The 55,778-nt window shown below is 69.0% G+C and carries 48 protein-coding genes, 4 pseudogenes and 2 riboswitches (2 of these 54 only partly in view); of the genes and pseudogenes, 29 read left to right on the forward strand and 23 right to left on the reverse strand.

The genetic code is table 11. The annotated features are described in order from the left end of the window. A riboswitch (cobalamin riboswitch) is annotated at window positions 1-177 on the forward strand; it begins 39 nt to the left of the window's first position. 277 nt (window positions 178-454) lie between these two features. Both metE and Q8N19_RS15305 read left to right on the forward strand, forming a co-directional pair. Beyond that, window positions 455-2,794: a 5-methyltetrahydropteroyltriglutamate--homocysteine S-methyltransferase gene (gene metE, locus Q8N19_RS15300; RefSeq protein WP_305592123.1), complete on the forward strand. Its 2,340-nt coding sequence runs from the start codon at window positions 455-457 to the stop codon at window positions 2,792-2,794. 46 nt (window positions 2,795-2,840) lie between these two features. Further along, window positions 2,841-3,479 (forward strand): pentapeptide repeat-containing protein, encoded by a 639-nt coding sequence (locus tag Q8N19_RS15305; RefSeq protein WP_305592124.1) that lies wholly within the window; start codon window positions 2,841-2,843, stop codon window positions 3,477-3,479. Between the two features lie 7 nt (window positions 3,480-3,486). Here the strand turns inward: Q8N19_RS15305 and dnaN are convergent, their stop codons facing one another. From dnaN to hrcA, 3 genes are all read right to left on the reverse strand, one after another. Next, entirely contained in the window at window positions 3,487-4,605 is a 1,119-nt protein-coding gene (gene dnaN / locus Q8N19_RS15310; protein WP_293320509.1) for a DNA polymerase III subunit beta, read from the reverse strand. 129 nt (window positions 4,606-4,734) lie between these two features. After that, window positions 4,735-5,355 carry a nucleotide exchange factor GrpE gene (gene grpE / locus Q8N19_RS15315; protein WP_305592127.1) on the reverse strand — a complete coding sequence of 207 codons (621 nt, stop codon included), beginning with the start codon at window positions 5,353-5,355 and terminating at the stop codon, window positions 4,735-4,737. Window positions 5,356-5,366: 11 nt separating this feature from the next. Beyond that, complete coding sequence (hrcA, locus tag Q8N19_RS15320) at window positions 5,367-6,434, reverse strand: heat-inducible transcriptional repressor HrcA (protein ID WP_305592128.1); 1,068 nt, start codon at window positions 6,432-6,434, stop codon at window positions 5,367-5,369. 151 nt (window positions 6,435-6,585) lie between these two features. Between hrcA and rph the strand changes: the two genes are divergently transcribed. Next, window positions 6,586-7,302: a ribonuclease PH gene (gene rph, locus Q8N19_RS15325; protein ID WP_305592130.1), complete on the forward strand. Its 717-nt coding sequence runs from the start codon at window positions 6,586-6,588 to the stop codon at window positions 7,300-7,302. Window positions 7,303-7,818: 516 nt separating this feature from the next. On the opposite strand, the gene Q8N19_RS15330 is transcribed toward rph, so the two are convergent. Further along, a complete protein-coding gene (locus Q8N19_RS15330) occupies window positions 7,819-8,055 on the reverse strand; it encodes a helix-turn-helix transcriptional regulator (RefSeq protein ID WP_293320517.1) in 237 nt (78 codons plus the stop codon). 11 nt (window positions 8,056-8,066) lie between these two features. Next, entirely contained in the window at window positions 8,067-8,597 is a 531-nt protein-coding gene (locus Q8N19_RS15335; RefSeq protein ID WP_305592133.1) for a DUF2975 domain-containing protein, read from the reverse strand. Between the two features lie 393 nt (window positions 8,598-8,990). Here Q8N19_RS15335 and rdgB point away from each other — a divergent pair, with 393 nt between their 5' ends. From rdgB to Q8N19_RS15375, 8 genes and pseudogenes are all read left to right on the forward strand, one after another. Next, complete coding sequence (gene rdgB / locus Q8N19_RS15340) at window positions 8,991-9,593, forward strand: RdgB/HAM1 family non-canonical purine NTP pyrophosphatase (RefSeq protein WP_305592135.1); 603 nt, start codon at window positions 8,991-8,993, stop codon at window positions 9,591-9,593. Next, complete coding sequence (hemW, locus tag Q8N19_RS15345) at window positions 9,590-10,744, forward strand: radical SAM family heme chaperone HemW (RefSeq protein ID WP_305592137.1); 1,155 nt, start codon at window positions 9,590-9,592, stop codon at window positions 10,742-10,744. The genes rdgB and hemW overlap by 4 nt, the downstream gene beginning before the upstream one ends. Window positions 10,745-10,789: 45 nt before the next feature. Continuing rightward, window positions 10,790-11,674, forward strand: coding sequence for a 16S rRNA (cytidine(1402)-2'-O)-methyltransferase (gene rsmI, locus Q8N19_RS15350; protein WP_305592139.1), 885 nt, complete (start codon window positions 10,790-10,792; stop codon window positions 11,672-11,674). Continuing rightward, window positions 11,661-12,059 carry a YraN family protein gene (locus tag Q8N19_RS15355; protein ID WP_305592141.1) on the forward strand — a complete coding sequence of 133 codons (399 nt, stop codon included), beginning with the start codon at window positions 11,661-11,663 and terminating at the stop codon, window positions 12,057-12,059. Before rsmI ends, Q8N19_RS15355 begins: the two co-directional genes overlap by 14 nt. Window positions 12,060-12,069: 10 nt before the next feature. Further along, the gene (locus tag Q8N19_RS15360) at window positions 12,070-12,888 is read left to right on the forward strand and encodes a transglutaminase family protein (RefSeq protein ID WP_305592143.1); all 819 of its coding nucleotides are present in this window, start codon (window positions 12,070-12,072) and stop codon (window positions 12,886-12,888) included. A 69-nt stretch (window positions 12,889-12,957) separates the two neighbouring features. After that, complete coding sequence (gene gshB, locus Q8N19_RS15365; protein WP_305592145.1) at window positions 12,958-13,905, forward strand: glutathione synthase; 948 nt, start codon at window positions 12,958-12,960, stop codon at window positions 13,903-13,905. Window positions 13,906-14,061: 156 nt separating this feature from the next. Further along, window positions 14,062-14,973 (forward strand): annotated as a pseudogene (locus tag Q8N19_RS15370) (YifB family Mg chelatase-like AAA ATPase); the annotation flags it as partial. Window positions 14,974-15,068: 95 nt separating this feature from the next. Continuing rightward, window positions 15,069-15,476 (forward strand): hypothetical protein, encoded by a 408-nt coding sequence (locus Q8N19_RS15375; RefSeq protein WP_305592147.1) that lies wholly within the window; start codon window positions 15,069-15,071, stop codon window positions 15,474-15,476. 1,150 nt (window positions 15,477-16,626) lie between these two features. Here the strand turns inward: Q8N19_RS15375 and Q8N19_RS15380 are convergent. Next, window positions 16,627-17,580, reverse strand: coding sequence for an IS1595 family transposase (locus tag Q8N19_RS15380; RefSeq protein WP_305592149.1), 954 nt, complete (start codon window positions 17,578-17,580; stop codon window positions 16,627-16,629). A gap of 108 nt (window positions 17,581-17,688) precedes the next feature. Between Q8N19_RS15380 and Q8N19_RS15385 the strand changes: the two genes are divergently transcribed. From Q8N19_RS15385 to Q8N19_RS15395, 3 genes and pseudogenes are all read left to right on the forward strand, one after another. Then, complete coding sequence (locus Q8N19_RS15385; protein ID WP_305592151.1) at window positions 17,689-17,910, forward strand: DUF6471 domain-containing protein; 222 nt, start codon at window positions 17,689-17,691, stop codon at window positions 17,908-17,910. Between the two features lie 50 nt (window positions 17,911-17,960). Continuing rightward, on the forward strand, window positions 17,961-18,827 hold the full coding sequence (locus tag Q8N19_RS15390) for a hypothetical protein (RefSeq protein ID WP_305592153.1): 867 nt from the start codon (window positions 17,961-17,963) through the stop codon (window positions 18,825-18,827). Window positions 18,828-18,952: 125 nt separating this feature from the next. Continuing rightward, window positions 18,953-19,585 (forward strand): annotated as a pseudogene (locus tag Q8N19_RS15395) (ATP-binding protein); the annotation flags it as partial. Here Q8N19_RS15395 and Q8N19_RS15400 read toward each other — a convergent pair. The 4 genes and pseudogenes from Q8N19_RS15400 to Q8N19_RS17015 all read right to left on the reverse strand — a co-directional run. Further along, on the reverse strand, window positions 19,540-19,986 hold the full coding sequence (locus tag Q8N19_RS15400) for a hypothetical protein (RefSeq protein ID WP_305592155.1): 447 nt from the start codon (window positions 19,984-19,986) through the stop codon (window positions 19,540-19,542). The pseudogene Q8N19_RS15395 and the gene Q8N19_RS15400 sit on opposite strands and share 46 nt — an antisense overlap. 89 nt (window positions 19,987-20,075) lie before the next feature. Further along, a complete protein-coding gene (locus tag Q8N19_RS15405; RefSeq protein ID WP_305592157.1) occupies window positions 20,076-20,432 on the reverse strand; it encodes a hypothetical protein in 357 nt (118 codons plus the stop codon). A 214-nt stretch (window positions 20,433-20,646) separates the two neighbouring features. Then, window positions 20,647-20,979 carry a hypothetical protein gene (locus Q8N19_RS15410; protein WP_305592159.1) on the reverse strand — a complete coding sequence of 111 codons (333 nt, stop codon included), beginning with the start codon at window positions 20,977-20,979 and terminating at the stop codon, window positions 20,647-20,649. Window positions 20,980-21,121: 142 nt separating this feature from the next. Then, a pseudogene (locus Q8N19_RS17015) lies at window positions 21,122-21,292 on the reverse strand (response regulator transcription factor); the annotation flags it as partial. A gap of 125 nt (window positions 21,293-21,417) precedes the next feature. Between Q8N19_RS17015 and Q8N19_RS15415 the strand changes: the two are divergent. From Q8N19_RS15415 to Q8N19_RS15425, 3 genes are read left to right on the forward strand one after another with little or no spacing between them, the layout of a single operon-like run. Further along, the gene (locus Q8N19_RS15415; protein ID WP_305592161.1) at window positions 21,418-21,828 is read left to right on the forward strand and encodes a helix-turn-helix domain-containing protein; all 411 of its coding nucleotides are present in this window, start codon (window positions 21,418-21,420) and stop codon (window positions 21,826-21,828) included. A 35-nt stretch (window positions 21,829-21,863) separates the two neighbouring features. Beyond that, complete coding sequence (locus Q8N19_RS15420; protein ID WP_305592162.1) at window positions 21,864-23,420, forward strand: response regulator; 1,557 nt, start codon at window positions 21,864-21,866, stop codon at window positions 23,418-23,420. A 34-nt stretch (window positions 23,421-23,454) separates the two neighbouring features. After that, a complete protein-coding gene (locus Q8N19_RS15425; protein WP_305592164.1) occupies window positions 23,455-25,206 on the forward strand; it encodes an MFS transporter in 1,752 nt (583 codons plus the stop codon). A gap of 95 nt (window positions 25,207-25,301) precedes the next feature. Here the strand turns inward: Q8N19_RS15425 and Q8N19_RS15430 are convergent. The 3 genes and pseudogenes from Q8N19_RS15430 to rlmN form a co-directional block, all read right to left on the reverse strand. Next, window positions 25,302-26,126, reverse strand: a pseudogene (locus tag Q8N19_RS15430) (serine protease); the annotation flags it as partial. 7 nt (window positions 26,127-26,133) lie between these two features. Next, window positions 26,134-26,562 carry a DUF350 domain-containing protein gene (locus Q8N19_RS15435; protein WP_293322683.1) on the reverse strand — a complete coding sequence of 143 codons (429 nt, stop codon included), beginning with the start codon at window positions 26,560-26,562 and terminating at the stop codon, window positions 26,134-26,136. Between the two features lie 68 nt (window positions 26,563-26,630). Beyond that, the gene (gene rlmN / locus Q8N19_RS15440; RefSeq protein ID WP_305592360.1) at window positions 26,631-27,842 is read right to left on the reverse strand and encodes a 23S rRNA (adenine(2503)-C(2))-methyltransferase RlmN; all 1,212 of its coding nucleotides are present in this window, start codon (window positions 27,840-27,842) and stop codon (window positions 26,631-26,633) included. 193 nt (window positions 27,843-28,035) lie between these two features. Here rlmN and Q8N19_RS15445 point away from each other — a divergent pair, with 193 nt between their 5' ends. From Q8N19_RS15445 to Q8N19_RS15455, 3 genes are all read left to right on the forward strand, one after another. Then, window positions 28,036-29,037, forward strand: coding sequence for an NADPH:quinone oxidoreductase family protein (locus tag Q8N19_RS15445; RefSeq protein ID WP_305592167.1), 1,002 nt, complete (start codon window positions 28,036-28,038; stop codon window positions 29,035-29,037). Between the two features lie 130 nt (window positions 29,038-29,167). Continuing rightward, window positions 29,168-30,040, forward strand: a complete 873-nt coding sequence (locus Q8N19_RS15450) for an SDR family NAD(P)-dependent oxidoreductase (RefSeq protein ID WP_305592169.1) — start codon at window positions 29,168-29,170, stop codon at window positions 30,038-30,040. A gap of 70 nt (window positions 30,041-30,110) precedes the next feature. Next, window positions 30,111-30,974 (forward strand): DMT family transporter, encoded by an 864-nt coding sequence (locus tag Q8N19_RS15455; RefSeq protein WP_305592362.1) that lies wholly within the window; start codon window positions 30,111-30,113, stop codon window positions 30,972-30,974. On the opposite strand, the gene Q8N19_RS15460 is transcribed toward Q8N19_RS15455, so the two are convergent. Continuing rightward, complete coding sequence (locus Q8N19_RS15460) at window positions 30,971-31,405, reverse strand: YkvA family protein (protein WP_305592171.1); 435 nt, start codon at window positions 31,403-31,405, stop codon at window positions 30,971-30,973. The two genes, Q8N19_RS15455 and Q8N19_RS15460, sit on opposite strands and share 4 nt — an antisense overlap. Window positions 31,406-31,460: 55 nt before the next feature. Here Q8N19_RS15460 and Q8N19_RS15465 point away from each other — a divergent pair, with 55 nt between their 5' ends. Together Q8N19_RS15465 and Q8N19_RS15470 are read left to right on the forward strand one after the other, a co-directional pair. Beyond that, the gene (locus Q8N19_RS15465) at window positions 31,461-32,243 is read left to right on the forward strand and encodes an SDR family NAD(P)-dependent oxidoreductase (protein ID WP_305592173.1); all 783 of its coding nucleotides are present in this window, start codon (window positions 31,461-31,463) and stop codon (window positions 32,241-32,243) included. Between the two features lie 97 nt (window positions 32,244-32,340). Next, the gene (locus Q8N19_RS15470) at window positions 32,341-34,656 is read left to right on the forward strand and encodes a PAS domain-containing sensor histidine kinase (RefSeq protein WP_305592175.1); all 2,316 of its coding nucleotides are present in this window, start codon (window positions 32,341-32,343) and stop codon (window positions 34,654-34,656) included. Window positions 34,657-34,662: 6 nt separating this feature from the next. On the opposite strand, the gene Q8N19_RS15475 is transcribed toward Q8N19_RS15470, so the two are convergent. Next, entirely contained in the window at window positions 34,663-36,141 is a 1,479-nt protein-coding gene (locus Q8N19_RS15475) for a helicase HerA-like domain-containing protein (protein ID WP_305592177.1), read from the reverse strand. Window positions 36,142-36,616: 475 nt separating this feature from the next. On the opposite strand from Q8N19_RS15475, the gene Q8N19_RS15480 reads away from it, so the two are divergent. Then, window positions 36,617-41,491 (forward strand): NAD-glutamate dehydrogenase, encoded by a 4,875-nt coding sequence (locus Q8N19_RS15480; RefSeq protein WP_305592179.1) that lies wholly within the window; start codon window positions 36,617-36,619, stop codon window positions 41,489-41,491. 10 nt (window positions 41,492-41,501) lie between these two features. Here Q8N19_RS15480 and purH read toward each other — a convergent pair whose 3' ends face one another. The 4 genes from purH to Q8N19_RS15500 form a co-directional block, all read right to left on the reverse strand. Next, window positions 41,502-43,115 (reverse strand): bifunctional phosphoribosylaminoimidazolecarboxamide formyltransferase/IMP cyclohydrolase, encoded by a 1,614-nt coding sequence (purH, locus tag Q8N19_RS15485; RefSeq protein ID WP_305592181.1) that lies wholly within the window; start codon window positions 43,113-43,115, stop codon window positions 41,502-41,504. A gap of 26 nt (window positions 43,116-43,141) precedes the next feature. After that, window positions 43,142-43,225: riboswitch (ZMP/ZTP riboswitch) on the reverse strand. 42 nt (window positions 43,226-43,267) lie between these two features. Beyond that, window positions 43,268-45,007: a heparinase II/III family protein gene (locus tag Q8N19_RS15490; RefSeq protein ID WP_305592183.1), complete on the reverse strand. Its 1,740-nt coding sequence runs from the start codon at window positions 45,005-45,007 to the stop codon at window positions 43,268-43,270. Window positions 45,008-45,018: 11 nt separating this feature from the next. Then, window positions 45,019-45,681 carry a ribulose-phosphate 3-epimerase gene (rpe, locus tag Q8N19_RS15495; protein ID WP_305592185.1) on the reverse strand — a complete coding sequence of 221 codons (663 nt, stop codon included), beginning with the start codon at window positions 45,679-45,681 and terminating at the stop codon, window positions 45,019-45,021. Window positions 45,682-45,747: 66 nt separating this feature from the next. Further along, window positions 45,748-47,142, reverse strand: a complete 1,395-nt coding sequence (locus Q8N19_RS15500) for an RsmB/NOP family class I SAM-dependent RNA methyltransferase (protein ID WP_305592187.1) — start codon at window positions 47,140-47,142, stop codon at window positions 45,748-45,750. An 8-nt stretch (window positions 47,143-47,150) separates the two neighbouring features. On the opposite strand from Q8N19_RS15500, the gene Q8N19_RS15505 reads away from it, so the two are divergent. Together Q8N19_RS15505 and Q8N19_RS15510 are read left to right on the forward strand one after the other, a co-directional pair. Further along, complete coding sequence (locus Q8N19_RS15505; protein WP_305592188.1) at window positions 47,151-47,354, forward strand: DUF1674 domain-containing protein; 204 nt, start codon at window positions 47,151-47,153, stop codon at window positions 47,352-47,354. A gap of 93 nt (window positions 47,355-47,447) precedes the next feature. Then, window positions 47,448-48,095, forward strand: coding sequence for a hypothetical protein (locus Q8N19_RS15510; RefSeq protein ID WP_305592190.1), 648 nt, complete (start codon window positions 47,448-47,450; stop codon window positions 48,093-48,095). Here the strand turns inward: Q8N19_RS15510 and pyrF are convergent. Beyond that, on the reverse strand, window positions 48,092-48,811 hold the full coding sequence (gene pyrF, locus Q8N19_RS15515; protein ID WP_305592192.1) for an orotidine-5'-phosphate decarboxylase: 720 nt from the start codon (window positions 48,809-48,811) through the stop codon (window positions 48,092-48,094). The two genes, Q8N19_RS15510 and pyrF, sit on opposite strands and share 4 nt — an antisense overlap. Window positions 48,812-48,893: 82 nt before the next feature. Between pyrF and Q8N19_RS15520 the strand changes: the two genes are divergently transcribed. Next, entirely contained in the window at window positions 48,894-49,580 is a 687-nt protein-coding gene (locus Q8N19_RS15520; protein ID WP_305592194.1) for a MarC family protein, read from the forward strand. 7 nt (window positions 49,581-49,587) lie between these two features. Here the strand turns inward: Q8N19_RS15520 and Q8N19_RS15525 are convergent, their stop codons facing one another. Then, window positions 49,588-50,382 (reverse strand): SDR family oxidoreductase, encoded by a 795-nt coding sequence (locus Q8N19_RS15525; protein ID WP_305592195.1) that lies wholly within the window; start codon window positions 50,380-50,382, stop codon window positions 49,588-49,590. Between the two features lie 223 nt (window positions 50,383-50,605). Between Q8N19_RS15525 and Q8N19_RS15530 the strand changes: the two genes are divergently transcribed. The 3 genes from Q8N19_RS15530 to Q8N19_RS15540 all read left to right on the forward strand — a co-directional run bounded on the left by Q8N19_RS15530 (window position 50,606) and on the right by Q8N19_RS15540 (window position 54,261). Next, on the forward strand, window positions 50,606-52,522 hold the full coding sequence (locus Q8N19_RS15530) for a potassium transporter Kup (protein WP_305592197.1): 1,917 nt from the start codon (window positions 50,606-50,608) through the stop codon (window positions 52,520-52,522). A 71-nt stretch (window positions 52,523-52,593) separates the two neighbouring features. Then, on the forward strand, window positions 52,594-52,959 hold the full coding sequence (locus tag Q8N19_RS15535; protein ID WP_305592199.1) for a hypothetical protein: 366 nt from the start codon (window positions 52,594-52,596) through the stop codon (window positions 52,957-52,959). A gap of 69 nt (window positions 52,960-53,028) precedes the next feature. Then, window positions 53,029-54,261, forward strand: coding sequence for an argininosuccinate synthase (locus tag Q8N19_RS15540; RefSeq protein WP_305592201.1), 1,233 nt, complete (start codon window positions 53,029-53,031; stop codon window positions 54,259-54,261). 21 nt (window positions 54,262-54,282) lie between these two features. Here Q8N19_RS15540 and Q8N19_RS15545 read toward each other — a convergent pair whose 3' ends face one another. Beyond that, the gene (locus tag Q8N19_RS15545) at window positions 54,283-55,458 is read right to left on the reverse strand and encodes a zinc-dependent alcohol dehydrogenase (protein ID WP_305592203.1); all 1,176 of its coding nucleotides are present in this window, start codon (window positions 55,456-55,458) and stop codon (window positions 54,283-54,285) included. Between the two features lie 12 nt (window positions 55,459-55,470). Next, a protein-coding gene (locus Q8N19_RS15550) for a hypothetical protein (RefSeq protein WP_305592205.1) crosses the window boundary here: on the reverse strand, window positions 55,471-55,778 show its 3' portion. It continues 253 nt past the right edge of the window; 308 of the gene's 561 nt are visible here — the last part of the coding sequence; its start codon lies beyond the right edge, outside the window — the gene reads right to left on this strand; its stop codon occupies window positions 55,471-55,473.

Here is a 55,778-nt window from a genome sequence, read left to right on the forward strand (position 1 = left end):
CGGAGCTAAGAGGGAATCCGGTGAGGGCCTAGCCATGCGCCCGACTCCGGAGCTGTCCCCGCAACTGTAAGCGGCGAGCGGCTGTCGATCGTGTCACTGACGGAGACCCCGTCGGGAAGGCCAGACAGCCGCTTCGACCCGCGAGCCAGGAGACCTGCCGCGTCAGATAACGTCCTCGGGCGGGGGGTCCCGGCGGGTCGCATCGTGCGCACGCCCGGACTCCCGTCTCGCGGCGACTTGCGCCCGTCCGCGCCTGCCGCAATGCCTCCGTCCTGTCCCTGACCTGAACGGGAGGCCGCCATGGCGCCTTCGCCAGAGCCGAAGCTGATCCCGCCCCCGCATCGAATGCGATGGGGCCGTCGGCGCCCTTAAGCCGCCGGCCCGTCCCGAAGCCCCAGTCCCACATCAAACCTCACATCCCGCCCGTGCGTCCAGCGCCGGCGAAGGAGATTCCATGCCCGCTGCTCAACCCGTCCTGGTCGCCAATCTCGGCTTTCCCCGTATCGGCCCCCGCCGCCAGCTCAAGACCGCCCTGGAGCGCTTCTGGTCCGGCCGCCTCGAACAGGCAAGCCTTCTCCAGACCGCCGCCGACCTCCGCCGCGAGGGCTGGGCCCGCCAAGCCGAACTGGGGGTCGACATTCTGCCCAGCAACGACTTCTCGCTCTACGACCAGGTGCTCGACGCCACCCTGATGGTCGGCGCCGTCCCGCCGCGCTTCGCCGGCGCCCGGGGGCTGGAACTCTATTTCGCCATGGCCCGCGGCGCCCGGTCGGGCGAGCAGGAGACCGGCTGCTGCGGTCAGGACGCCGTGGCCTGCGAAATGACCAAGTGGTTTGACACCAACTATCACTATCTGGCGCCCGAGGTGGCGGCCGGTCAGACCTTTGATCTGGCCTCCACCAAGCCGGTGGACGAATTCCTTGAGGCCCGCGCCCAGGGCCGTCACACCCGGCCGGTGCTGATCGGGCCGGTCACCTGGCTGAAGCTGGCCAAGGCCAAGGACGGCTCAGACCCCCGTGACCTGCTGGACGCGCTGCTGCCCGTCTACGGGGAGGTTCTGCGTCGGCTGGCGGCGGCGGGCGCCGACTGGGTGCAGATGGACGAGCCGGCCCTGGCGCTGGACCTCGACGACACTGACCGCGCCGCCTTCGCCTGCGCCTATGAGCGCCTGACCGAGGCCGCGCCGGGGTTGAAGCTGATGCTGACCCCCTATTTCGCCGCCGTGGAAGACAGTCTCGACCTGGCCCTGTCCCTGCCCGTGGCGGGTCTGCATCTCGACCTGGTCCGCGGACCCGGCGACCTGGATCCCACCCTGGCCAAGGCCCGCCCCGATCTTGTCCTGTCGCTGGGCGTGGTGGACGGGCGCAATATCTGGCGGGCCGATCTCACGGCCCTGCTGGACCGACTGGAGCCGGTGGTCACCAGCGGCCGGCGGGTCCTGCTGGCGCCGTCCTGCTCTCTGCTGCACGCCCCCATCGACCTGACCGCTGAGACCAGACTCGATCCCGAGGTGGCCAGCTGGCTGGCCTTTGGCGTCCAGAAGCTGGAGGAGCTCGCCCTCCTGGCCCGCGCCCTGAACGAGGGACGCGCAAGCGTCGCCGACGCCCTGGCCGCCTCCGACGCCGCCCTGGCCGCCCGCCGGGCCTCGCCCAAGGTCCGCGACCTGGCGGTCCAGGCGAGGATGGCGGCCGTGACGCCGCAGATGGCCGACCGGGCCGCGCCGGTGGCCGAGCGGCTGGCCCTGCAGGCCCAGGTCCTGAACCTCCCGGCCTATCCCACCACCACCATCGGCTCCTTCCCCCAGACCCAGGCGGTGCGCAGGGCCCGGGCCGACCAGGCCAGGGGGCGATTGGAGCCCGGCGCCTACCAGGCCTTCCTGGAGGACGAGACGCGCATGGCGATCCGCTGGCAGGAGAGCGCAGGCCTCGACGTGCTGGTGCATGGGGAGTTCGAGCGCAACGACATGGTGCAGTATTTCGGCGAGCAGCTGTCGGGCTTCGCCTTCACCGAGCACGCCTGGGTGCAGTCCTATGGCTCGCGCTGCGTTCGCCCGCCGATCATCTATGGGGATGTGGCCAGACCCCGTCCGATGACCGTCGACTGGTGGCGATACGCCCAGTCCCTCACCGTCCGGCCGGTGAAGGGGATGCTGACCGGGCCGGTGACCATCCTGCAGTGGTCCTTCGTCCGCGACGACATTCCGCGCTCGGAGACCTGCCGGCAGATTGCGCTCGCCATCCGCGACGAGGTGGCCGACCTGGAGGCGGCCGGGGCGGTGATCATCCAGATTGACGAGGCGGCCCTGCGCGAGGGCCTGCCCCTGCGCCGGGCGGCGCAGGCTGAGCATCTGGCCTGGACGGTGGACTGTTTCCGGCTCAGCGCGGCGGTGGCGGGGCCTGCGACCCAGGTCCACACCCACATGTGCTATTCGGAGTTCAACGAGATCATCGGCGCCATCGGCCAGATGGACGCCGACGTCATCTCCATCGAGACCGCGCGCTCGCAGATGGAGCTGCTGGAGGCCTTTGCGGACTATCGCTATCCGGCCCAGATCGGCCCTGGCCTCTATGACATCCATTCGCCCCGCGTGCCGTCAGTCGGCGAGATGGCCGACCTGCTGCGCCTGGCGGGCCAGCGCCTGTCGGCCGACCAGCTGTGGGTCAATCCCGATTGCGGCCTGAAGACCCGCGGCTGGGCCGAGGTGAAGCCCGCCGTGGCCGCCATGGTGGAGGCCGCTCGCCGCCTGCGCGCCGAGATGAGCCTCGACGTGGCCCGCAAACCGGCGGGTGAGTAACGGGCGCCGCCTTGCGGCGGGGGCCGGGCTTGGATAGCGGTGCGTCATGACCCGTGACGCCCCCCTGTTCGAGCCGCCGCCGCCGCAGGGCCGGGCTGACAGCGGCGCGGTGGCCGGGATCCTGGCCGCCCATGGGGCGAGCCGGTTCGTGGGCTGGGACCTGGGAGAGGCCGATCTTTCGGGGCTGGATCTGGCGGGATGCGTCTTCGCCCGTTGCCGGGCGGGCCTGGCGCGTTTCGCCAACGCCGACCTCACCGAGGCGCGCTTTGAAGGCTGCGATCTCAACAACACGTCATGGAGGGGGGCGCGGCTGGCGGCGGCGCACCTGGCCGACTGCAAGCTGACCGGGGCGCAGTTTCAGGAGGTCAGCGCGCTGGGCCTCACCTTCGCCCGCTGCCTGCTGGTCAATGCGCACCTGCGGGGGGTGAGCTTCCGCAAGACCGAGCTTGAGGCGCTGAACCTGCAGGGCGCGGACCTGGCCGGCTGCGATTTCCGCGAGGCGGTGCTGATCGAGTGCAATCTGCGCGACGCCCATCTGGCGCAGGCGCGGTTCGAGGGCGCCGATCTGCGGGGCGCAGATCTGGGGGCGCTCCAGCTTTCCGACGCCAGCCGGTTCCGAGGCGCCTTCATCTCCAAGGCCCAGGCGGCCCAGCTCCTGACCGGGCTGGGCCTGAAGGTGGTCTGAACGCGCTCTAGACCCGCAGCGGCATCAGGACGTACTGCACGTCGCTATCGGCCGGATCGAGCACCAGGGCCGGATCATTGGGGCCGCCAAAGCGGAACTCGGCCTCCGGGGCGGTGATCTGGTCGGTGACGTCCAGGATGTAGCGGGCGTTAAAGGACAGCTCGAAGGCCTCGCCGGAATAGTCGGCCTCGATCTCTTCGACGGCCTGGCCGGCCTCCATGTTGCGGACCGTCAGGATGATGCGGCCAGGCTCGATGGCCATGCGCACGGAACGGCTCTTCTCGGCCGAGATGGTGGCCACCCGGTCGACGGCCTTGGCGAACAGCTTGTTGTCCACCCGCAGGATGCGGTCGTTGTCCTTGGGGATCACCCGGCCATAGTCGGGGAAGGAGCCGTCGATGACCTTGGAGGTCAGGGCCGCGCCGCCCAGCTCGAAGCGGACCTTCTGGGGCGAGAGCTGCAGGTCGATCTGCTCGCCGGCGTCATCCAGCAGGCGCCGCGCCTCGCCGATGGTCTTGCGCGGTACGATGACGCCAGGCGCCCCCACCGAGCCCTCCGGGGCGGGCATTTCGGCGAGCGCCAGCCGGTGGCCGTCGGTGGCCACGGCCCGCAGCTTCTGGACGCCGCCGTCATTGACCACGTGCAGATAGAGGCCGTTCAGATAGTAGCGCGTCTCCTCGGTGGAGATGGCGAAGCGGGTCTTGTCGATCAGGCGAATGAGCTCGTTCACGTCCACGCCGATGCGGCCCGACAGGCCCTCGGCCGACATGACCGGAAAGTCCCCAGCCGGCAGCACCGGCAGGTTGAAGCGCGAGCGGCCGGCCTGGACCGTCAGGCGGGGGTCTTCGCCGGTGAAGCTCAGGGAGACGTCGGCGCCTTCCGGCAGCTTGCGCACGATCTCATAGAGGGTGTGGGCCGGCGCGGTGATCTGGCCAGGCTGGTCGACCTGGGCCAGGGCCTCGTCGGTGATCTCGAGGTCAAGGTCCGTGGCCGAGAAGCTCAGGCGCTCGCCCTCAGCCGAGAGCAGCACATTGGACAGGATCGGGATCGTGTTGCGCCGCTCGACGGCGCTCTGCACATGACCCAGCGCCTTGAGGAGCGCCGCCCGTTCGATCGTCAGCTTCATGATTCCGTCCGAACCTCCCTGCGCCGCCGAGACGATTCGCCGGCGCCCCCCGGGTGGAGGGGACTTGGGACTTTACTCATTTGCCCGGCCTGGGAAAGCCCTGGCCGGGCCGAAGGCGGCGGTTCTGTCTCAGGCCTTGGTATCCACCGACCCGCCGGCCTCCTCGGCCTCGCTCGCCGCATAGGGATTGGCCCCGGCGCTGTCAGCCGGCGCGGGCGCCAGATCTGCGCCCGAGCCCTTGGCGGCGACCACCACCATGGCCGGGCGCACGATGCGGCCAAACAGCTCGTAGCCAGTCTGCAGGGTCTGCAGGACGCCGCCCGCGGCCACGTCGGGCGCCGGCTGCTCCATCATGGCCTGGTGCTTATGGGGGTCGAACTTCTCGCCCCGCGGCGGCTCGATCTTCTTCAGCCCGTTGCTCTCGAAGGCGGTCTGCAGCGCCTTTTCGGTCATCTCGACGCCGAGCACGAAGTTCTTCACCGCCGGATCGTCCAGGTCGGACGGCGCGGCCGCCGTGGCGCGGGACAGGTTGTCGGCGGCGCCCAGCAGGTCGCGGGCGAATTTCTGAATGGCATAGGCCCGGGCGTCATTGGCCTCGCGCTCAGACCGGCGCTTGGTGTTCTCGGCCTCGGCGGCGAACCGCAGCACCTGTTCCTTCAGCGAGGCGTTCTCGGCCTTCAGGGCCTCCATCATCTCGATGGCGGCGTCGGCGACGGCCTCGGTCTCAGCCGGCGTGTGATCGTCGGACATTCTCTACTTCCTTACGCATTCATCACCTGGCCCAGCACCTTGGCGGTGTAGTCCACCAAGGGAATGATCCGGGCATAGTTCAGGCGAGTTGGGCCGATCACCCCGATCGCGCCCAGAACCTTCTGACGCCCCGTCATATAGGGCGCAGCGATCACGGAGGAACCCGAAAGCGAAAACAGACGGGTTTCGGCGCCGATGAAAATGCGCACCCCTTGCGCCTCGCGCACCCCATCCAGCAGGCCGATCATCTGTTCCTTCTGTTCGAGATCGTCGAACAGCATGCGCACCCGCTCGAGATCCTCCAGGGCGTCCCGGTCCCCCAGGAGGTTGGCCCGACCCCGGACGATCAGGGCTCGGTTGGCGCCGTCGCCGCCGCCCCAGGCGGCCAGGCCGTCCTCCACCAGGCGGGCGGCCTTGTCGTCCAGCTCCCGGCGGGCGCGGTCGAGGTCCTGGCTGATCTCGCTGCGGGCGTCGTCCAGGGTCTTCCCCCGGGCGCGGGTGTTGAGGAAGTTCGAGGCTTCCTGCAGGGACGAGGGCGTGACCCCGGCGCCCAGCGCCATCAGCCGGTTCTCCACCGTGCCGTCCTCGAACACCATGATGGCCAGGGCCTGGTCGCCGCCCAGGGCGACGAACTCCACATGCTTGACCTCGGCGTCGCGCACCGGCGTCACCACCACGCCCGCGCCGCCGGCCAGGCCCGACAGCAGGGACGAGGCCTCATTGAGGGCCTCCTCGAAGCTGCGCCCTTGCACGCGTAGCCGCGTCTCGATCAGCCGGCGCTCGTCCTCGCCCACATCGCCGACCTCCAGCAGGCCGTCGACGAACAGGCGCAGGCCCGCATGGGTGGGCAGACGCCCGGCGCTGGAATGGGGGGCGCCCAGCAGGCCCAGCTGGGTCAGGTCCTGCATGGTGTTGCGGATCGAGGCCGGCGACAGAGAGACGCCGCCCCGCGACAGGGTTCGTGAGCCGACGGGGTCGCCGGTGTCGAGATAGCTCTCGACGATGCGGCGGAAGATGTCGCGCGCCCGCTCGTCCAGTTCGGCGAGCGAGGGCCCGCGGGAGAGCAGTGGTGTGTTCACGTTCTGGCGGCCGGAGCCTTCACCTGTTGCGGGGGCCCATGGACGGGCGGTTCAAGTTTTAGGATAAGCGCGCGCCACGACCGTGCAAGTGACGCGGCGCCCTGGCGTTCTTGTTATCACGCCGCTCACGACCTCAGGAAAGGTTCTCGCCATGCGCCCCTCCCAACGCGCCCCCGACATGCTGCGCGCCGTCACCCTGGAGACCGGGGTCAACCGCTATGCCGAAGGCTCCTGCCTGGTCAGCTTCGGTCACACCAAGGTGCTCGTCACCGCCAGCCTGGAGGAGGGCGTGCCGCCCTTCCTGCGCGGGAAGGGCCAGGGCTGGGTGACCGCGGAGTACGGCATGCTGCCGCGCGCCACCCACACCCGCGGCCGTCGTGAGGCCGCCCAGGGCAAGCAGTCGGGCCGCACCCAAGAGATTCAGCGGCTGATCGGCCGCTCCCTGCGGGCCGTCACCGACATGAAGGCGCTGGGCGAGCGGCAGATCTCCCTCGACTGCGATGTGATCCAGGCCGATGGCGGCACCCGCACCGCCTCGATCACCGGCGCCTGGGTCGCCCTGCGCCTGGCCACCCGCTATCTGATGGATGAAGGCGTGCTCACCGCCGATCCGATCCTCGACCAGGTGGCCGCGGTCAGCTGCGGCGTCCATCAGGACACCCCAGTCCTGGACCTGGACTATGAGGAGGACTCCGACGCCGAGGCCGACGCCAACTTCGTGCTCACCGGGGCCGGCGACATCGTCGAGATTCAGGCCACCGGCGAGAAGCGCGGCTTTACGCAAGGCGAGTTCGACGCCCTGTTCGGCCTCGCCCGCAAGGGCATGAACGAACTCTTCGCCCTGCAATTGGCCGCCGTCGCCCGCTAACGGGGGCCACGGCTGGATCGCCAGCCAACCCCGTCTCCCTCGGGCTTGACCGGAGGGTCCATGCGCACTGAGGCCAGCCCTGTGTTCATGGATGGTCGGGTCAAGCCCGACCATGACGGCAGGAGGCGGGCTCCGGGCTTGGCCGCGTGCTCATCCCAAGGTGAGGCTCGCCGCAAAAGCAAAAACGGCCGGCTGCGGGGTCCGCAACCGGCCGTTCTGGTCTTCTGAACCTCAGGCTGAGGCCGAAAGGACTTGCGTCCCTAGAGGCCGATCAGCAGGTCGCGCTGGGCCGAGGGCGGCATGCGGGCCAGTTCATTGGCCAGCGGCGCCATCCAGCGGGTCAGGAAGCGTTCGATCGCTGCAAACATGTTCTGCCCCTTTGTGCAGTGCAAAATGTTGCATTGCACATAGGCCTCAGGCCCATTCCCCGCAACGGGGGTGCGGGAAAAACTGACAGCTGCGCCGCAATATCACGCCGATGTGTTGTCGCGATGCAACATCGGTTGTCGGGCGGGGCTAGTCCTCCTCGCCAAAGTCCTCGTCCCCGGGGCCTGGCTCATAGTGCAGCAGGTCGCCCGGCTGGCAGTCCAGCTCGCGGCACAGGGCCGCCAGGGTGGAGAACCGCACGGCCCGGGCCTTGCCGGTTTTCAGGATCGACAGATTGGCGATGGTCACCCCGACCCGATCGGCCAGTTCGGTGAGCGACATGCGCCGTTCCAGAAGGACGCGGTCGAGAAGCACGCGGATGGGCACTGTGGCGCTCCTCAGATGGTCAGTTCGGCTTCGCGGCGCAGGCGGGCGCCCTCGCGAAACACCTCGGCCAGGACAAAGACCACCAGGACCGAGAACCAGGCCGTCAGGCTGAGCGAGGGCTCCACGGCGTTGGAGTCGGGCAGGATGGCGCTGGACAGGGCCCAGAAGGCGTAGCGGCCAAGCTCGAGCGCCGCCAGGATCAGGCCCACCATGCGCAGGCGGCGCACATTGTCGGGGTGGAAGGGGTCGCCGGCGGTCAAAGTGGCGAAGATCTTGCGCAGCTGGGCCACGATCACCAGGACGCCGCCCATATAGACCACCGCCGCCAGCAGGCCCAGCGTCACCACCGGGCCGCGGTTTTCGATCTCCTCACCTCCGGCCGTGACCGCGATATCGGCGAGCAGCTCGGGGTTGAAGGAGAAGAGCAGGGCCGCCAGCATCAGGACGCCGACGACGGTCACCCCGATCCAGAGGGCCGCATAGACCACGTCGAGGATGATCTTCAGAAAGCTCGATACCGAGCCTGGCCCCAGAGCGCGCATGATGTCCTAGCCCCGCCTAATCCCAGCCGCAGACTAGAGGATGCCCGCGCCGGCGACCACGGTGACGATGGGCAGGACGGCGAGGCACAGGGCGCAGGCCAGGGCGAAGCGTTCAAAACCGTTGGAGAAGGCGAAGCGGGGCATGGGTTCAAATCCTTTATTGAGGGTCGCCCGGAGGTGGGGAAGGTGGCGTGTAGCGCCGGGGCTCCATGTCGCTAGTCGATACGGGCATGCCGTTTTTCGATCAAGAAAATTATCGAATATCGATATTAAAACGTCGTAACGAAGTGAACGATCTGTCATCTCGCGGGACTGGCCGTCGCCAGGAGCCTGGCGGTTTGCCGGGCGCGCCTGCGCTGCCTATGTTTGCCCCGTCTCACGAAAGGATGGCCGATGGCCCTGAAGCTTGAACCCGGCGCCCGGCTGGTGGTGGCCACTCACAATCCCGGCAAGGCCCGCGAGCTGGCGGCGATCCTGGAGAACCGTTTCGAGCTGGTCACCGCCGGCGAGCTTGGCCTGCCTGAGCCGGAGGAGACCGAGACCACCTTTGTCGGCAACGCTCTGCTCAAGGCCCGGGCGGCCGCCCGGGGGGCCGGCCTGATCGCCCTGGCCGACGATTCCGGGCTCAGCGTCGCGGCCCTGGACGGGGCGCCCGGGGTCTATTCGGCCCGCTGGGCGGGGCCGGACAAGGACTTTGGCCTGGCCATGGCCAAGGTGGAGGAACGGCTGGAGGCCACAGGCCTCAAGGACCGCGCCGCCTGGTTCACCTGCGCCCTGGCGGTGGCCTGGCCCGATGAGGGGCCTGCCCTGGTGGTGGAGGGCCGGCTCGACGGCCAGCTGGTTTTCCCCGGACGGGGCGAACGGGGGTTCGGCTATGATCCCATCTTCGTTCCCCAAGGCGGGCAGGAGACCTTCGGCGAGATGGAGCCGGCCGCCAAGGACGCCATGAGCCACCGGGCGCTGGCCTTCGCCAAGCTCAAGGCCGCCCTGCTTTGACGAGCCCAGCGCCCCCCCTGGGGGTCTATGTCCACTGGCCCTATTGCGCGCGGATCTGCCCGTACTGTGACTTCAACGTCTATCGAGACCGGGGCCGCGCCGATGAGCAGGCGGCCCTGGTGGCCGCCATCCTCGACGACCTGAAAGCCCAGGCTTTCCTGACCGGCCCCCGCACCCTGGTCTCGGTCTTCTTCGGGGGCGGGACGCCGTCCCTGATGGATCCGGCCGCGGTGGCGAAGGTGCTGGAGACCGCGCGGGGTCTGTGGACCCCGGCCGCCGACCTTGAGGTGAGCCTGGAGGCCAATCCCACTGACGCCGAGGCGAGCCGGTTCGCCGCCCTGGCCGAGGCCGGCGTGGGGCGTCTGTCCCTGGGGGTGCAGGCCCTGGACGACGCCGCCCTGACCTTCCTCGGCCGCGACCACGACGCCGGCGCCGCCCGCCGCGCCCTGGAGATGGCCGCCAGAACCTTTCCGCGCCTGTCACTGGACATGATCTACGCCCGCCCCGGCCAGACGCCCGAGGCCTGGGAGGCCGAACTGCGAGAGGCGCTGTCCTATGGGCCTGAGCATGTCTCGCCCTATCAGCTGACCATCGAGGCCGGCACCGCCTTTGACCGCGCCGTGCGTCGGGGCCAGTTCACGCCCCCCGATGATGAGCTCGGCGCAGCCCTGTACGACACCACCCAGGCTGTCCTCGAGGCTGCTGGATTCGAGGCCTATGAGGTTTCCAACCATGCCCGGGGCGAGGCCGCCCGCTCGCGGCACAATCTCGTCTACTGGCGGGGGCTCGACTATGTGGGCGTCGGGCCCGGCGCCCATGGCCGGATCACGATGGACGGCGTCCGCAACGCCACCGAGGCGATGGCGCGCCCGGCGGCCTATATCGCCCAGGCAGCCGAATCAGGTCGCGGCTTCGTCAGACTTGAAGCTCTCTCGCCGGCCGCCGCCGCCGAGGAGCGGGTCATCAGCGGCTTGCGGATCTGGCCGGGAGTCACTTTCGCAGAAGTGGCGCCTCTTGGGCTGTCGCCGGACCATGCCCGGATCAAATCCCTTACAGGGACCGGCCTGCTGGAAGAAGACAACTTTAGATTGCGCGTCACCCCGGCTGGGCGGCTACTGCTTGACCATGTGGTGCAACGGCTGCTGGTCTGAAGGCGACGCTTGCTTTGCGGGCTCCGACCGGCGAACCCTTGTCCCATGGCCCATTCCGTCGATCCGCCCGCCCTGTCCGACGCGCCTCTGGCGCCGGGTCTGTACATTGTCGCGACGCCTATCGGGAATCTGCGAGACATCACACTACGCGCTCTGGATGTACTCGCCGCCGCCGATCTGATCCTGGCCGAGGACACCCGTGTGACCGGAAAGCTGCTGTCGGCTTTCAAGATCTCCGGGAAGATGGAGCGCCACGACGAGCACGCCGCCGAACGGGCCAGACCCAAGGCCCTGGCGGTGCTGGAGCAGGGCGGGCGGGTGGCCCTGGTGTCGGACGCCGGCACGCCGCTGATCTCCGATCCCGGCTATCGTCTGGTGCGCGAAGCCGCCGCCGCCGGTTTTCCCGTCCACCCCATCCCAGGCGCCTCGGCCCTGCTGGCGGGCTTGTCGGTGGCGGGCCTGCCGTCCGACCGCATCCTGTTCGCCGGCTTTCCACCCCCCAAGAGCGCGGCCCGGCGCAGCTTCCTTCAGGAGGTGGCCGGGGTGCGGGCGACGCTGGTCTTCTTCGAGGGCGCCTCGCGGCTGGGGGACAGCCTGGCCGACATGGCCCAGGTGTTCGGGCCACGGGAGGCGGTAGTCTGCCGCGAGCTGACCAAGCTCTACGAGACGGTGGTGCGCGGGCCGCTGGACGTCCTGGCGGCCGAACCCACCCTGCAGGCCCCGAAGGGCGAGATCGTCATTCTGGTGGGGCCTGGGCGAGAGATGGAGGCGACCGCGGCCGATGCGGATCTCGCCCTGCGTGAGGCCCTGGTCCGGCTGAAGCCCGCCGAGGCGGCCGGTGAGGTGGCCCGGGCGCTGGGCCTGCCCCGCCGGGAGTTGTACCGCCGGGCGCTCGAGCTGAAGGCGGATCAGGCCGATGCCGAAGCCTGAGCCCGGCCAAGCTGCGGGGACGCGCCAGCTTCGTGGGGCCTTGGCCCGCCGCAGCGGCCGCCGGGCCGAGGTCTGGGCGGCGATCTGGCTGATGCTCAAGGGCTACCGGATTCTCGGCTTCCGCCTTCGCACCCGCCTCGGCGAAATCGACCTCCTGGCCCAGAAGGGCGGCGTGCTGGCGGTGGTGGAGGTCAAGAGCCGGCTCACCCTGGCCGACGCCCTGGCCGCCGTCGCGCCTGAGCAGCGTGATCGCCTGCGCCGGGCCGGCGCGGCTGTGGCCGGGGGACGCCCCCGGCTGAAGGCCATGGCGGTGCGGCTGGACCTGATCGCCCTGGCGCCCGGACGGCTGCCGCAGCATCGCCCGGACGCCTGGAGTGGGGCGTGAGGGGGGATGCATGACCCGCGATGAGGCTGAGGCGCTGATCGCTGAGGCCGGGCGCCTGGGACCAGGCGAGGACTTCCCGCTGCTGGAGGCCGCCATCGCCTGCGCCATCCACGATGACCCGGCCCGCGATCCTCAGGTCGTGCAAGACCTGGCCGCCGTCGGCGTCGAGCGCCTGACCGCCCGGCTCCGGCGGGAGAGTCAGGAGGAGGCGCTGGCTGAAACCATGTCCGGCGACCTGCGCCTCTCCGGGGACCTCTTCACCTATGATGATCCCGACAACGCCGACATCATCGCCGTGGCCCAGAGGCGGAAGGGCCTGCCGGTGACTCTGGGCATCCTCTATCTGCACGTGGCCAAGCTGGGGGGGCTGAACGTCAAGGGCGTCGATTTCCCCGGCCACTTCCTGCTGCGCATCGACACCCCGGAGGGGCCCCTGGCGCTCGATCCGTTCAGTGAGGGCCGGGTGGTTCTGCCCTCGGAGCTGACCCGCCGGGCGCTGCATGCGGGCCTGACCCCGAATGTGGCCGACCGGCTGGACCTGTTGATGGCGCCGGCGGCCGACCGCGCCGTCCTGATCCGTCTGCAGAACAACATCTTCGCCCGCGCCGCGGCGGCGGGCGACTATGGTCGGGCCGAGCGGGCGGCCCTGCGTCGGGCGCTGCTCGACCCCCAGGATCATCGACCCTGGCTGGACGTGGCCACCGCCCGGGAGGGACAGGGCGCCCTGGCCGGAGCGCTCGAAGCCCTGGCGCGGGCCGGAGAGCTGGATCATGGGGCCGCCCTGGCCGCCCGGGTCCAGCGCGAGCGGGTCCGGCTCAGGCTGAACTGAGGCGCCCGGCCCTGGCGCTCTCGCCCGCCGCCGCCTATGTCGGGACAGCCGTTGAACCAGGAGCGCGTCATGGCATTGAAGGTCGCCGTCCAGATGGACCCCCTAGAATCGATCAACATCGAGGGGGACACGACCTTCCAGATGATGCTCAGCGCCCAGGCCCGGGGCCACAGCCTGTGGGTCTACACCCCCGACAAGCTGTCCCTGGAAAACGGCCGGGTCACGGCGAGCGGCCGCTCTGTGCGGGTTCAGGACGTCAAGGGCGACCATGCCGCCTTCGGGGCGTGGGAGCGACGCGACCTGGCGGAGATGGACGTGGTCCTGCTGCGCCAGGACCCGCCCTTCGACATGGCCTACATCACCGCCACCCACATCCTTGACGCCATCCACCCCAAGACCCTGGTGGTCAACAACCCCACCGAGGTGCGTAACGCCCCGGAAAAGCTGTTCGTCACCACATTTCCAGGGGTGCAGCCGCCGACCCTGATCACCTCGGATATCGACGCCATCTACGCCTTTCGGGCCGAGCATGGGGATGTCGTGCTGAAGCCCCTGCACGGGCACGGTGGCTCGGGCGTGGCGCGCCTGCTGGCCGATGATCCCAATCTTGACGCGCTGCTCGAGCTGCACGCCGCTATCGGCCGCGAGCCCGTCATCATCCAGAAGTTCGTGCCCGACGTCACAAAGGGCGACAAGCGCATCCTGCTGGTGGACGGCGAACCGGTGGGAGCGATCAACCGGGTGCCGGGCGCAGGCCAGATCCGCTCCAACCTGCGAGTCGGCGGCCGGGCCGAGGCGGTCGAGCTGACGGCCCGGGACCGGGAGCTCTGCGGCATCATCGGCCCGGAGCTGAAGGCCCGCGGCCTGCTGTTTGTCGGGATCGACGTGATCGGCGACTACCTTACCGAGATCAATGTCACCTCGCCCACCGGCGCGCGGTCCTTGCAGAAGTTCACCGGCATCGACGCCACCGATCTGATGTGGGCGCGGGTGGAGGCGATCCGCGCCGGGGCATAGGATAGCCGTTCAATCGCCTCCGCGCATTTCGCTCTTGTCGCAGCTTCCCGTTGTGTTCTATTTTTGTTCGTGGTCTGGGCCGCGGCGACTGCGGCTCTGTGGATAAACTCGCCCCTGAGAGCCCTTGAGGCGAGGGCGTCGCGGGGGAAGAGCGCCATGGCGGGCGTGGTGACAGTGGCCTTCGACGGGGTCGAGGCCCGCCGGGTGGACGTCGAGGTCCAGCTGACGGGCGGGGCGGTGGCCTTCGTGGTGGTCGGCCTGGGCGACAAGGCCGTGGCCGAGAGCCGGGAGCGCGTGCGGGCGGCCTTTGCCGGCCTGGGCCTCGCCCTGCCGGCCCGCCGCATCATCGTCAATCTGGCGCCGGCCGACCTTCCCAAGGAGGGCAGCCACTATGACCTTCCCATCGCGCTGGCGGTCATGTCGGCCATGGGGATCATCCCGCCGGACGCCCTGACCGGCTGGGCGGCGGTAGGGGAGCTGTCCCTGGACGGCCGCATCGTCCAGGTGGCCGGGGCCCTGCCGGCCGCCGTGGCCGCCGGCGGGATGGAGCTGGGCCTGATCTGTCCCGAGGCCTGCGGGGCTGAAGCCGCCTGGTCCGGTGACACCCGCATCCTGGCCGCGCCGTCCCTGATCGCCCTGGTTAACCACTTCCGCGGGACCCAGATCCTGTCGCCGCCGCAGCCCGGTCCGGTGGTGGAGGGCGAGCGCGTCCCGGATCTGCGCGATGTGAAGGGGCAGGAGAACGCCAAGCGCGCCCTGGAGATCGCCGCGGCCGGCGGCCACAACCTGCTGTTCATGGGCCCGCCCGGATCGGGCAAGTCGATGATGGCCGCCAGGCTGCCCGGCCTGTTGCCGCCCCTGTCGGCGGCCGAGCTGCTTGAGACCTCCATGATCCACTCGGTGGCCGGCCTGATCGCCAAGGGCGAGCTGACCCGCCAACGGCCCTTCCGTACGCCTCACCACTCAGCCAGCATGGCTGCGCTCACCGGCGGCGGACTCAAGGCCAAGCCCGGCGAGATCTCCCTGGCGCACAACGGCGTGCTGTTCCTCGATGAACTGCCGGAGTTTTCCGGCATTATGTAGCAAACACACCTAGATCAGGATGACCGTCACCGGGTCCGATGCGGTATGTATCGGATATGCAGATAGAGCGCCCAAACACCGTGGCGGGGTTGATTGAGAAGCACCGCTACATCGCAGGCCAGATCGAGGCCACGCGGAAGACCCTCAACGCCCTGGTGTTCGACCTAGAGGCGGTGGAGCACACAATCCGCCTGTTTGATCCTGGTGCCCAGCTGGGGCGCGCCAAGCCGCTCCCGGCCAAGGAGGCTGCGTTCAAGGGGGAGATGCGGCGCCACGTCCTAGCGGCGCTGCGCGCTGCTGATCAGCCGCTCACAAGTCTAGAGATCGCGCGACAGGTTTTAGAGGTTCGCAAGATAAGCGAAGGTGCGGTGACCGTCACCATGTTCCGCAAGCGGGTGGGGGCGTGTCTGTTCAAGCTCAAAGTCGCAGGCCTAGTCGTAGAGGTGCCTCAGACCGGGGAATACAAAGGTTGGCAACTGGCCACATAAAGACATGCGCATGTCTTTCTCTGAAAATAATCTGTCTGAAGGCTGTTTTTGGCTTTGACGAGTCACCCTGAGGCGCCGCAGAAGAATCAACGGCGCTCGCCGTCCCTTTTCCTGACTCCATCACCCCTGCGTGCTCGTGGCGCGGGGCACATGGGGTGTCCGGAGCCCTGGGCTCACACCCAGGACCCAGGAAAGGAGGCGATACGATGCGTATTGCTTGTTCTTGGCCGATGGCGGTGAGCGTTTGCTCTTATGTCCGCTACCGGTTTGGCCGTTGGGAGACTGTTGTCTCTCACTGCCGCAGCTACCCGTCGCGTTAAGCCCGTTGGCGGATAGATGACTAGACGGCGAGCGCCACCTAGCAAGATCGTTGAATCATGCATGATGGGTGCTGTCCACCTTTTTGGAAGCGAACGACGTTCGCCTCGCGCGCCCTTGCGGCTCGCGAGGCTCACTTCACGCGAGCGGCGCTCGCATAGCCCAACGCCCACCCACAGAACCGGCGCAACAACCCACAGACTACCCCCATGCTGGGGCATTGACAGTCCACCGGAATCGAGTCCGTCCGCTTGATGGCGCGAATCAATGGCGCTATGTATTGATTCGCGCACGACACGGTGAATCTCCATGCCGTAGCCGGAGGGTCTAGCTTTCCGGTGCTATGCGGGGGACTTGGAGTCCTCGCTGCGCAAACGGGCGGGGCAACCTGCCCGTTTTTATTTTGGTATAGGGGCACCGCGCTTTAAGCGACTATTAACGCCCGTCTTGTCGATCCGGTGGAAGGTGGCGAGGAACAGGCGGCAGTTATCTGTGCTCACCTTTATACATACATGATACCAGAGTCCGTCGTTGTGTAAGAACGACACGTGCCGGTCCCGACAGGAGACGGCAGTCCCTCCCCCAGGCGCCACCGCATCGAAAATGAGATTGAGGCTCGCCGGGGCCAGCCCGTGCTTGCCTACAGCCTTCCGCGCGTATTCAGGCGCTAGGTAGAGGATGTCTGATGACGCCCCAAGGAAGCGAACGCACTCCGGGCGGACGTGGGCAATCCCAATCGGATTACCGCCCCGCAAGAGGAAGTCTTTCCAGTCTCGCTCGTACACACCCTAACGTTTACTTTCATTTTGCGCGAATACCAGAACGTTTGCGCTTACCGCTGCCAGTAACCCTTCCACTGGCGGCTCACCGGATGGGCCATCGTGGCGCCCGCGACCATTAGGAACTGCTCACCATTGGAAACGCGGCGGTTGTCCTCGCGCCACGCCATTTCGGTGGCGTAGGCGGCGAGGTAGCGGCCCGCGATATGGTGATGGGTGCCGATCTCAGCGCGACGCAGGCGGGAGAAGAAGCTTTCCGCCATGTTCGTGTTGCTCTCAGTGTTGGCGTACTCGACGGAGTGATTGACGCGCTTCGTCAGGAAGCGGGCTTCCAGGCTATCCCAGTGCGAGGCTTCGTCGGCGTGGATGGTGGAGCCGTGGGCGACGGCGCCCAGGACGAAGGGGACGCCCTCGGCTTCTGACTTGGCGACGTGCGTCAGGGTTTCGCCGTTGCGCTCGCGGGCCACGACGACGACTTGGCGCTTGCCGGTCTGGTGAACCTTGCGGCGACGGTCCTTGCGGTCCTCGCGGCGGTTGGCGGGCTTCACATAGCCGCCGAAGTACGCGCCATCGACTTCGACCTCACCGTCTAGAACCGAAGTCTGCTGTTCGGAAGCGACGGCTTCGCGGATCTTATGGGCGAGGACGAAAGCGGTCTTGTACTGGCAGTCCAGATCGCGGGAGAGCTGGAGGGCGCTGTAGCCCTTGGCGCCGTTCACGAAGATCGCGATGGCGGCGAGAATGTCGCGCAGGTCCATCTTGCGGCTGGCGAAGATCGTGCCGCTGGTGACGGAGAACTGCGAGCCGCAACCCTTGCACTTGAAGATGCGACGGGCAGCGTAGGTGTAGCACTCGAAGCAGCCGCACTTGGGGCAAACCGCGTCGCCTTCGGTCGAAGCCCAACGGATCGCGCGGAAGGCGTCGAAGGCCTGTTCGTCGGTCATACGCATGACCTTCGCCAGGGAGAGCGTGCGGGCGGCGGCTGAAAGGAGAAAGTGCTGGGCCATTTGTCATCACATCCGATACGTTGGTATCGGTTATGATGGCATCACGTATCGTTGTCAACGGCAATCGCATCGAATATGATGACATTCGACGCGCAATCGGAGACGCCTATGGACCGCGACTGGACAGCCTACACAAAGGGCCTGCTACGGGCGGAAATGGCCCGACGCCAGATCACCTATAAGGGCCTGGTGGACAAGCTGGCGGCTATCGGAATCAGCGAGACAGAGGCCAACCTTCGGAACAAGATCAGCCGGGGAAGTTTCACCGGGGCGTTCTTGATCCAATGTCTAAGCGCGATGGGCGTTACTACGCTGCACTTGGAGGGCTGATACTCGCTCTCTTAGCCGGGGCATCCATAGCCCAAGACGCACTGAAAGGCGTGCCCAGCGCTGGAAATGAACAGAGCGCCCAAGATCAGGCCGCACACGCCAAAAAACCTGCCCAAGCGCCTCTGCCAGCGCCCATCCCAGCTTCGGAGCAGGCCGTAGTAGCCACCGCCAGTGAAGGCGACGCCGAGGCCACCGAAAATGGCGGCGATAAGCCTAGCTTCATCCGCGACCCGATTGGATGGCTTGGGGCTTGGATATTCGACCCGGACAATTTTTCCGACTTCTTGATGGTGCTGTTTACGTTCGCCCTGACGTTTGTCGCCTTCAAGCAGCATCAGCTTGAGGAAAGGCTCGCCGATGAAACGACCGGCACCGTCCAAACAGCCAAGGACAGCGCCGAAGCCACTAAGCTGATGGCCCGGGTTCAGATGGCCGCCATGCGTGCGCAAGTGTCCCCCGTCGAATACCAGATAACCCAGGTTTCTAAGGCCGGTGATCCGGCAGAAGCCTTTCTCGTCCGCGTCGGATGGCTCAACACTGGAGCGACCGCAGCACAGAATTGCATTGTCCAGATTGCCGCCGAGATCATTGGCCTGGAGGTGGAAGTCCCAGAATTCTTCCCAGACGAGGGAGCCCCCGGCGTGGCCGCTGTGCCCCCGCAGCTCCCACTCCACTCCAACTATCTGCACATAATGGCTGGGGACATTGATCGGGTGATCCGAAGCGGTGATCGGCTCATTCTGTGGAGCAGATGCGACTATAACGACGTGTTCGAGCCCGAAAGGACACGCGTCTCCGAGGTGTGCGTCCAAATGCATTTCATGGGTGACGTAACCGACTTGCTCGACGGGAACCCGAATGGCGACCGATACCGGTTCCGCTGGCAACCAGTTGGCCAGCAGAATTACTCCACCTAAGAGAACTCCTAACACCATGGGGTCCGCTCCTTAAATTGGAGCGGCATTTGGAGCGCAACACTTCCGGGGATGTTCGCGACCGCATCTGGCGGCAGTCGCATCGTCCTTGGTGTGTTTGCTACATAATGCCGGAGTTTTCCGCCCAGGCCCTGGACAGCCTGCGTCAGCCGCTCGAGACCGGCGAGGTGGTGGTGGCCCGGGCCAACGCCCATGTGCGCTATCCGGCGCGATTCCAGCTGGTGGCGGCGATGAATCCCTGCCGGTGTGGCGTCGGCGGGCCGGGCCGCGGCGCCTGCGGTCGGGCGCCCCGCTGCCAGAGCGACTATCAGCGCAAGATCTCCGGCCCGATGATGGACCGCATGGACCTGGTGGTTGAAGTGCCCCCCGTCACCGCCGCTGACATGGCCCTGCCGCCCCCGGCCGCCGGCACCGCCGAGGCTGCCGCCCGGGTGGCCCAGGCGCGACAGGTCCAGCTGGAGCGGGCCGCGACCGCAGGCGAGAGCGCCGCGCCGCTGAACGCCCAGGCCTCAGGGGAGCGGCTGGAGGCGATCGCCAATCTGGACGGCCCCGCCCGCGCCCTGCTGTCCAGGGCGGCCGAGGGGGCGGGCCTGACCGCCCGGGGCTGGACCCGCACCCTGCGGCTGGCGCGAACGATCGCCGATCTGGAGGGGGTGGAGTCGGTCCGGCGGGTGCATCTGGCCGAGGCGCTGATCTACCGCCGGGTTTCCGCCGAGGGGTCGAGCGTCCTGGCCGGTTGATCCCGATGAACCCAGGCGCCCACGGCCAGGGAGGTCAGGGTGAGATAGCTCCAGATCACCAGACCCCAGCGATAGGGCAGGGCCGGCACGCCCTCGTCCACCCCCATGGCCACGTGGGTGACGATGCCCAGGAGCTGGAACGCAGTGGCGAACAACAGCCACAGGCGCTCTGTGGTCAGGGCGAGGAACAGCAGATAGGCCAGAAACAGCGCATCGACCCCCAGCACGCCCCACTGGAGCCCCAGGGCGTCACGGTCGTAGGCCAGGGGCGTCAGGAACCAGGCGGCCACATTGGCCACCGCCACCCGCTTTTCCGGAATCCCGCCCCGCCAGAGCGCGGCGCCGGACACCAGGATCATGGCGATGAACCAGATCTGCTGCGGGAGAACGGCGAAATACAAGGCTGAGGTCCCCAGGTCGGTTCACGCCCGCCAGGGTGGCAGAGGCCGGCCCCCAATCATAGGCGCCGGCCTCAACAGGGTGGGGCTGATCAGGCGGCGTTGGTCTCGCCGACAGCGCGCAGGGACGGCGCATGGATGGGTTCGCCGGGCTTGGGCGCCCCGTCGCCATAGAGCACAGCGCCCAGGCCAATCTGCTTCTGGGCGATGCTCAGCTCCTTGTGGGCCTCAATGACCGCGCGGCGGGCCTCAGCCAGGGCGCTGATGGAGCGGCTCGTCCATTCGACGGCTTCCTGCCCGATCAGGGCCGAGAGGCCGGCCTGGGCCCGTAGGCCCGGCATGACGCCGGCCAGAGCGGCGGTCTTGGCCAGGGCGGCGTCGATGGCGGTTTCGGCCTCGAAGAGGCTGGCGGCGACCTGGTCGGCGTACATGCGGCGTTGCTTGAGCATGGGGTCTCTCCGTCCCGCCGGCTGTGCCCGGGGGAATGTTGGGGTGATCTTCGGTTAGGTCGGTGGCGCTGGCGACACCGGGGGCGCGCCTCAGCGCCCCTCGGCGGTGGTCAGACCAGCGTGGACAAGGCCTGAAGCCCCGCCAGAACGCCCCCGAAGGCGAGGGCCGAACCGATGGCGATGGCGAGGATCAGGCCGATCCGCGCGGTCGGGCCTAGGCCGCCGGTGCTGCCGTCTCGCCAGGATGGAAGTTCTCGTCCAGCAGCACCCAGGTGAGGCAGAGGATTTCCCGCATCACCATCTCCGGGGGCTTGAACGCCGCCAGCTTGCGGGTGGCCGACACCAGATGCGTCACCATGTCGGCCTGGACCGACGAGGCCGCCAGATCCGTCAGCTGACGCTCCAGCTGGTCCCAGGCGAAGCCCGGCATCGACTCCGCCTGCGGCGAGGGTTTCGGCCACTTTTCCTCGAAGGCCTCGATCTCGCGTCTGAGGTGCAGGGCCCGGTTCACCGACGCCCGCCGATCCTCGCCATTCCAGTGCTTCATGGGTCTCGCCTCCTGATGAGGCTTCACCCGACCATGCCGGCGGCGATCGGTCTGTCCTGACTGTGTCCTGTCCTGACGCGATCAGGACAGACCCGGCCGCAGCCCCGCCCTCCCGCTCATGGTCAGCCAGCAGTCGGGCGGCGTGGTAGCGGTCATTGACCCCCAGCTTGCGCCGCGCGCGGTCGCAATAGGTGTCCACCGAGGTCTTGGACATCCCCAGCTCGCGGGCGATCTGCTTGGAGCTGAAATGGCGATCCACCAGGCGCAGGCACTCCCGTTCCCGCGCGGTCAGCAGTTCCACCTGTTCAGTCATGACCCTTCATCCCCAATGGATGGTTTCACTACACGCTATGCGGGGGGCTGCGTCCATCACCCGCCTTCAAACGTATAGCAACAGATGGGATCGCTCAGAGGTTGAGCGTCAAGATGGAGCCGGAGATGAATTTGACGGAGTCGGATGCGAAGACGGACGTCGACGGCGTCGATCGGGCGATCGGCGCCCGGGTTCGCGCCCGCCGTCGATCCCTCAGCATGAGCCAGTCCGACCTGGCCGAACGGCTGGGAGTCTCCTTCCAGCAGGTTCAGAAATACGAACGCGGCGCCAACCGCATCTCGGGTTCCACCCTGGTGGCCGCCAGCCGCGCCCTGCAGACCACGGTGAGCTGGCTGGTGGGCGAAGAGACCCACGAGAGCGCGCCGCCGGATGAGGCCTTCACGGCCCTGATGACCCCGGGCGCCCTTGAGATGCTGGAAGCCTACCGGGTGATTCCCCGTTCCCGGGCGCGACAGGCCCTGCTCGCCCTGGCGCGGGAGATGGCCCGCGAGGACGAGCCTCAGCCAGGGCTTTGACGGGCCGTTAAATCCGGCGGGACTAGGCTGGCGACATGGGAACGCCAGCCGACCACATCGATGGATCCGCCGCCGATGGCGAGCAGATCAGCACGGGGCAACTCGCCGCCCTCAGCCACGAATTCCGCACGCCCTTGAGCGGCGTGCTCGGCATGGCGCGTCTCCTCGAGGGGACGCGACTGAGCGCCGAACAGCGCGCCTATGTGAGCGCCATGCGCGACTCCGGCGAACATCTGCTGGGCCTGGTCAATGAACTGCTGGACTTCGCCCGCCTGGGCGCCGGCAAGGTCGAGCTGCGCGCCGCCCCGGTTCCGGTGGAGGAGCTGCTGCGAGCGGTCTGCGAACTGCTCAGCCCCCGGGCCCACGAGAAGGGCCTGGAGATCGCTTGGGCCTCGCCGGACGCCGAGGCGGTTCTGTTGGCTGACGAAAGCCGCCTGCGGCAAATCCTACTCAACTTCGCCGGCAACGCGGTGAAGTTCACCGCTAAAGGCGGTGTCCTGCTGGGGGCGGCGCCTGCGGGCGAGGGACGCTGGCGCTTCACCGTTACGGATACGGGCCCCGGCGTCAGCCAGGCCGCCCGGGACCTCATTTTCGAAGCCTTCGCCCAGTCTGATCCCAGCCATCAGCTGACCGGGTCTGGCCTGGGCCTGGCCATCGCCCGGCGCCTCGCCCTGGCCATGGGGGGAGAGGTGGGCGTCGAAACCGCGGCCCATGGCGGCGCGGTGTTCTGGTTCGAGGCGCCGTTCGAGACCCTGGCCGGACCGACGGCGGTCCCGTCACGACCGCTCGCCGGCCTGCGGGTCGGGATCGCCTCTCCCAACCTCGTGGTGCGCGAGGCCGCCAGTCAGCAGGTGCTGGCCTGCGGCGGGACACCGGTGGTCGCCGCCCAGGTAGAGGAGCTCTTGCCCCTGACCGGTCCGCACGACGTCCTGCTGCTGGACCACGCGCTCGGCCAAGGGGGGCGCAAGGTGCGCCGCCCCTTCGACCGCCCGGCCCTGATCCTGCTGGCGCCGGAGGAGCGTGACCGCATCGCCCGCTACCGGGCCTCCGGATTCTGCGGCTATCTGATCAAGCCCCTGCGGCGCGCCTCCCTGGCCGAGCGGGTGCTGGCGGCCCTGCAGAGCGCTTCCGACCAGGCTCCGGCGCCCGACGATGACCGGGTCGCCCCGGCGGCGGCGCCGGGCGCCAGGGTGCTGCTGGTGGAGGACAATCCGGTCAATGCGCTGCTGGCCCGCACCCTGCTCGGCCGAGAAGGCTGCAGCATCGATCACGCGCTCACCGGCCATGAGGCCCTGGCCGCCCTGCAGGTTGGCGCCTACGACCTGGTGCTGATGGACATGCGCCTGCCCGACATTACGGGCGAGGAGACCACGCGCCGCCTGCGCGCCGCCGGCGTCGAGACCCCGGTGGTCGCCCTGACGGCCAACGCCTTCCAGGAGGACCGGGAGGCCTGCATGGCCGCGGGCATGAACGACTTCCTGGTCAAGCCCCTGGCCGTGGAGGCCCTGCGAATCGTGCTTTCCCGCTGGGCCCGGCGGTCCCTGGACGCCCCGGTCTGGACGGAAGCCGCAGGGCGCGCCAAGGTCGGCTGAATCTGGCGGGGCGTCCCGCCTCGGGGGAGACGCCATGAACACCCAAGACGCCGGCCAGACGCCTGCGCCCAAGCCCAGCATTTGGTCGGCCCTGACCGTCTACGGCGAACGCCGGGCCCTGATCATGCTGGCCCTGGGCTTCGCCTCGGGCCTGCCCAACCTGCTGATCTTCGACACCCTGTCGGCCTGGCTGCGGGAGTCGGGCCTGTCCCTTCAGGTCATCAGCATCTTCTCCCTGGCGACGCTGGCCTATTCCATGAAGCTGCTCTGGGCCCCGCTGGTGGACCGGACGAAGATCCCGTGGCTCACCGACCGGCTGGGCCATCGGCGATCCTGGATGCTGGTGGCCCAGGCCGCGGTGATGATCGGCCTGTGGCTGGTGGCCGGCGGCGATCCGGTGCGCAACCTTGGCATGATGGCCCTTCTGGCGGTGCTGGTGGCCTTCGCCGGCGCGACCCAGGACATCGTCATCGACGCCTGGCGGATCGAGGCGGCTGGCGAAACCCGTCAGGGCGCTTTGGCGGCCGCCTATCAGTGGGGCTACCGCATCGCCATCATCGTGGCCGGCGCCATACCGCTGATTCTGGCCCAGCAGTACAGCTGGAACGTCTCCTACCTGGTCATGGCCGCCCTGATGCTGGTGGGCGTGGCCGGCGTCCTGGGCGCCCCGCGGGAAGCCCAGCACATTGTGCGCGCCATCAACCTGGAGGGCGTGCCCTCACGGCCCGGACTTGAGCTCCCCGAATGGCTGGCGCGTCTGACCCTGGTGGTGGCCGGCGCCATCGTCCTGGGCTCCGGCCTGGCCGGTTCGGCCGACATCCTGGCCCAGGGGCTCGGCGCGATCGGCCAGGCGGGGGCTGGCGAGTCCCTGGCGGCGGCCTGGACGAGCCGGCCCTGGGGGGTCTTCCTGCAGGTGGGCGCCGTGCTGGCGGGCGGCGGTCTGATCGTGCTGGCCGCCTTTCCGATACCCGGCTTCCGCACCCGACCGGGGGTCTATCTCTCGGCGGCGCTGTTTGATCCCTTCATCGACTTCTTTGATCGCTACCGGGGGACCGCGGCCCTGATCCTGGCCCTGATCTGTCTCTATCGGCTGGCGGATTTCGTCCTCAACATCATGACCCCCTTCTATCTCGACCTGGGCTTCACCCTGGTGGAGATCGCCGAGGTGCGGAAGGTGTTCGGGGTGGCCATGTCCATGCTCGGCGTCTTCCTGGGGGGGCTGGCGGTGGCGAGGTTCGGCCTGCTCCAGGCCATGCTGATCGGCGCCTTTGCAGGTCCGTTGAGCAATCTGATCTTCGCCTGGCTGGCCCTGAAGGGGGCTTCGCTCCCCGCGCTGTTTGTCGCCATCGGCGTGGACAATGTGGCCGGCGGCTTCGCCGGCACCTGCCTCATCGCCTACATGTCCAGCCTGACAGGCCACGGCTTCACCGCCACCCAGTATGCGGTCTTCTCGTCCTTCTACTCCCTGCCGGGCAAGCTCCTGGCCTCCCAGTCGGGCCGTATCGTCGAGAGCACAGCGGCGGCGGCTGAGGCCGGCGGCGTCATGGGGGGACTGCGCGGCCTTTTCGCCAGCCTGCCGGCCGAGGCCTATGCCGGGGCCATGGAGAAGTCTGGGGTTAGTCCCGCCTCGCTGGGCACAGGATATCTGCTGTTCTTCGTCTATTCGGCCGCGATCGGGGTGGTAGGCATCGTCCTGGCCTTCATGGTCGCCGCGCGCCAGAAGCCGCTGGCCCCTCAGCCCGCAGAGGGCGAGGCCGACGGGGCTGCGGCCTTGCCGCCCGGCTGATCCGGCGCTTTCGGCGCCGCGCCCTCCGGCAGGGCTTCCGGGGCCGGCATGGCTGCCGGCGTCCCGCGACCCGGCCGGGCGTTGACGGCGTCCGGCGCGATGCAGATCACCTGGGCCACCCGCAGGTCGCGGCGCAGATTGTCCGCCACCCGGCCGTAGTTTTCGGGGGTGACCGGCTCGCCCACGGCGAAGTTGGCCGCCTGACGGCCCGAGGCGTTCAGGGCGGTCAGCACGGTTTCCGGCGAGGTGGTGTAGATCCGGCCCCGGCGCGGCGCCTCGGCCACCGTCACCCCGATGACCCGGCCGCCGCTGTCCAGGGCCGGCGCCCCCGACAGCCCCGCCAGGGTGCCGGTGAGCCCATCTGTGCGACCGGTCTCGGCCCAGACGAGAACGGACTCCGTTCGCTCGCCCCGGCCGCGGACCACGAGGTTCTCGCGGCCCAACAGGCGCGAGGTCGCCTCGCCGGCGCGACCCTGGGGATAGCCCGGGTGGAAGGCCCGGTCCCCTCGGCGCAAGGTGCGGTCCAGGCCAAGCGGAAGGGCCGGGGCGCCGCCCTCGGTGATCAGGATGGCGGCTTCGCCCCGGGGGTCGATGAACACTTCGGCGTCCACCCCGCGGCCGTCGGCGACCATGATGGCCGCATGGCTACAGCCTTCCACCACATGGCGGGCGGTCATCCAGACGCCGTCGTCAGAGACCGCGAAGGCCGTGCCGGCCCCGGGCTCGGCGGTCTGCGGCACCTCGACCACCACGGCCGGATCGAAGGGGGACGCGGGCCCGAGCGGCAGGCCTTCCTCGCCCGGCACCGGCGGCGGCGGCGGCGGCGCAGCGGCGTTCTCCTGCCGGCCAACGGCCGAGATCAGGAGGGCCAGCACCACGGCTGCGTAGACGAGCCAGTCCGGAAGACGGGGAAAGTGCATCAGGCGGTCAGGTCGCCACGGCTGCGGCGAGGATCAGGGCGGTAGCGAGCTTGGCGCCCACCAGCAGAGCGGCGGCGGCGACCTCGCCCTCCTGGATCCGCTGGGGCAAGCCCCGCAGCAGCAGGTCCACCAGCCGGAAGACCAGCAGCTGGACCATCACCGTGGAGACCCCCCAGATGATGATCTCCACCAGGGAGGTGGACGAGTTCAATGACAGGGCCAGGGGGGCGGCCAGGCCCACCAGCACGCCGCCCAGGGAGATGGCGGCCGCAGCGTTGCCGTCGCGGATCAGGGCGACTTCCTTGTGTGGGGTCAGCAGCACATAGAGCGCGGCCCCCAGGAACAGGATCAGCACCGCCACGCCGGCGTGCAGCAGGGTCGTGGGAAAGCCGATGGCGAAGGCCTGGATTTCCGGAGACTGAAGGTCGGGGGGCATACGGTCTCACCTCGGCGGGGTCGGGAGGGGGATGGTTAGCACGAGGGCCGCAGGCCACGGCAAGCAGTTCAGGCCGCAGGTGCGTCCTTCGCCTCTGACGCGAGGGGTTCGGCAGGGGAAAGCGCGTCCGTCGCCTGGGCCAGACGCCGCCGCTCGCTGGCGCGCATCTTCTCGCTCTCCGACTTCAGCTGGCCGCAGGCGGCCAGGATGTCCCGGCCCCGGGGAGTGCGGATGGGCGAGGCGTAGCCGGCCCGGTTCAGCACCGCGGCGAAGGCCTCGATGGTCTTCCAGTCCGAGCAGGCATAGGGCGAGCCCGGCCACGGATTGAACGGGATCAGGTTGATCTTGGCCGGGATGCCCTTGATCAGGTTGAGCAGGGCCTTGGCCTCGGCCGGGCTGTCGTTCACGTCCTTGAGCATGACGTATTCGAAGGTCACCCGCCTTGCGTTGGACAGGCCCGGATAGGCGCGGATGCCGGCCATCAGCTGGTCCAGCGGATACTTCCGGTTCAGGGGCACCAGCTCGTCGCGCAGCTCATCATTGGTGGCGTGCAGGGAGATGGCGAGCATGGCCTGGGTCTGGTCGCCCAGGGGGATCAGCTCCGGGACCACGCCCGAGGTCGACACCGTGATCCGGCGGCGCGAGATGGCGATGCCCTCATTGTCGGCGATGATGTCGATGGCGGCGGCCACATGGGGCAGATTGTAGAGCGGCTCGCCCATGCCCATGAAGACGATGTTGGAGAGCCGGCGGTCTTCCTTGGGGCTCGGCCACTCCTCCAGATCGTCCCGGGCCACCTGCACCTGGGCGACGATCTCGGCCGCCGTCAGATTGCGCACCAGGGCCTGGGTGCCGGTGTGGCAGAAGGTGCAGTTCAGCGTGCAGCCCACCTGGCTGGAGACGCAAAGCGCGCCGGAGCGGCCCACATCGGGGATGTAGACGGTTTCGACCTCGATGCCCGGCGCCATGCGGATCAGCCACTTGCGTGTGCCGTCCCGGGAGACCTGGCGCTCGACCACCTCGGGACGGGAAAGCGTGAAGGCCTCGGCCAGGGCCGCGCGGGTCTCCTTGGCCACGTCGGTCATGGCGCCGAAGTCGGTCAGGCCATAGTGGTGGATCCAGCGCCACAGCTGGGTGGCCCGCATCTTGGCCTTGTCGGGCCGGACCACGCCGGCCTCGATCAGGGCCGCGGCCAGCTGCGGCCGGGTCAGCCCCGACAGGTTCGGCCGGGTCGGCGCGGCGGCGGACGCCGCGCGCGAAAGATCGAGGGTGACGCCCAAGGGTCTGAACTCGCTGTCTGGAAGGTCCTCCAATATAGGCGAGGCCGCGTCCGGGGCCAACTCGCGGGCGATGACGCTGGGGAAGTCGCGATGGTGTGGCCCTTCAAACAAATGTTCGTCCGCGACCTTCCGCCGCCGCCGGGGCTGGGTTAGCGTCCGCGCCAATTGCGCAAATCGGACGTGGGAGAACGACATGAAGGCAGTGCTGAGCAAGGTGACGGGCGGTCCGGACGCCCTGGTCGTCGAGGACATTCCCGCGCCCGTAGCCGGTCCCGGCCAGGCGCTGATCTCGGTGAAGGCCGTCGGCGTCAACTTCCCCGACGTGCTGATGATCGAGGACAAGTACCAGTCGCGGCCGCCGCGCCCCTTCTCGCCGGGCGGCGAGCTGTCCGGCGTCATCAAGGCCGTCGGCGAAGGCGTCACCAATGTAAAGGTCGGCGACCGGGTTCTGGCCAATACCGGCTGGGGCGGCATGGCCGAAGAGGTGGCCCTGCCGGCCAACCGTCTGTGGCACATCCCCGACAGCATGCCCCATGACGAGGCTGCGGCCTTCATCCTGACCTATGGCACCTCGTTCCACGCCTTGAAGGATCGCGGTCGGGTGAAGGCCGGCGAGAGCCTGCTGGTCCTGGGCGCCGCTGGCGGCGTCGGCCTGGCGGCCGTCGAACTGGGCAAGGCCATGGGCATGCGGGTCGTGGCCGCCTGTTCCAGCCAGGAGAAGGTTGATCTGGCCATCAAGCACTGCGCCGACGAGGGTGTGGTCTATGGCCGCGGCCCCTTCGACCGCGACGGCCAGAAGCAGCTGTCGGAACTGTTCAAGTCCAAGGCCGGGCCGAACGGCTTCGACGTGATCTATGACGCCGTGGGCGGCGACTATGCCGAACCGGCCCTGCGCACCATCGCCTGGGAGGGCCGCTATCTGGTGATCGGCTTCGCCGCCGGCGAAATTCCCAAGATCCCGCTGAACCTCACCCTGCTGAAGGGCTGCGAGATCGTCGGCGTGTTCTGGGGCACCTGGGCGGCCAAGGATCCGGAAGCCTTCGCCCAGAGCGTCAAGGACCTGCTGGATCTCTATGCGGCCGGCAAGATCAAGCCGCATGTCTCCGAGCGCTTCCCTCTGGAGAAGGGCGCCGACGCCATCGCCCACCTGGCCAGCCGCAAGGCCATGGGCAAGGTGGTGGTCACCGTCGACTGATCGCCGCGACCCTGATCGCGTGGGCGGCGGGCGGAAGCATCTTCCCCTGCCGCCCATCCCGCTTTAGTGATCGACGATCACATAGATGAGGCGCCGACGTCCGTGCGAGCGCCCAAAGGGGAGATGCGTCATGGCTGGACGTCTTGAGGGCAAGGTTGCGGTGATCACTGGCGGATGCTCCGGCATCGGCCTCGGGACGGTTGAGCTGTTCGTCGCCGAGGGGGCCAAGGTGGTGGCCGCCGACATCCAGGACGAAAAGGGCGCCATGCTGGAGGCGCGCTTCGGCGAGCATGTCCGCTACGCCCACTGCGATGTCACCTCCGAAGACGACATCGCCGCCGCCCTGAAGCTGGCCGACAGCGCCTTTGGCGGCCTCGACATCCTGTTCAACAACGCCGGCATCTCCGACCGCATGGGGGCGATCACCGAGGTCACCGCCGAGGGCTGGGACTGGATCTTCTCGGTGCTGGTGCGTGGGCCGGCGCTGGGCATGAAGCACGCCGCCCCGATGATGATCGCCCGCGGCGGCGGCTCGATCATCAACACCGCCTCCATCGCCGGCCTGCAGGCCGGCTTTGGCCCCATCGCCTATTCCACCGCCAAGGCCGGCGTCATCCATATGAGCCGCGTGGCCGCCGCCCAGCTGTCGCGCCAGAAGGTGCGGGTCAACGCCATCTGCCCGGGCCTGATCGCCACCTCGATCTTCGGCGCGTCGCTGGGTCTCCCCCGCGAGGTGGCCGACCAGATGGCCGCCCGGGTCGAACAGGGCGCCGCCAGCGTCCAGCCGGTGCCCAAGGCCGGCCTGCCCGGCGATATCGCCCAGGCTGCGCTTTACCTCGCCTCGGACGCCTCGGCCTTCGTGTCAGGGACCCACCTGGTGGTGGACGGCGGCATCACGGTCGGCGGCCGCCACAGCTGGGACACGGCCTCGCCCTCGCCCTTCGTGCAGATGTTCGGCGAGGACTCGCCGTTTGCGCCACCTGCCGCACCGGCCGCGTCCTGAGGCGGGGCGGTTGAGCGAGGACAAGCCGTCCCGGACGCCGCTGGCGCCCAATGTCCACGGGGCTCTGTGGATGGTGGCGTCAGCGCTCGGCTTCACCGTGATGACGACGCTGATCAAGTTTCTCGGCGACGATTATCCGGCGGCCTTGCAGACCTTCTACCGGCAGGTGGCGGGGTTCGTGATCCTGATCCCCTTCATCATCAACCGCCGGGGCGCGGCCTTCGCCACCACGCGGCCCGGCATCCTGCTGTTCCGCTCGGCGGCGGGCACGCTGGGGATGATCCTGTCCTTCTACGCCTTCCAGAAGATGCCGCTCGCCGACGCCAATGCGTTGTCGTTCACCCGCACGCTCTGGCTGGTGCCGCTGGCCTTCTTCATTGTGCGCGAGCCGGTGGGGCCAATGCGGATCGGCGCGGCCCTGGTGGGGTTCGCCGGCGTGCTGATCATGGTGCGGCCAGGCGCTGGCGGCGAGTTCGCCATCGGCTGGCCGGCCGCGGCCATGCTGGCCTCATCCTTCCTGTTCGCGCTGACCATCACCGGCATGAAGGTGATGACCCGGGACCACAGCCCCATGGTGCTGCTGGTCTGGTCGGCCACGCTCGGCCTGGTCTTCGCCCTGCCCGGCGCCCTGTTTGTCTGGCGCTGGCCCGAGCCCTTCGACCTGTTCCTTCTGTGCGTCATGGGCGTCGTCGGCACCCTGACCCAGGGCTTCTACATCAAGGGGATGTCCATCGGCGACGCCGGCGCCATGGCCCCCATCGACTATATCCGCCTGGTCTTCGCCGCCGGCGCCGGTTTCCTGCTGTTCAATGAGCTTCCGACCATTTGGACCCTGCTCGGGGCCGCGGTGGTGGTGATCTCAACGCTTTCCATCACCTGGCGCGAGCAGCAGCTCGCCAAACAGGCCCGGATCAGGGCTGCGGCCGAGGTCTAGCCCTTAGCCTTGTCCTCGGCCTGTCGATCGAGGAAGGCCTGAGCCTCAGCCTTGTGGCGGGGTTTCACATAGCGGCCCACCAGGGCCAGCATGGCCCCGAATACGGCCGCGTCATCGGTGAAGCCGACCACCGCCAGGATGTCGGGGATCGCATCGGCGGGCATGACGAAATAGGCCAGCCCGGCCAGCATCATCCCCTTGGCGGCGCTGGGCGTGGCCGGGTCACGGGCGCAGAACCAGACGGCGATGGCGTCGGCGGCGAAGGGGATCTTCGAGGCGGTCCGCACGATCTTGGGCCAAAAGCCCCGCCGCACCCGCTCTTCATTGACCTTGACGACGGCGGGCACGAGGGCCCGCCTCGGATCCAGCGCCTGGGTCGGATCAAATCCGTCAGTCTTGACGTCGGGTGATACTTTAGGCCGCGCGATCATCAGGATAAGCCAGTTTCAGGTTGCATCATTAAACGCATCAGGAGGCGTAGCGTCCATGAAACTTGATTCCTCTGTCGCCGCCGTCGTCACCGGCGGCGCATCGGGCCTCGGCGAGGCCACGGTCCGCGCCCTGGCCGCCCATGGGGTGAAGGTCGCGATCTTCGACATGAACGCCGACAAGGGCGAAGCGGTCGCAAAGGATGTCGGCGGCGTGTTCTGCAAGGTCGACGTCACCGACGACGCCACCGTCGAGGCCGGCTTCGAAAAGGCCCGCGCCGCCCATGGTCAGGAGCGGATCCTGATCAACTGCGCCGGCACCGGCTTCGCCGCCAAGACCGCCAGCCGCGACAAGACCACCGGCGAGACCAAGTCGCACCCGATCGCCATCTTCGAAAAGATCGTCCAGATCAACCTGGTGGGCACCTTCCGCTGCGTGGCCAAGGCCGCCCAGGGCATGCTGTCGCTGGAGCCGCTGGAAGACGGCGAGCGGGGCGTCATCGTCAACACCGCCTCGGTGGCCGCGGTCGATGGCCAGGTGGGCCAGGCGGCCTATTCGGCGTCCAAGGGCGGCGTGGTCGGCATGACCCTGCCCATCGCCCGTGACCTGATGAACGACGGCATCCGCGTGAACACCATCCTGCCGGGCATCTTCAACACCCCGCTGATGAACGCCGCGCCGGAGAACGTGAAGGCCGCCCTGGCCGCCTCGGTGCCCTTCCCCAAGCGTCTGGGCAACGCCGAGGAATACGCCTCTCTCGCCGTGGAAATGTGCCGCAATGGCTACTTCAACGGCGAACATGTCCGCCTCGACGGCGCCATCCGCATGCCGCCGCGCTAAGACTGGGATCGCAGCCGGGGTTTCCCCGGCTGCGACGTTGCGCCACAGTGAGGGCCTGAAGTAGCCAAATCCCTCACTGGGGGTGCGTATCCAAATGATGGCCACCTGGGCCCAGCGTTTCGCCACCGCCATCGAGCGGCCTGCGATCGCCTATGGGATGGTCGCCGGTGCGGTCGCCGCAGCGACGGCCGCACAGGGCGTTGTTGAACTCGCCCTGACCGCGCCGCCGGCCTTCATGATCTATTACCCGGCGATCATTTTCGCCACCGTGGTCGCCGGCGCCCGGGGCGGGCTGACGGCTGTGGGGCTGAGCGCCCTGGTGGCGGCGACGCTCTGGCCGGCCGAAGCCCGCGCAGGGGCCAGTCTACCTGTAGCGTTGGGCCTGTTCGTGCTCACCGGCGCCCTGACGGTCGCTCTGGCCAAGCCCCTGCGGGTGGCGATCCGCCGCGGCGCCACGGTTCAGGAGCGCTTTCGCCTCGCCCAGCAGGCGGCCAAGGACAGCTTCGTCATCCTCGACCCGATCTATCAGAGCGGCGCGCTCGTGGACTTCGTCTGGGTCTACGCCAATGCGGCGGCCGATCGGATGGCGCCGGCCGGCGTCGAAACCCTGGTGGGCCGCCGGGTGCGCGAGGTGTTTCCCGACGAAACCGGGCAGGACATGTTTCAGCGCCTGAGCCGGGCGCTGACCCAAGTTGAGCCCGATGATGTGGAGGTTCTTCGCGTCATCGACGGCCAGGAGCACTGGGTCCGGTCCAGCGCTCTGCGGGCGGGCGGCGGCGTCGCCGTCACCTTCCGCGATGTCACCGAACTCCGGCGAACGGTGGAGACCCTGCGTCGCGGGGAGGCGCGGGTGCGCGCCTTAATCGAATCTCTGCCCCAGCTGATGTGGGTGAGCGACGCCCAGGGCGCCTGGACCTTCGCCAGCCCACAGTGGAGCGAGTTCACCGGCGGCGCGCCGGGCTCGGCCCTGGGCGATGGCTGGCTGCAGTCTGTCCACCCGGAGGACTGCGACGCCGTGGCCGAGGCCTGGCGCCAGGCGGTCAACGGCGCCTTGCCCTTCGCCCCGGAGTTTCGCCTGCGGCGGGCCGATGGCGCCTGGCGGTGGTTCCACGGCCGGGCGGCCGTCCTGCCGGACGCCGCTGGCGGGGTCCGCAGTTGGTTCGGCTCGGCCTCCGATATCACCGAGGTGGTCGAGGCCCGTCAGGACCTGGAGGCCCGGGTCGCCGAACGGACCCGGGACCTGGAGGCCAGCCTGGAGGCCCGGGCCCGCACCGAGGCGGCGCTCGCCCAGGCCCAGCGCCTGGAGACGGTGGGCCGGCTCACCGGCGGCGTGGCCCACGATTTCAACAACCTGCTGACCGTGGTCATCGGCGGTCTGGACATGATGCTCAAGGACCCGGCCGACACCGCGCGGGTCACCCGCCTGGCCAGCGCCGCCCTGGCCGCGGGCCGGCGGGGCGAGCGGCTGACGCGTCAGCTGCTGGCCTTCTCCCGCCGCCAGGAGCTGCGCCTCGACAATCTGGCGGTGGCGCCGCTGGTCGAGCAGATCGAGCCCCTGGTCCGCCGAGCGGCCGGCGAGGCCATCGCCCTGACCATCGACTGCCCGCCGCAGGTCGGGGCGGCGAGGCTGGACGCCGCCCAGTTCGAGGCGGCCCTGCTGAACCTGGTGGTCAACGCCGCCGACGCCACCCCGCCGGGCGGCGAGATCCGGATCGAGGCGGCGCGGCAGGCCCTGGTCGAGGGCGAGGTGCATGAGGCGCAGGCCGGCGACTATGTCCGCCTGTCGGTGAGCGATACGGGGTCGGGCATGGCGCCCGACGTGCTCGAACATGTCTTTGAGCCTTTCTTCACCACCAAGGAGACCGGCAAGGGGACTGGCCTTGGCCTCGCCCAGGTCTATGGCTTCATCCGCCAGTGCGGCGGGGCGGTGGATGTCCGCAGCGCTCCGGGGGAGGGGACCACGATCAGCCTCTACCTGCCGGCCGCCGACCGCGCCACGGCGCCGGCCCCCGAAGTCGAGGCCGCTCCGGTGGCGGCCGGCATAGACGGTTTGCGCGTCCTGCTTGTCGAGGATGACGATGCGGTCCGCGCGGTCACCCAGAGCCTGCTGGACGAGTTCGGCTGCCGGGTGGAGACGGCGATCAACGGGGTCGAGGCCCTGCGTCGTCTGGGCCAGGATGCGGACTTCGATCTTGTTCTATCTGACATCGTCATGCCCGGCGGGGTCAGCGGCGTCGATCTCGCCCGGCGGCTGAAGGCGGTCCATCCGGGCCTGCCGGTGGTGCTGACCACGGGCTATAGCGGCGAGACCCTCGATGACCCGGACGAGGCGCAGGCCTGGCCTATTCTGCGCAAGCCCTTCCGCGCCGAACAGCTCAGCGCCATGGTCCGCCAGGCGGCCGGCGTGGTCTAGCCGCGCCTATCGCCGGCGCAGGCCGCCCAGCATGCCGCGGACGATCTCGCGGCCGATCTGGCTGCCCACGGTGCGCAGCACCGACTTGGTGAAGGCCTCGCCCAGGCTCTGGCGGCTCCCGCCGCTGCTGCGGCTCCGGCGGGCGGGTTCGCGGGGCTCGGGCGCCGCCTTGGCCGGCGGGGCTGCGGCGGCGCTCTCGGCGGCCCGGGCCTGCAGGCGCTCATGGGCGGAGTCGCGGTCCTTCACCTCGTCATAGAGACCCCGCACCGGGCTCTGGGCCATCAGGGCGCTTCGCTCAGCCGTCGTGGCCGGACCAAGCCTTGAGGCGGGCGGCCGGATCAGCGTCTTCTGGACGACGCAGGGCGCGCCCTTTTCGTCCAGCAGGGAGACCAGGGCCTCGCCGACGCCCAGGCCCTGGATCGCCTCGGCGGTGTCGAAGTCCGGATTGGCGCGGAACGACTGGGCGGCGGCGCGCAGCCCCTTCTGGTCGGCGGGCGTATAGGCCCGCAGGGCGTGCTGGATGCGGTTGCCCAGCTGGCCGAGCACGCTGTCTGGGATGTCGGCGGGGTTCTGGGTGACGAAATAGACCCCGACCCCCTTGGAGCGGATCAGCCGGACCACCTGTTCGACCTTCTCCAGCAGGCCCTTCGGCGCGTCACGGAACAGCAGGTGGGCCTCGTCGAAGAAGAAGGCCAGGCGCGGCTTTTCCGGGTCGCCCACCTCGGGCAGCTCCTCGAACAGCTCCGACAGCAGCCACAGGAGGAAGGTGGCGTAGAGTCTCGGCGAATTGATCAGCCGGTCGGCGGCCAGGATGTTCACATGGCCCCGGCCCGAGCCATCGACCCGCATCAGGTCCGAGAGGGCCAGCGCGGGCTCGCCGAAGAAGCCCGCGGCGCCCTGGTCTTCCAGCACCAGAAGCTTGCGCCGGATCGCCGCCAGGCTGGTCTTGGCCACCGCCCCATAGCGGGCGCTGATGTTGGCGGCGTTGTCGCCCACAAAGCCCAGCACCGCCTGCAGGTCCTTGAGGTCGAGCAGCAGCAGGCCCTCTTCGTCGGCGACGCGGAAGGCGACGGTCAGCACGCCCTCCTGTACGTCGTTCAGCTCCAGCATCCGCGACAGCAGCAGCGGGCCCATCTCCGAGACGGTCGCGCGGATCGGGTGGCCCTGCTCCCCGAAGAGGTCCCAGAACACGGTCGGCGCGCCCAGGGGAGCGATCTCCAGCCCCATCTTGGCGGCCCGGGCGATCAGCTTTTCGTTGGGCGCGCCGGCCATGGCGACGCCTGACAGGTCGCCCTTCACATCGGCGGCGAAGACCGGCACGCCGGCGTCCGACAGGCCCTGGGCCAGGATCTGCAGGGTGACGGTCTTGCCGGTGCCGGTGGCGCCGGCCACCAGGCCGTGGCGGTTGGCCCGGTCCAGCCGCAGGAACAGGGTCTCTTCGCCCCCCAGGCCTACCAGAACACCGTCTGCGCCGCTCGCCGTCATCCCCGTATCCCCCCGTTGTTCAGAGTCAGGCTAGCGGCCCGAACTCGGATCGGCCAGTCGCGGCGACAATCTCCGTGTGGGGGCATTTTCGCCCCCGGACGCCTGGTCGCACTGCGATAATCTGCCCGTGTCTGTGCGACATGTCGGCGCCGCCGTGCAAGCCGATTGACGGGGCGCCGGGGTCGAAGGACAGTCGGAGAATCACTGAGCCTCGCGCCCAGGGGCCCGTCGCCGGGCCTGTCCGCACGGCGGAGCCTCAGCCCAAGGTCCAGAACCCATGGATGGCAGGTCTTCCCTTTGACGTTTGAACACCTATCTGAAGGTCTGTCGGGGATCGCCCGTCCCCGGCCTCAGAGCGTCGCCCCGCAAGGGACGTCGACGCGACGAGCCCCAGGGTTCCGCCGGTCCCCCCCGTCGGAACCAAACGCCGCCGGATCCTCTCCTCCGGCGGCGTTCTGGTGAAAGGGAGACTGCCATGAGCCCCGTCCACACACCTCCGGCCGAAGAGCTGGGCCAAATCCTCGCCGACAAGCTGCTCGCCCGACTTGGGCCAGGTCCGGCCAAGGACCAGGCCCTGCAGGCCTTCGCCGCCCAGGCCGCCGAGGACGTGGTTCCGGCCGAGCTGCCTGAGTTCGACCTGGATGACCTCGCCGCCAATCTGGCGGCCTTCTGGACCTTCGCCGAAAAGCGTCGCGGTCTGTCGCCGATCCTGCGGATCGTGCGCGCTGAGCGGGCGTCCGAGGACTCGCCCCGGCTCGACTTCGACCGGGTGGAGATCGTCCAGGAGGACGGGCCCTTCCTGGTGGACAGCGTGATGGGCGAGATCGCCGACCAGGGCTTCCAGGTCCGCGCCATGTTCCACCCGGTGGTCGAGGTGTCCCGGGACGCCAAGGGACATCGGAGCCCCGACGGCGCCCTCCACCGGGAATCCATGATCCAGGTCTTCGTCGACCGGATCGGTCCGGATCGGGAAGACCAGCTGCTGAGCGGCCTGCGCGCGGCGCTGGCCGACGCCCGGGCCGCAGTGGCCGACTTCCCGGCCATGTTGGACCTGATGGGCCGAACGGTGGCCGAGCTGGAATCCCTGGCGCCCGAGACGCCGCGGCGGGCTGAGGAGCTGGCCTTCCTGCGCTGGCTGCACACCGAGCACTTCGTCTTCCTGGGCGCCCGGATCTATGAATATCCCCGGGTCGAGGGCGGCGACTACGCCCCTGAGGAGCCGCTGTTCCAGCCCCAGGACGGGCTGGGCGTGCTGCGCGATCCAGCGCAGCGGGTTCTGCGCCGGACCAACGAGCCGGCCGTGCTCACCGCCCAGCTGGCCAGGCGTCTGGAAGACGAGTCCGCCGTCACCGTGGCCAAGGCCAATATGCGCTCCCGGGTCCATCGCCGGGGCTACATGGATTATGTCGGGGTGCGCCGGTACGGGCCTGATGGCCGTCCCTCGGGGGAGGTGCGGTTCGTCGGCCTCTTCACGGCCGAGGCCTATGACCAGCCCGTCAGCAACGTGCCCCTGGTGCGGGCCAAGGCGGCCGGCGCGCTCGCCCGAGCGGCCAAGGCGCCAGGCAGCCACAACGCCAAGCGGCTGAAGAACATCGTCGAGAACTATCCCCGCGACGAGCTCTTCCAGATGACCGAGGACGAGCTGCTGACCAATGCGCTCGGCGTGCTGCATCTTTACGATCGGCCCCGGGTGCGCCTGTTCGAGCGGCGCGATCCATTCGACCGGTTCTGCTCGATCCTGATGTTCGTGCCCCGGGAGCGCTACGATTCCGACCTGCGCATCCGGGCCGGTCAGCTGCTGGCCAAGGCCTATGGCGGCCGGGTCTCAGCCTATTATCCGAGCTTCTCGGACTCCCCCCTGGCCCGGGTGCATTTCATCATCGGCTTTACCGCCGGCCAGAAGCGCGAGCCGGATCTGGCCGCGGTCGAGGCCGAGATCGCCGAGGCCGCGCGCACATGGGAGGACCGGTTCGAGGCCGCCGTGCGCGACCTGGAGCGTCCCGCTGCGGTGACCGGCGACCTGCTCGGCCGCTACTATGGCGCCTTCTCGGCGGGTTACCGCGACCGCTATGACGCGGCCGAGGCCCTGGCCGACGTGGCGGTGATCGATGACCTTTCCCCAGGGGAGGTGGTCCGCGTGCGGGCCTTCCGCCGTGACGGCGACACCGCCCGCAATTTCCGATTCAAGCTCTACCGCCCGGCCGAGCCTGCCCCGCTCGCCGATGTGCTGCCGATCCTGGAGAGCATGGGCCTGAAGGCCATGGCCGAGGCCGGCTTCCCGGTGCGCAAGGTGGGCGCAGAGCCCGTCTGGGTGCACGAGTTCGAGCTGGACGATCCCCGGGGCGCGGACCTTGTGTTCGAGGACGTGAAGGCCTGTTTCGAGCAGGCCTTCGTCGCCGTCTGGACCGGTCAGACCGAGAATGACGGGTTCAACCGCCTGGTGCTGGAGCTGTCCATCAGCTGGCGGGAGGCCGCCCTTGTCCGGGCGCTGGCCCGCTATCGCCAGCAGACCGGCCTCGATCCCTCCCAGCGCTTGCAGGAGGAGGCGCTGAGCCGCCGGCCCGGCGTCACCCGCCTGATCCTCGACCTCTTTCGGACCCGGTTCGACCCGGCGGTCCGCGCCGACCTGGCCGAGCGCCAGGCCCAGGCCAAGGCGGTGATGGAGGAGATCACCGAGGCCCTGCAGATGGTCGAGAGCCTGGACGATGACCGGGTGCTGCGTCGCATCGCCCTGCTGGTCCAGTCGATCCTGCGGACCAACTATTATCAGCGTGGGGACGACGGACGGCCGGCGCCCTTCATCAGCTTCAAGGTGGCCAGCGAGGAGCTGGCCGACCTGCCGGCGCCCAAGCCCTATCGGGAGATCTATGTCTGGTCGACCACGGTCGAGGGCGTGCACCTGCGCTTTGGCCCGGTGGCCCGGGGCGGCTTGCGCTGGTCGGACCGCCGCGACGATTTCCGCACCGAGGTTCTGGGGCTGGCCAAGGCCCAGCAGGTGAAGAACGCTGTCATCGTGCCCGTGGGCGCCAAGGGCGGCTTCTATCCCAAGGCCCTGCCGGTGGGGGGAAGCCCCGATGCGATCCGCGCGGCCGGGGTCGAGGCCTACAAGACCTTCCTACGCGGCCTCTTGGACATCACCGACAATCTGACGCCAGACGGCGAGGTGATCGCGCCCAAGGGCGTGGTGGCCCATGACGGGGAGGACCCGTATCTGGTGGTCGCCGCCGACAAGGGCACAGCCACCTTCTCCGACATCGCCAACGGGTTGGCCGAGTCCTACGGCTTCTGGCTGGGTGACGCCTTCGCGTCTGGCGGATCGGCCGGCTATGACCACAAGGAGATGGGCATTACCGCCCGCGGCGCCTGGGAGGCGGTCAAGCGCCACTTCCGGGAGCTGGGCAAGGACATCCAGGCCGAGCCCTTCACCGTGGTCGGCGTCGGCGACATGTCGGGCGACGTGTTCGGCAACGGCATGCTGCTGTCGCGGCAGATCCGCCTGAAGGCGGCCTTCGACCACCGTCACATCTTCCTCGATCCCCAGCCGGTCCCCGAGACGAGCTTTGTCGAGCGCGAGCGCCTGTTCGCCCTGCCGCGCTCCTCCTGGGATGACTATGACCGGGCGAAGATCTCGGCCGGCGGCGGCGTCTTCCCCCGCACCCAGAAGTCCATTCCGCTGAGCCCTGAGGTCCGCGAGATGCTGGGGGTCGAGGCCGAGGCCCTGGCGCCCAATGAGCTGATCAGCGCCATCCTGAAGTCCGAGGCTGAGCTGCTCTATCTCGGCGGCATCGGCACCTATGTGAAGGCCGCCGCCGAAAGCCATGCCGAGGTGGGCGACAAGACCAATGACGCCCTGCGGATCAACGCCCAGGACCTGCGGGTCCGGGTTGTGGGCGAAGGCGCCAATCTCGGTCTGACCCAGGCCGCGCGGATCGCGTTTGCGCAAGCCGGCGGCCGGGTGAACAGCGACGCCATCGACAATTCGGCCGGGGTCGATTCCTCCGACCACGAGGTCAATATCAAGATCCTCACCGGCATGGTCGAGCGGGCCGGCGATCTCGACCGGCCTGAGCGGGACAAGCTGCTGCGCTCGATGATCGATGACGTGGCCGACCATGTGCTGGCGCACAACTACGACCAGAACCAGGCGCTTTCCCTGCTGGAGCTGGACGCGGTGGGCGAGCTGGAGCCCCACGCTAGATTCATGGCCAGGCTCGAATCCATGGGCCGTCTTGACCGGGTGGTCGAAGGGCTGCCGGACGCCGCGGCCATCGCCGAGCGGGCCGAGGCGGGACGGGGCCTGACGCGGCCCGAGCTCGCCGTGCTGATGGCCTATGGCAAGATTCAGCTGTTCCGGGAGATGGTCGAGACCGAGGTCCCCGACGACCCCTGGTTCGAGCAGGTGCTCGAGGGCTATTTTCCCAAGCCCCTGATGCGTTACGCGCCGGAGATGCGCCGTCACAGGCTGCGTCGGGAGATTATCGCCACGGTGGTGGCCAATGACGTGGTCAATCGCTGCGGACCGAGCTTCCCCAGTCGCCTGATGGCGGCGGCCGGCTGCGACGCCAGGGCCTTCTTTGTCGGCTATGAGGCCGCCCGCGCCGTCCTGGACGTGGCCGCCCTCTGGGAGGCTGTGGAGGCGCGCGACAACGACATGCCCGCCCGCGCCCAGCTCCTGTTGCTGCGCCAGCTGGCCCGGCAGCTCCGCGGCCTGACCTTCTGGTTCGCCCGCCGCGCCTATCGCCAGGGTGAGGGGGTCAGCGCCCTGATCGATCGCTACGCCAAGCCGGCCAGGGCCCTGAAGGCGCTGGCGCCGGAGGTCCTGACGCCGGTGGAGCGGGCCGATCTGGACGCCCTGGCCGACCGGCTGACAGCCGCCGGCGCCCCGAAAGACATGGCCAAGGCGGTGGTCGAGCTCCAGCCCCTGACCATCGCCGCCGACCTGGCCGATCTGGCTGAGGCCTCCCGCTGGCCCATCGAGAATGTGGCCCGCCTGCACCACAAGGTCGGCGAGGTGTTCGGCTTCGACCGTCTGCGCGCGGCAGCCGGCAGTCACTCGGCGGGCGACATCTTCGAGCGGACCGCCGTGCGGCGGCTGGTGGAGGACCTGCTCACCGAACAGACCACGGTCGCCCGGTCGGTGATGGCGAGGGCCCGAGGCCCTGCGGCCGGGGCTGACGCCCAGGCGGCCGAGGCGGCCATCAAGGCCTGGTCAGCCTCGGCGGCCGACGCGACGGCCACGGCCGGCCGCACCCTGACCGAGATCGAGCAGGCGCCCGGCGGCTGGACCTTCGCCAAGCTGACCATCGCCCACGGCGCCCTGCGCGAACTGGCTGTCCGCGCAGAGGGCTGAACTTCCAGGCCTAGTGGCGGAAGACCCGGACGCCGGTGAAGGCCATGGCCAGACCCGCCGCGTCGGCGGCGGCGATGACCTCCTCGTCGCGGATCGAGCCCCCCGGCTGGATCACCGCCGTGGCCCCGGCCTCGGCGGCTTGGATCAGGCCGTCGGCGAAGGGGAAGAAGGCGTCCGAGGCGCAGGCCGAGCCCTTGGCCAGCGACTCCGGCAGACCGGCGGTCTCGGCGGCCTCGGCGGCGCGCAGGGCGGCGATGCGGGCGGAGTCCTTGCGGTTCATCTGGCCCGCCCCGATGCCGGCGGTCTGGCCGCCCTTGGCATAGACGATGGCGTTGGACTTCACATGCTTGGCCACGGTGAAGGCGAACAGCATGTCGCGCAGCTCAGCCTCGGTGGGCTGGCGCTTGGTGACGATCTTCAGATCGGCGGCGGTGATATGGGCGGTGTCGCGGCCCTGCACCAGGAAGCCGCCGGCCACCTGTCGATAGGTGACGCCGGCCGCCTTGGGGTCGGGGAGGCCGCCGGTGATCAGCAGGCGCAGGTCCTTCTTCTTCTTGAAGATGGCGATGGCCTCCTCGTCGGCCTCGGGCGCCACCACCACCTCGGTGAAGACCTTGACGATCTCCCGGGCTGCGGCCGCATCAAGTCGGCGGTTGACCGCCACGATGCCGCCAAAGGCCGAGACCGGATCGCATTGCAGGGCGCGGCTGTAAGCCTCGGTCAGGTCGGCACCCAGCGCGACGCCGCAGGGGTTGGCGTGCTTGATGATGGTCACTGCTGCGCTGGCGGTGGGGTCGAACTCGGCCACCAGCTCAATGGCCGCGTCGGTGTCGGCGATGTTGTTGTAGGACAGCGCCTTGCCCTGCAGCTGGGTGGCGGTGGCCACGCCCGGCCGGTTGGAGCCGTCGCGATAGAAGGCTGCGGCCTGATGGGGGTTTTCGCCATAGCGCATGGTCTGGACAAGCTCGCCCGCGAAGGCCCGGCGGCGCGGCGCTTCTTCGGCCAGTTCGCCCGCGAACCACTGCGAGATGGCGGCGTCATAGGCTGCGGTGCGGGCATAGGCGCGGGCGGCCAGAGCCTTGCGCAGGGACAGCGAGGTGGCGCCGTCGGCGCTCAGGGCGGCGATCACCTCGTCGAGATCGGGCTTCTCGGTGCAGACCGCCACATAGCCATGGTTCTTGGCGGCCGAGCGGATCATGGCCGGCCCGCCGATGTCGATGTTCTCGACGCAGGACGCGAAGTCACCGCCGCCGGCCACGGTCTGCTCGAAGGGGTAGAGAGTCACATAGACGATATCGATGGGGCCGATGCCGTGCTCGGCCATGGCCTTGGCATGGTGGGCGGCGTCGCGAACCCCCAGCAGGCCGCCATGCACCACCGGGTGCAGGGTCTTGACCCGGCCATCCATCATTTCCGGAAAACCGGTCAGGTCGGCCACGTCCTTTACGGGCAGGCCGGCCGCAGCGATGGCCGCCTTGGTGCCGCCGGTGGAGACCAGCTCCACCCCCATCTCGGACAGCGCCCGGGCGGCCTCCACCAGGCCGGTCTTGTCGGACACCGACAGGAGGGCGCGGACCGGTTTGACGGCGTCGGGGGCAGGCGGGAAGTCGGGGGCGGCGGGCACGGCGGTCTCCTGGCGGGAAAGGTGACAAGGCGTGCCCAGGCGAGCGGCGTATGAGGTCCTGGCTCCCCGGTGGTCACCCACCTCGATTTTCGCCAGTCACGCAGGACAGGGGCGTCCTAGTCCTGGCCGGTCGGAGGAGTCAATGCGCCGTCTCAGCGCGGCGGCGGCCAGGGCTCGGCGGCCGCCAGCTTCCAGCGCAGGCGGGCGCCGGCCTCCTGCCGGACCTGGCCGCGCAGCACCACCTGGCTGGTCCGCCGGGCCTGGCCGTCTTGGAAGAAGACCGAGGCCTCGATGGCGACTTCCATGGCGTCGTTGCGAAGCCACCAGCCGGTCTCTTCGCCTTCGGGCTTGATCAGCACGCTCTTGCCGTCGCGGGCCAGGGAGGCCCGGGCGTCGGGGTGGATATGGAAGCGGACGGCGAAGGGGATGAACCGCCGCGGGTCTTCCCCCGGCGCGGCGTCGGTGACAGGGGTGAAGCGGTCCTCGCCGCGCAGTTCGTCGGCGGCCAGGTCCAGGTAGAGCCGCCGCTCATGGCGCAGTCCAAAGCGCCGGACCCAGCCGTCATGGGCCATTTCCAGCCACAGGGCGCCCTCGGCCTGCTGGCGCTTGGCGCTCACCGCCGCATCGGCGCCGATCAGCCGGGGACCCAGGGCGCGGGCCTGCAGCCCTCGCACGGGCGCGCCGCAGGACAGGTCGCCAAGGGAGGCGGTCGAGGCCGCATCCGCCAGACGCAGGGCCTCAGGCCCCACGGCGTCCGGCGACCAGCCGCAGTTGGTGATGGCCCGGCGCCCGGAAATCAGCACCTCAAGCGCCAGCGGTTGGGCGCATGCGGTGACGCTCCAGGGACCCGTCGCTGGTGGGGCGGCGTCGGCCACCAGCTGCAGGCTGCGGCTCTCCAGGCGCTGATAGCCGTTGCGGGCGGCGGGCAGGGTGCGGCCGGCGTCGTTCTCGCTGGCCCTGGCCGCGGCCACCAGGGCCGGGCGCAGGGCCTCGCCGCCCTGGAAGACCGGCAGGGCGCCATCGGCCAGGGTGAAGAACCGCACCGCCCCCACCAGCCGGTCGATGGCCCGCATCATCTCATCCGGCGGCGCGATCCCCCGCTGAACCAGCGCCTCGTCCAGGGTCTGCAGGTCGAGCAGCAACTGAACGGCGGCCTGCGGTGAGCGCGAGGCGTGGCCGCCATCCGCCTGGACGGTTTCAGCCAACGCCTTGGTCAGCCGTTCCAGCGCTGTGGTCGTTAGCCGGTCGCCGGCCTCGCCGGCCAGCACGGCGCCGGCCAGGGCCGCGGCGCAGGCCCGCTCAGCCGCCCGGGCCGGTCCATCGATGGTGGCCAGCAGGTGGCGAGCCTGACGGGCGAGATCCAGCGCGATCTGGGCCGTTTCGGCGTCCGACGCGCCAGCGCAGAAGCGGGGGGCGCCGCAGGCGAGGTTGAACACCCGGCGTTCCAGCACCTCGGGATCCCAGGAAAAACCGTTCCATCGCCCGAAGGTGCGCCGCCAGAGCAAGGTCAGCCGCAGGGCTTCCACTGCGCCGCTCTCGCCCACGGCGAGCAGGTCGCGCAGCCAGTCGAACCGGTGCAGGGCCACGGCGAAGCGCCGACTGGGATTGGGCCGGTCCCAGGGATCGCCCTTGGGTCCGGCGTGCAGGGTGACGCCGGCGAAGGTGAAGTCGCCCAGCAGGATTCGCCGGCCGTTTTCCGCCCGGCCTGGACGGGGGTCGGGGGGCGATCCGGTCAGCCCCTCGGGCCGGGGCCTGGCCAGCATCCAGCGGTGCAGGGGCGAGCCGGCCCATTCCCGGCGGGCCTGCCGGCGCAGGCCGACCGCGAGCGCCAACAGGGCCACCTGGCCAGGCAGCCGCCTGGACGCCGGCGCCGGGGGAGGCTGTCCGGCCACGGGCGCCCCGCTCACCCGCCCCGAAGGGCGGCGATGTTGGCGGCGTAGGCGTCCGCGCCGCCCTTGAAGACGGCGGTCCCGGCCACAAGCGCCGTGGCGCCGGCTTCCAGGCAGAGGGGTGCGGTCTCCGGCGTCACGCCGCCGTCGACCTCCAGGTGGATCTCGCGGCCAGTGGTGTCGATCATCTCCCGCAGCCGGCGGATCTTGGCCAGCTGCGAGGTCATGAACTTCTGTCCGCCGAAGCCGGGATTGATGGACATGACCAGGATCAGGTCGATCTCGTCCATCATCCATTCAATAACCGACGGCGAGGTGGACGGATTGAACACCACGCCGGCCTTGCAGCCCAGGCTGCGGATCAGCTTCAGCGTCCGGTTGAGGTGCGGGCCGCTCTCAGGGTGGACGCTGATCAGGTCGGCGCCCGCCTTGGCGAAGGCCTCGATGTAGGGGTCGGCCGGCGCGATCATCAGATGCACGTCGAAGGGGATGGAGACGTGGGGCTTCAGCGCCTTCACCACGTCGGGTCCAATGGTGATGTTGGGCACGAAATGGCCGTCCATCACGTCGATATGCACCCAGTCGGCGCCGGCGGCTTCGATGGCGCGGCATTCCTCGCCCAGGCGGGCGAAGTCGGCGGCCAGGATGGAGGGGGCGATGAGAGGCGTGCGCGTCATCGTCTGGACTTAACCCAAGCCGCGGGGCGGCCACAAGGACCGCCAGGGCGCCCGCCAGTCCTGCGCCTAGCTCTGCCGCAGGAAGCGGGCGACGTAGAAGCCGTCGGTTCCGCCCGGGCTGTGGAAGGGCAGGATGCGGAGCGTCCCGTCGGGCCGCACGCTGGCGGCGGGCGCCCCGCCTTCGCCGGGGGCGATCGGCTCCAGGACAAAGCCCGGGTGCCGGGCGAGGAAGCCCTCGACCTGAGATTCGCCCTCTTCCGGCTCCAGGCTGCACACGCAGTAGACCAGCCGCCCCTGGGGAGCGACGCGAGGCGCGGTGGCGTCCAGCAGCCGGGCCTGGGTCTCGGACAGGCTGGCGATGTCGGCGGGCCGCGCGGCCCACAGGACGTCGGGATGGCGGCGGAAGGTGCCGGTGGCCGAACAGGGGGCGTCCAGCAGGACGGCGTCGAACAGGTCCGGCGCCTTCCAGTCGACCGCATTGGCGGTGACGGTGGCGGCCTTCAGCCCCATCCGCTCCAGATTGGCCGCCAGCCGTTTGAGCCGGCCGGCCGAGCGGTCCAGGGCCGTGACGCTGGCGCCCGTAGCCGCCAGTTGAAGGGTCTTCCCCCCCGGGGCGGCGCACAGATCGAGCACCTGCTGGTCGGGGCCGGCCTCCAGCAGACGGGCGGGAATAGCGGCTGAGGCGTCCTGCACCCACCAGGCGCCGGCCTCGAAGCCCGGCCAGGTCGCCAGGTCGCCGCGGCGGGCGGTGCGCAGGCTGCCGCCCGGCAGGATCTCGGCTTCCAACTCGGCCGCCAGGGCCTGGGCTGTGGCGGGGTCGCGGACGGAAAGGTCGGTGGCCGGCTCCTGGGCGATCACCTTGGCGATCTCCAGGGCGGTCTCGGGACCGAAGGCCGCGCTCCAGCGGGCCATCAGCCAGGGCGGCGGCAGAGCTTCGGGATCATCCAGGTTCGGCGGTTCGCGCAGCAGACCCCGCAGGACGGCGTTGACCAGGCCCTTGAAGGGCGCGGTGTCGCGGCGCGAGGCGGCCAGATCGACGCTGGTGGCCACCGCCGCAAAGGGCGGGGTCTCCATCAGGAAGGCCTGGGCCACGCCAATCCGCAGGATCTGGCGCACGCCGTCCGGCGGCGACTTGGCGAGCTTGGCGTCCAGGGCCCGGTCGATGGGCCCCAGCCGGCGCAATGTGGCCATGGCCAGTGCGCGCGCAAAGGCGCGGTCCCGCGGCGAAAGCGCGCCAAAGGCCGGCGTGGAGATCGCCTCTTCCAGGCCCGTTCGACGGGCCAGGGCGGCGGTCAGGATGTCGAGGGCGGCGCCCCGGGCGGGGAGGCCAAGATCATTGTCGTCATTCACCGGCTGCGACGTGCCCGCTCCGCCGGCCTCAGGCAAGGAAAGATCGCAGGCGGGCGCCCCTTTCGCCGCCGCCCGCGGCGCAGCGGCGTCTGGCGCAGCGGCCCTTGCCATCCTAAATCATGCCTATGAGCGAGACCCTGCCCCCCAATGCCGCGCCGGACAAACCCCTGAGCCCTGCGGCCCGCCGCGCCCTGGAAGAGGCGCAGGCCCGCCGCGAGGCCGAGGCGGCCCTGCAACCGCCGCCGGAAGAAGGCGGCCCGAAGGGGCCAGAGCCCACCCGGTTCGGCGACTGGGAGCGTAAGGGTATCGCTGTCGACTTTTAGGTCCGGTCAAGCTCGCGCCCTGAGTGCAGCGACTCGCCCCGGCGCGCCGCGGGGCGTTAGGTTCCTGTTAAGACTTGTAAACAGGAGCGTCCGATGTCCTGGCCCATTCGCCATTCCCTGCCCGCGGGCCTCGCCGCCGGCCTGCTCTTGAGCCTGGTCGGCGCAGGGGCGGCGGCAGCCTGTCCCGCCCATAATCCGTGCCCGGCGTCGGCCGGGGGCTATTATGGCGGGGGCTATCAGCACAGCTCCGGCTACAGCGAGACCTATGGCTACGAGCAGGCCTATGTGAGCGACGGCTACGGGACCCGCGGCTACGCCCAGGAATATGGCCCCTATCGTCAGGACTACGGCCATCCCCAGCCCCCGCATCCCGGCTATGGCCACCCCGGCTATGGCCCGCCAGCCTACGGCCCTCCCGCCTACGCGCCGCCGGCCTATGGGCCTTGCTGCAGTCCATGCGTGAGCGCCTGTGGGCAGGGCGCGGGGCTCGTCCTGTCCGACAGCTTCTTTGCAGGCGCCGGCGGCGTGGGACCGATCCCGTCCGGCGGCTATGGCGGCGGCGGCTACTATGTGGTCGGCGGCGGCGGCTCTTCGAGCGCCTATGCGTCAGCCTCGGCGTCCGCTTCGGCCTCGGCCCGGGTCTCCATCCACGGCGGCTATGCGGTGGGCCATGGCGGCTATCGCGGCGGCCACGGGGGCGGCCATGGCGGCAAGGGCCATGGGGGCGGCAAGGGGCGCTAGGCTCCGGCCATCTCCGCCACGATCCGCTGAGCGGCGGCCTGGGGGTCGTTTGCCCCGGTGATCGGGCGGCCACAGACGATGTGCGAGGCGCCGGCCTGCAGGGCCTGGGCAGGCGTCGCGGCCCGGGCCTGGTCATTCTTCGCCGCCCAGTCGGGGCGCACGCCGGGCGTCACCACCAGGAAGTCCGGGCCGCCGATGGCGCGGGCGAGCTGCGCCTCATGGGGGCTGGCGATCACCCCATCGCAGCCGGCGGCCACCGCATGATGAATGCGCCGCTCCACCAGGGACCGGGCGGTCTCGGTGAAGCCCATCTCCAGCAGATCCTCATCCGACAGGCTGGTGAGTACCGTGACGGCCAGCACCTTCAGGCCCGAACGTCCCCGGCCGCGTACGGCGGCGGCCATCACCTGGGGCTCGCCATGCACAGTCAGAAAGTCGCAGCCGGACTCGGCCAGGACCGCGGCTGAGCGTTGCACCGTGGTGCCGATGTCGTGCAGCTTCCAGTCCAGGAAGATCTGTTTGCCCTGGGCCTTGAGCTCCCGGGCGAGCGTCATGCCATCCGAGGCGAACAGTTCCAGACCGATCTTGTAGAAGCTCGCGGCCTCGCCGATCGCCGCCACCATCTCCCGGGCCTGATCGACCGTCGGCAGGTCCAGGGGCACGATCAGGCGCGGATCGCAGGCGACGGCGGCGTCCAAGCGGGCGGTGAGGGTCATGGCGCAGGCTCCAGGCGGATTGGCGCCGTTTGACCGCACAAGGGTCATCGGCGCCGCTTCAATTTTGAGCTAGGAGCGAGGCATGAGCCAGGCTGAGTTTGCGGTCAACTTCTTCGTGGCGCTGTTCGCCCTGATCGATCCGATCGGCAACGTGCCCCTGTTCGGCGCAGCGACCCAGGGCAGCAAGGGTCGCGATGCGCGGCTCGTGGCCGTCTATATCGCCCTGTTCATCCTGGGCTTCCTGACCTTCTTCTACTTCTCCGGCCTGGCCCTGCTGGCCTTCTTCGGCATCTCCCTGCCGGCCTTCCGCATCGCCGGCGGCATCATCCTGTTCCTGCTGGGCCTGGAGATGGCCCGGGACGACTTCACCGCCACATTCTCGGCCATGGCCGAGGGCGACGAAAACCCCAAGGGCCGGGCCGGGCGCAAGTTCGAGCGGCTGATCGTCCCCTTCGCCATGCCCCTGCTGATCGGGCCTGGCGCCATCTCCTCGGTGGTCATCTACGCCAGTGAAGCCAAGGTTTTCGGCCTGGCTGGAGCGGCGATCGGGGTGGGCGTCATCGGCGCCATCGCGCTGGTGACCATGCTCTGCTTCTGGGCAGCGCCGGTGATCAGCAAAATCCTCGGGCGGATCGGCATGACCATCGTCGTCCGCGTGCTGGGCCTCATCCTCTGCGCCATGGCGGTGCAGTTCGTCCTGGTGGGCATCGCCGACGCCACCAGCGGGGTGATCCTCAACGAGGCCGCCAAGCCCTATGTGACCGAGTGACCCGGGCTCAGGGCTCGCCGAAGCGCCAGCCCTGGGACGCCGTCATCGCCATGATCCAGTGCTCGGGCAGATGGCGGGCGAGGCCGGCGATCACCTTGTTCACCAGGCCAGGCACGCAGACCGGCTGGTTCTTCTCCACCGCCGCCAGCCCGACCTCGACCACGGTTTCGGCCTGCATCCACAGCCAGCGCGGCGTGGCGCGGTTGAGCGGCTCACGCATGCCGTTGACGTCGTGGAATTCCGACCAGGTCAGCCCTGGGCACAGGGCGCTCACATGAACCCCGGTTCCGGCGCACTCCATGTGCAGGCTCTGGGACATGCCGATCAGGTAGCGCTTGACCGGGCCATAGAGGCCGACGCCGCCGGGGGTCATGCCTGCCACCGAGGCGACATTGACGATGCGCCCGTGGCGCCGGCTCAGCATGCCGGGCAGGAGCCGGTGGGCCAGTTCAGTGGGCGCAGTCAGCATCACCTGCAGCACGGCGGCCTGATCGGCCCAGCTATTGCCGCCAAAGCCCCCCGGCAGGCCGTAGCCCGCATTGTTGATCAGCACATCGACCCCGCGTCCCTCAGCGGCCAGGGCGTCCGCCAGGCGCGCCGGCGCGGCCGGGTCGGCGAGATCGGCGGCCAGGGTCAGCACCTCCACCCCGTGTCGGACGCGAAGCTCGGCCGCCAGCGCCTCCAGACGATCAAGCCGCCTCGCGGTGAGCGCCAGGTCATGGCCCCGGGCGGCCAGGGTCTGGGCGAAGGCGGCGCCGATCCCGGCGGATGCCCCGGTCACCAGGGCCAGTGGGCGAGCCATGGGCGCTCCTGCACAGCTTTGCGGACCCGTCCTGATCGGCCCCCTTGCCGCGGAAGGGTGGAGAAGGTCGCGGTCTGCGGCAAGCTGGTCGTCCCTGCGGCGAATCCGGCCGTGCGATTGAACCCCGTCCGGAAAGGGTGTATCGCGCCCGCCGCATCGTCGGGGCGCAGACGTCCTGTCTGGAACACTCAAACGCCGCCCCCACGGTCTCCGGAGAGTCCTGATGAGTGAGCCGACCCCATCGGCTGCCGAGGCGCATTCCGACGCCTCCCACCCCAAGCCGGAAGGCTTCTGGGCGCTTGCCCTGGGCTCCGTCGGTGTGGTCTTCGGCGATATCGGGACCAGCCCGCTCTACGCCATGCGCGAGGCGCTCGCCCATTCCCGCAGCGGCGGGACCGATGAACTGGCGGTGTTCGGGGTGGTGTCCCTGATGGCCTGGGCGCTGTTCCTGATCGTCTCGGTCAAGTACGTCATCTTCCTGCTCAACGCCGACAACAAGGGCGAGGGCGGCGCTCTGGCCCTGATGGCCCTGGCCCGCAGATCACTGGGCCGCCGGTCCGGGGCGATCCTGCTCCTGGGCATGATCGGGGCGGCGCTCTTCTATTCGGACGGCGTCATTACGCCGGCCCTGTCGGTGCTGTCGGCCGTGGAAGGCCTGAAGGTCGCGCCCGGGATCGGACCGGCGCTTTCCCCCTTCGTCCTGCCGATTTCGGCGGGCATTCTGATCGCCCTGTTCGCGGCGCAGTCCCGGGGAACGGCCAAGATCGGCCGCTACTTCGGGCCCATCACCGCCCTCTGGTTCCTGACCCTGGGCGGGCTTGGAATCTATCACATTTTTGATGACCCGCGGATCCTGATGGGCCTGTCGCCCCACTACGGCCTGCTGTTCATCCTCGACAACGGCTTCCTGGGATTTGTCATCCTGGGCAGCGTCTTCCTGGCCGTCACCGGGGCCGAGGCGCTCTATGCCGATATGGGCCACTTCGGCAAAGGCCCGATCCGCGCGGCCTGGATCGTGCTCGTCCTGCCCGCCCTGTTGCTGAACTATCTGGGGCAAGGCGCCCTGGTGCTGGCCCACCCCGAGGCGCGGATCAGCCCCTTCTATGAGATGATCCCCGTGGCGATCTTCTGGCCGGTGCTCATGCTGGCCACGGCGGCCACGGTCGTGGCGAGCCAGGCGGTGATCACCGGCGCCTTCTCGGTCACCCAGCAGGCGGTGCAGCTTGGCCTGCTGCCGCGGATCGACATCCGCCGCACCTCAGAGACCCAGGCCGGCCAGATCTATGTGCCCCAGGTCAATATGCTGCTGATGGCCGGTGTGCTGCTGACGCTCGCCCTGTTCCAGAACTCGTCGAACCTGGCCTCGGCCTATGGCATCGCGGTGTCGGGCACCATGTTCGTCAACACCCTGCTGCTGTTCGTGATCATCGGCGCCATGTGGAAGCGGCCCTGGTGGCAGGCTGGTCTTGTGGCCGGCAGTTTCGCCGCCATCGACCTGGTCTTCCTGTCGTCGAACCTGCTCAAGGTCTTCCAGGGCGGCTGGTTCCCCCTGGCGCTCAGCGGGGGCCTGGTGGTCATTATGTGGACATGGATGCGCGGCGCCCAGATCCTCACCGACAAGACCCGGCGCGACAGCATTCAGCTCGCCGAGCTGACCGAGATCCTCAAGGCCCGCGCGCCGCACCGGGCGCCGGGCACGGCCATCTTCCTGACCTCGGACCCCGACGTGGCGCCGGTGGCCCTGATGCACAATCTCAAGCACAACAAGGTGCTGCACGAAAAGAACGTCATCCTGACCGTGCGGACCACCGAGACGCCCAGGGTCAAGGACGAGGACCGGATCAAGATCGAGCCGGTGAACGAGGACTTCAAGAAGGTCGTGGTCGCCTACGGCTTCATGGAGAGCCCCAACCTGCCCAAGGCGCTCGGGCTTTGCCGCAAGCTCGGCCTGAAGTTCGACATCATGGCCACCAGCTTCTTCCTGGGCCGCCGCTCGGTGGTGCCGTCGGCCCAGTCGGGCATGCCGCTCTGGCAGGACCGCCTGTTCATCTATCTGATGCGCAATGCGGCCAATCCCACCGACTTCTTCAAGATTCCGCCCGGCCGGGTGGTGGAACTGGGCACCCAGGTCACGGTCTAGGGCGGCTGGCCTGGACTCGGCGGCCCTAACTGGGCCATGGGTCGGGCGACCAAGCTTGCGGGGAGAGACCAATGAACTGGCTGGGCATTGTGGGCGACGCCCTGTGGATCGTCGCGCTCTCGATCATGGCCAGCGCCTCGCACAAGGCCTGGGCGCGGGTTCCGGCCGACACCAAGATGCCGCTGCAATTCGCTCGCGACGGACGGGCGATGATGCGGGTCCCACGCCATGTGGCCCTGCTGCTGATCCCTGGGATCGCCTTTCTGCTCAGCCTCATGCTGCTCTGGCAGAACCGGCAGACCGCGCCGGGCACGCAGGACGCCCTGGTGCTCTTTGGCATTCGCGCCACCCTGGCCGGGGTCTTCGCCCTCTATCACCTGCGCTGGTTGCACGCGGCCATGACCCAGCTTGACCAGGAAGGCGCGCTTAAGTCTTGAACGGACGCCCCGTTCGATCTTAAAGCCGCGCCAGTTTTCAACTCTCCGACCTTCGAAAGACCTCGCCCCATGGCCGCCGACAAGCCGATCAAGAAAGTCGTCCTCGCCTATTCCGGCGGCCTGGACACCTCGATCATCCTGAAGTGGCTGCAGACCGAATACGGGGCCGAGGTGGTCACCTTCACCGCCGATCTCGGCCAGGGCGAAGAGATCGAGCCGGCGCGGGCCAAGGCCCTGGCCGCCGGCGTGAAGCCCGAGAACATCTTCATCGAGGATGTTCGCGAGGAGTTCGTCCGCGACTTCGTCTTCCCGATGTTCCGGGCCAATACGGTTTATGAGGGCCAGTACCTGCTGGGCACCTCCATCGCCCGGCCCCTGATCGCCAAGCGCCAGATCGAGATCGCCCGGATGACCGGCGCCGACGCCGTCAGCCATGGCGCCACCGGCAAGGGCAATGACCAGGTCCGCTTCGAGCTCGGCTACTATGCCCTGGAGCCCGACATCCATGTGATCGCGCCCTGGCGGGAATGGGACTTCAAGAGCCGCGAGGCCCTGCTGGACTTCGCCGAGAAGCACCAGATCCAGATCACCAAGGACAAGCGCGGCGAAGCGCCCTTCAGCGTCGACGCCAACCTTCTGCACTCCTCGTCTGAGGGCAAGGTGCTGGAGGACCCGGCGGTCGAGGCGCCGGAATTTGTCCATATGCGCACGATCTCGCCCGAGGATGCGCCGGACAAGCCGACGGTCATCACCATTGACTTCGAAAAGGGCGATCCCATCGCTATCGATGGCGAGGCCCTGTCGCCGGCCGCCCTGCTCACCCGCCTCAACCAGCTCGGCCACGACAACGGCATTGGCCGCCTGGACCTGGTGGAGAACCGCTTCGTCGGCATGAAGTCCCGCGGCGTCTATGAAACGCCGGGCGGCACGATCCTGCTGGCCGCCCACCGGGGGATCGAGTCCATCACCCTGGACCGCGGCGCGGCCCACCTGAAGGACGAGCTGATGCCCCGCTATGCGGAGCTGATCTATAACGGCTTCTGGTTCAGCCCCGAGCGCGAGATGCTGCAGGCGGCCATCGACCATTCCCAGGCCCACGTGGCCGGTCAGGTGCGGGTGAAGCTGTACAAGGGCAATGTCACGGTCATCGGCCGCTCCAGCCCCTACTCGCTGTACGACCAGGAGCTGGTCACCTTCGAGGAGGGCAAGGTGGCCTACGACCAGCGCGATGCGGCCGGCTTCATCAAGCTCAACGCCCTGCGCCTGCGCGGCACAGCCAAGCGCGACCGCCGGGGGCGGTAGGCGCAAGGCCGCTGCGGCCGCTCAAGGCTTCAACACCACCTTCACGCAGCCGTCCTTCTTGTCGCGGAAGGTCTTGTACATCTCCGGCCCGCGGCCGAGCGGCTCGGTGTGGGTGATCAGGAAGGTCGGGTCGATCTCGCCTTCGTCTAGCCGGCGCAGCAGGTCATCACTCCAGCGCCGCACATGGGTTTGGCCGGTACGCAGGGTCAGCCCCTTGTTCATCAGGGCGCCCAGCGGGATCATGTTGGCGAGCCCGCCATAGACGCCTGGAACCGAGACCGTGCCGGCCGCCTTGCAGGCCATGATCGCCTCGCGAAGGGCCACCGGCCGCTCGGTCTCCAGCTTCAGCGCGGTCTGCACCCGATCGATCATACCCAGCAGCGGGGTCGGGCCGTGGGCCTCAAGGCCAACAGCGTCGATGCACTTCTCCGGACCATGGCCGTCGGTCATCTCTTTCAGGCTGGGCAGCACCTTGTGGGCGCTGCGGTCCAGGGTCTCGGCCCCCAGGTCAGCCGCCATGGCCAGTCGCTCGGGCACGTCGTCGATGGCGATGACCCGCTGAGCGCCCTGGATGATCGCCGACTGGATGGCGAACAGCCCCACCGGCCCGCAGCCCCAGACCGCCACCGTATCGGTGGGCTGGATGTCGGCGAAGGCCGCCGCCTGCCAGCCTGTCGGCAGGATGTCGCTGAGGAAGAGATAGGTCTCATCAGCCCCGGTCTTGGGAATCTGAATCAGGGTGGTCGCCGCATGGGGGACGCGCAGATACTCCGCCTGGCCCCCGGCATAACCGCCGGTGATGTGGGAATAGCCGAACAGTCCTGCGGTGGTGTCGCCGAAGAAGGCCTTGGCCAGGTCTGAGTTTCGGTTGGTGGTCTGGCAGACGGAGTAGTTTCCCGCCAGGCACTGCTCACACGCGCCGCAGGTCATCTGGAACGGGACCACCACCCGGTCGCCGACCTTCAGGCCCTGGGCTCGGGCTTCAGGGCCTGCCTCGACCACTTCGCCCATGGCCTCATGGCCCATGACGTCGCCGACACACATGGTCGGCACCAGGCCGTTCATCAGGTGCAGGTCAGATCCGCAGATGCAGGTGGAGGTGACGCGGATGATGGCGTCCTTGGGGTCCTCGATGATCGGATCGGGCACCTCCTCGCAGCGGAGGTCCTTCTTGCCTTGCCAGCAAATCGCTTTCACGGGGCGGTCCTCCTAAGCGCAGTTGCGCGTGACGTTGGTCATGCGGGTGGCGGTGATCACATCCAGGGCGGTGACGGCCAGCACCACGCCGAGGGCCAGCCTGGCGTTGCCCTGTTTGGGGTTGCTGCGCCGGTTCAGGGCGCTCAGCACGGCGATGTCGAACACGTCGCCCACGACCCGCGCCCACAGCACGCCCGAGCGCGTCGGATCTGAGAACAGACCCATGCCGGTGGCCATCTCCCGGGCGCCGAACAGCAGCCGGGTGGTCTGCGGCGACCCATTCAGACCGAGGAACCGCTGCACGCCACGGGGGAAGAAGA

This window comes from Phenylobacterium sp. (genome assembly GCF_030693405.1).
In the GTDB taxonomy this organism is placed as follows: domain Bacteria; phylum Pseudomonadota; class Alphaproteobacteria; order Caulobacterales; family Caulobacteraceae; genus Phenylobacterium.

Excerpts from the sequence above, each read along its gene's own strand:
- Q8N19_RS15525 (WP_305592195.1), bottom strand. The coding sequence starts at position 50,382 with ATGGCTCGCCCACTGGCCCTGGTGACCGGGGCATCCGCCGGGATCGGC.
- rdgB (WP_305592135.1), top strand. The coding sequence starts at position 8,991 with ATGGCCCTGAAGCTTGAACCCGGCGCCCGGCTGGTGGTGGCCACTCAC.
- grpE (WP_305592127.1), bottom strand. The coding sequence starts at position 5,355 with ATGTCCGACGATCACACGCCGGCTGAGACCGAGGCCGTCGCCGACGCC.
- Q8N19_RS15415 (WP_305592161.1), top strand. The coding sequence starts at position 21,418 with ATGAATTTGACGGAGTCGGATGCGAAGACGGACGTCGACGGCGTCGAT.
- Q8N19_RS15475 (WP_305592177.1), bottom strand. The coding sequence starts at position 36,141 with ATGACGGCGAGCGGCGCAGACGGTGTTCTGGTAGGCCTGGGGGGCGAA.
- Q8N19_RS15530 (WP_305592197.1), top strand. The coding sequence starts at position 50,606 with ATGAGTGAGCCGACCCCATCGGCTGCCGAGGCGCATTCCGACGCCTCC.
- Q8N19_RS15360 (WP_305592143.1), top strand. The coding sequence starts at position 12,070 with ATGACCCGCGATGAGGCTGAGGCGCTGATCGCTGAGGCCGGGCGCCTG.
- Q8N19_RS15450 (WP_305592169.1), top strand. The coding sequence starts at position 29,168 with ATGGCTGGACGTCTTGAGGGCAAGGTTGCGGTGATCACTGGCGGATGC.
- Q8N19_RS15465 (WP_305592173.1), top strand. The coding sequence starts at position 31,461 with ATGAAACTTGATTCCTCTGTCGCCGCCGTCGTCACCGGCGGCGCATCG.
- Q8N19_RS15480 (WP_305592179.1), top strand. The coding sequence starts at position 36,617 with ATGAGCCCCGTCCACACACCTCCGGCCGAAGAGCTGGGCCAAATCCTC.
- gshB (WP_305592145.1), top strand. The coding sequence starts at position 12,958 with ATGGCATTGAAGGTCGCCGTCCAGATGGACCCCCTAGAATCGATCAAC.
- pyrF (WP_305592192.1), bottom strand. The coding sequence starts at position 48,811 with ATGACCCTCACCGCCCGCTTGGACGCCGCCGTCGCCTGCGATCCGCGC.
- Q8N19_RS15425 (WP_305592164.1), top strand. The coding sequence starts at position 23,455 with ATGAACACCCAAGACGCCGGCCAGACGCCTGCGCCCAAGCCCAGCATT.
- Q8N19_RS15355 (WP_305592141.1), top strand. The coding sequence starts at position 11,661 with ATGCCGAAGCCTGAGCCCGGCCAAGCTGCGGGGACGCGCCAGCTTCGT.
- Q8N19_RS15540 (WP_305592201.1), top strand. The coding sequence starts at position 53,029 with ATGGCCGCCGACAAGCCGATCAAGAAAGTCGTCCTCGCCTATTCCGGC.
- Q8N19_RS15385 (WP_305592151.1), top strand. The coding sequence starts at position 17,689 with ATGGACCGCGACTGGACAGCCTACACAAAGGGCCTGCTACGGGCGGAA.
- Q8N19_RS15420 (WP_305592162.1), top strand. The coding sequence starts at position 21,864 with ATGGGAACGCCAGCCGACCACATCGATGGATCCGCCGCCGATGGCGAG.
- Q8N19_RS15445 (WP_305592167.1), top strand. The coding sequence starts at position 28,036 with ATGAAGGCAGTGCTGAGCAAGGTGACGGGCGGTCCGGACGCCCTGGTC.
- rsmI (WP_305592139.1), top strand. The coding sequence starts at position 10,790 with ATGGCCCATTCCGTCGATCCGCCCGCCCTGTCCGACGCGCCTCTGGCG.
- Q8N19_RS15455 (WP_305592362.1), top strand. The coding sequence starts at position 30,111 with ATGGTGGCGTCAGCGCTCGGCTTCACCGTGATGACGACGCTGATCAAG.
- Q8N19_RS15405 (WP_305592157.1), bottom strand. The coding sequence starts at position 20,432 with ATGCTCAAGCAACGCCGCATGTACGCCGACCAGGTCGCCGCCAGCCTC.
- Q8N19_RS15500 (WP_305592187.1), bottom strand. The coding sequence starts at position 47,142 with ATGGCAAGGGCCGCTGCGCCAGACGCCGCTGCGCCGCGGGCGGCGGCG.
- Q8N19_RS15510 (WP_305592190.1), top strand. The coding sequence starts at position 47,448 with ATGTCCTGGCCCATTCGCCATTCCCTGCCCGCGGGCCTCGCCGCCGGC.
- Q8N19_RS15435 (WP_293322683.1), bottom strand. The coding sequence starts at position 26,562 with ATGCCCCCCGACCTTCAGTCTCCGGAAATCCAGGCCTTCGCCATCGGC.
- metE (WP_305592123.1), top strand. The coding sequence starts at position 455 with ATGCCCGCTGCTCAACCCGTCCTGGTCGCCAATCTCGGCTTTCCCCGT.
- Q8N19_RS15460 (WP_305592171.1), bottom strand. The coding sequence starts at position 31,405 with ATGATCGCGCGGCCTAAAGTATCACCCGACGTCAAGACTGACGGATTT.
- Q8N19_RS15470 (WP_305592175.1), top strand. The coding sequence starts at position 32,341 with ATGGCCACCTGGGCCCAGCGTTTCGCCACCGCCATCGAGCGGCCTGCG.
- rph (WP_305592130.1), top strand. The coding sequence starts at position 6,586 with ATGCGCCCCTCCCAACGCGCCCCCGACATGCTGCGCGCCGTCACCCTG.
- Q8N19_RS15535 (WP_305592199.1), top strand. The coding sequence starts at position 52,594 with ATGAACTGGCTGGGCATTGTGGGCGACGCCCTGTGGATCGTCGCGCTC.
- Q8N19_RS15335 (WP_305592133.1), bottom strand. The coding sequence starts at position 8,597 with ATGCGCGCTCTGGGGCCAGGCTCGGTATCGAGCTTTCTGAAGATCATC.
- Q8N19_RS15305 (WP_305592124.1), top strand. The coding sequence starts at position 2,841 with ATGACCCGTGACGCCCCCCTGTTCGAGCCGCCGCCGCCGCAGGGCCGG.
- Q8N19_RS15520 (WP_305592194.1), top strand. The coding sequence starts at position 48,894 with ATGAGCCAGGCTGAGTTTGCGGTCAACTTCTTCGTGGCGCTGTTCGCC.
- rpe (WP_305592185.1), bottom strand. The coding sequence starts at position 45,681 with ATGACGCGCACGCCTCTCATCGCCCCCTCCATCCTGGCCGCCGACTTC.
- Q8N19_RS15410 (WP_305592159.1), bottom strand. The coding sequence starts at position 20,979 with ATGAAGCACTGGAATGGCGAGGATCGGCGGGCGTCGGTGAACCGGGCC.
- dnaN (WP_293320509.1), bottom strand. The coding sequence starts at position 4,605 with ATGAAGCTGACGATCGAACGGGCGGCGCTCCTCAAGGCGCTGGGTCAT.
- Q8N19_RS15380 (WP_305592149.1), bottom strand. The coding sequence starts at position 17,580 with ATGGCCCAGCACTTTCTCCTTTCAGCCGCCGCCCGCACGCTCTCCCTG.
- Q8N19_RS15505 (WP_305592188.1), top strand. The coding sequence starts at position 47,151 with ATGCCTATGAGCGAGACCCTGCCCCCCAATGCCGCGCCGGACAAACCC.